This is a genomic window from Allochromatium warmingii (genome assembly GCF_900107145.1).
GTDB lineage: Bacteria > Pseudomonadota > Gammaproteobacteria > Chromatiales > Chromatiaceae > Thermochromatium > Thermochromatium warmingii.
Window position 1 is genome coordinate 1 of the sequence record NZ_FNOW01000013.1, and the last position, 57,671, is coordinate 57,671.

49 protein-coding genes (1 of these 49 running past the window's edge) are annotated in these 57,671 nt (G+C 54.8%); 30 read left to right on the plus strand and 19 right to left on the minus strand.

What is annotated here, in order from left to right; genetic code table 11:
* From BLW10_RS05620 to BLW10_RS05630, 3 genes are all read left to right on the plus strand, one after another.
* On the plus strand, positions 1-674 hold a 674-nt coding region (locus tag BLW10_RS05620; protein ID WP_143117021.1), incomplete at its 5' end, for a DDE-type integrase/transposase/recombinase.
* A gap of 127 nt (positions 675-801) precedes the next feature.
* Positions 802-2,385 carry a sensor histidine kinase gene (locus BLW10_RS05625; protein WP_091332932.1) on the plus strand — a complete coding sequence of 528 codons (1,584 nt, stop codon included), beginning with the start codon at positions 802-804 and terminating at the stop codon, positions 2,383-2,385.
* Between the two features lie 176 nt (positions 2,386-2,561).
* Positions 2,562-5,039, plus strand: a complete 2,478-nt coding sequence (locus BLW10_RS05630; RefSeq protein WP_091332934.1) for a glycogen/starch/alpha-glucan phosphorylase — start codon at positions 2,562-2,564, stop codon at positions 5,037-5,039.
* A 175-nt stretch (positions 5,040-5,214) separates the two neighbouring features.
* Here the strand turns inward: BLW10_RS05630 and BLW10_RS05635 are convergent, their stop codons facing one another.
* Positions 5,215-6,738, minus strand: coding sequence for a fumarate hydratase (locus tag BLW10_RS05635; protein WP_091332936.1), 1,524 nt, complete (start codon positions 6,736-6,738; stop codon positions 5,215-5,217).
* A gap of 191 nt (positions 6,739-6,929) precedes the next feature.
* Complete coding sequence (locus tag BLW10_RS05640; protein ID WP_091333027.1) at positions 6,930-7,136, minus strand: cold-shock protein; 207 nt, start codon at positions 7,134-7,136, stop codon at positions 6,930-6,932.
* Positions 7,137-7,399: 263 nt separating this feature from the next.
* Here BLW10_RS05640 and clpS point away from each other — a divergent pair, with 263 nt between their 5' ends.
* Both clpS and clpA read left to right on the plus strand, forming a co-directional pair.
* Complete coding sequence (clpS, locus tag BLW10_RS05645; protein WP_091332938.1) at positions 7,400-7,723, plus strand: ATP-dependent Clp protease adapter ClpS; 324 nt, start codon at positions 7,400-7,402, stop codon at positions 7,721-7,723.
* A gap of 59 nt (positions 7,724-7,782) precedes the next feature.
* On the plus strand, positions 7,783-10,050 hold the full coding sequence (gene clpA, locus BLW10_RS05650) for an ATP-dependent Clp protease ATP-binding subunit ClpA (protein ID WP_091332940.1): 2,268 nt from the start codon (positions 7,783-7,785) through the stop codon (positions 10,048-10,050).
* A gap of 215 nt (positions 10,051-10,265) precedes the next feature.
* Here the strand turns inward: clpA and BLW10_RS05655 are convergent, their stop codons facing one another.
* The 4 genes from BLW10_RS05655 to BLW10_RS05670 form a co-directional block, all read right to left on the minus strand.
* On the minus strand, positions 10,266-14,123 hold the full coding sequence (locus BLW10_RS05655; RefSeq protein WP_091332942.1) for a DUF3683 domain-containing protein: 3,858 nt from the start codon (positions 14,121-14,123) through the stop codon (positions 10,266-10,268).
* 197 nt (positions 14,124-14,320) lie between these two features.
* Complete coding sequence (locus BLW10_RS05660; protein WP_091332944.1) at positions 14,321-14,656, minus strand: hypothetical protein; 336 nt, start codon at positions 14,654-14,656, stop codon at positions 14,321-14,323.
* 166 nt (positions 14,657-14,822) lie between these two features.
* Positions 14,823-16,490, minus strand: a complete 1,668-nt coding sequence (recN, locus tag BLW10_RS05665; RefSeq protein WP_091332946.1) for a DNA repair protein RecN — start codon at positions 16,488-16,490, stop codon at positions 14,823-14,825.
* On the minus strand, positions 16,484-17,398 hold the full coding sequence (locus BLW10_RS05670) for an NAD(+) kinase (protein WP_091332947.1): 915 nt from the start codon (positions 17,396-17,398) through the stop codon (positions 16,484-16,486). Before BLW10_RS05670 ends, recN begins: the two co-directional genes overlap by 7 nt.
* A 274-nt stretch (positions 17,399-17,672) precedes the next feature.
* Here BLW10_RS05670 and hrcA point away from each other — a divergent pair, with 274 nt between their 5' ends.
* The 5 genes from hrcA to BLW10_RS05695 all read left to right on the plus strand — a co-directional run bounded on the left by hrcA (position 17,673) and on the right by BLW10_RS05695 (position 23,886).
* A complete protein-coding gene (gene hrcA, locus BLW10_RS05675; protein WP_091332949.1) occupies positions 17,673-18,749 on the plus strand; it encodes a heat-inducible transcriptional repressor HrcA in 1,077 nt (358 codons plus the stop codon).
* Positions 18,750-18,885: 136 nt separating this feature from the next.
* Positions 18,886-19,515, plus strand: a complete 630-nt coding sequence (grpE, locus tag BLW10_RS05680) for a nucleotide exchange factor GrpE (RefSeq protein ID WP_091332950.1) — start codon at positions 18,886-18,888, stop codon at positions 19,513-19,515.
* A gap of 132 nt (positions 19,516-19,647) precedes the next feature.
* Complete coding sequence (gene dnaK / locus BLW10_RS05685; protein ID WP_091332952.1) at positions 19,648-21,582, plus strand: molecular chaperone DnaK; 1,935 nt, start codon at positions 19,648-19,650, stop codon at positions 21,580-21,582.
* Between the two features lie 70 nt (positions 21,583-21,652).
* Entirely contained in the window at positions 21,653-22,786 is a 1,134-nt protein-coding gene (gene dnaJ, locus BLW10_RS05690) for a molecular chaperone DnaJ (protein ID WP_091332954.1), read from the plus strand.
* Positions 22,787-22,923: 137 nt separating this feature from the next.
* Complete coding sequence (locus tag BLW10_RS05695; protein ID WP_091332955.1) at positions 22,924-23,886, plus strand: PDC sensor domain-containing protein; 963 nt, start codon at positions 22,924-22,926, stop codon at positions 23,884-23,886.
* A gap of 19 nt (positions 23,887-23,905) precedes the next feature.
* Here BLW10_RS05695 and BLW10_RS05700 read toward each other — a convergent pair whose 3' ends face one another.
* Positions 23,906-24,577, minus strand: coding sequence for a protein-L-isoaspartate(D-aspartate) O-methyltransferase (locus BLW10_RS05700; RefSeq protein WP_091333029.1), 672 nt, complete (start codon positions 24,575-24,577; stop codon positions 23,906-23,908).
* Complete coding sequence (gene surE, locus BLW10_RS05705; RefSeq protein ID WP_091332957.1) at positions 24,577-25,326, minus strand: 5'/3'-nucleotidase SurE; 750 nt, start codon at positions 25,324-25,326, stop codon at positions 24,577-24,579. The genes BLW10_RS05700 and surE overlap by 1 nt, the downstream gene beginning before the upstream one ends.
* A gap of 170 nt (positions 25,327-25,496) precedes the next feature.
* Here surE and BLW10_RS05710 point away from each other — a divergent pair, with 170 nt between their 5' ends.
* Both BLW10_RS05710 and lgt read left to right on the plus strand, forming a co-directional pair.
* A complete protein-coding gene (locus BLW10_RS05710) occupies positions 25,497-26,060 on the plus strand; it encodes a Smr/MutS family protein (protein ID WP_091332958.1) in 564 nt (187 codons plus the stop codon).
* A gap of 41 nt (positions 26,061-26,101) precedes the next feature.
* A complete protein-coding gene (gene lgt, locus BLW10_RS05715) occupies positions 26,102-26,980 on the plus strand; it encodes a prolipoprotein diacylglyceryl transferase (protein WP_091332962.1) in 879 nt (292 codons plus the stop codon).
* 93 nt (positions 26,981-27,073) lie between these two features.
* Here lgt and rpsT read toward each other — a convergent pair whose 3' ends face one another.
* A complete protein-coding gene (gene rpsT, locus BLW10_RS05720; protein WP_091333031.1) occupies positions 27,074-27,337 on the minus strand; it encodes a 30S ribosomal protein S20 in 264 nt (87 codons plus the stop codon).
* 179 nt (positions 27,338-27,516) lie between these two features.
* Here rpsT and murJ point away from each other — a divergent pair, with 179 nt between their 5' ends.
* From murJ to BLW10_RS05765, 10 genes are all read left to right on the plus strand, one after another.
* The gene (murJ, locus tag BLW10_RS05725) at positions 27,517-29,043 is read left to right on the plus strand and encodes a murein biosynthesis integral membrane protein MurJ (RefSeq protein ID WP_091332964.1); all 1,527 of its coding nucleotides are present in this window, start codon (positions 27,517-27,519) and stop codon (positions 29,041-29,043) included.
* Between the two features lie 78 nt (positions 29,044-29,121).
* Complete coding sequence (locus tag BLW10_RS05730; RefSeq protein WP_091332966.1) at positions 29,122-32,526, plus strand: helicase-related protein; 3,405 nt, start codon at positions 29,122-29,124, stop codon at positions 32,524-32,526.
* A gap of 819 nt (positions 32,527-33,345) precedes the next feature.
* The gene (locus BLW10_RS05735; protein ID WP_218139701.1) at positions 33,346-36,096 is read left to right on the plus strand and encodes an Eco57I restriction-modification methylase domain-containing protein; all 2,751 of its coding nucleotides are present in this window, start codon (positions 33,346-33,348) and stop codon (positions 36,094-36,096) included.
* 90 nt (positions 36,097-36,186) lie between these two features.
* The gene (locus tag BLW10_RS05740; protein ID WP_091332969.1) at positions 36,187-36,750 is read left to right on the plus strand and encodes a Uma2 family endonuclease; all 564 of its coding nucleotides are present in this window, start codon (positions 36,187-36,189) and stop codon (positions 36,748-36,750) included.
* Between the two features lie 84 nt (positions 36,751-36,834).
* Entirely contained in the window at positions 36,835-38,109 is a 1,275-nt protein-coding gene (locus BLW10_RS05745; RefSeq protein ID WP_091332971.1) for a glutamate-5-semialdehyde dehydrogenase, read from the plus strand.
* A 161-nt stretch (positions 38,110-38,270) separates the two neighbouring features.
* Positions 38,271-39,728 (plus strand): NAD(P)/FAD-dependent oxidoreductase, encoded by a 1,458-nt coding sequence (locus BLW10_RS05750; protein ID WP_091332972.1) that lies wholly within the window; start codon positions 38,271-38,273, stop codon positions 39,726-39,728.
* A gap of 89 nt (positions 39,729-39,817) precedes the next feature.
* The gene (locus BLW10_RS13960) at positions 39,818-39,976 is read left to right on the plus strand and encodes a hypothetical protein (protein WP_012971339.1); all 159 of its coding nucleotides are present in this window, start codon (positions 39,818-39,820) and stop codon (positions 39,974-39,976) included.
* Complete coding sequence (nadD, locus tag BLW10_RS05755; protein WP_091332974.1) at positions 39,973-40,620, plus strand: nicotinate-nucleotide adenylyltransferase; 648 nt, start codon at positions 39,973-39,975, stop codon at positions 40,618-40,620. The genes BLW10_RS13960 and nadD overlap by 4 nt, the downstream gene beginning before the upstream one ends.
* A 75-nt stretch (positions 40,621-40,695) precedes the next feature.
* On the plus strand, positions 40,696-41,058 hold the full coding sequence (rsfS, locus tag BLW10_RS05760; protein WP_091333033.1) for a ribosome silencing factor: 363 nt from the start codon (positions 40,696-40,698) through the stop codon (positions 41,056-41,058).
* Positions 41,055-41,576 (plus strand): dihydrofolate reductase, encoded by a 522-nt coding sequence (locus BLW10_RS05765; protein ID WP_091332975.1) that lies wholly within the window; start codon positions 41,055-41,057, stop codon positions 41,574-41,576. Before rsfS ends, BLW10_RS05765 begins: the two co-directional genes overlap by 4 nt.
* Before the next feature lie 8 nt (positions 41,577-41,584).
* On the opposite strand, the gene BLW10_RS05770 is transcribed toward BLW10_RS05765, so the two are convergent.
* Positions 41,585-42,415, minus strand: coding sequence for a symmetrical bis(5'-nucleosyl)-tetraphosphatase (locus BLW10_RS05770; protein ID WP_091332977.1), 831 nt, complete (start codon positions 42,413-42,415; stop codon positions 41,585-41,587).
* A gap of 28 nt (positions 42,416-42,443) precedes the next feature.
* The gene (apaG, locus tag BLW10_RS05775) at positions 42,444-42,815 is read right to left on the minus strand and encodes a Co2+/Mg2+ efflux protein ApaG (protein WP_091332978.1); all 372 of its coding nucleotides are present in this window, start codon (positions 42,813-42,815) and stop codon (positions 42,444-42,446) included.
* Between the two features lie 167 nt (positions 42,816-42,982).
* Here apaG and BLW10_RS13710 point away from each other — a divergent pair, with 167 nt between their 5' ends.
* Entirely contained in the window at positions 42,983-43,168 is a 186-nt protein-coding gene (locus BLW10_RS13710; protein WP_143117022.1) for a hypothetical protein, read from the plus strand.
* 133 nt (positions 43,169-43,301) lie between these two features.
* Here BLW10_RS13710 and BLW10_RS05780 read toward each other — a convergent pair whose 3' ends face one another.
* From BLW10_RS05780 to BLW10_RS05790, 3 genes are all read right to left on the minus strand, one after another.
* Positions 43,302-44,138: a sirohydrochlorin chelatase gene (locus BLW10_RS05780; protein WP_091332980.1), complete on the minus strand. Its 837-nt coding sequence runs from the start codon at positions 44,136-44,138 to the stop codon at positions 43,302-43,304.
* Between the two features lie 3 nt (positions 44,139-44,141).
* Positions 44,142-44,636: a YbaN family protein gene (locus BLW10_RS05785; protein WP_091332981.1), complete on the minus strand. Its 495-nt coding sequence runs from the start codon at positions 44,634-44,636 to the stop codon at positions 44,142-44,144.
* Positions 44,637-44,730: 94 nt separating this feature from the next.
* Positions 44,731-45,150, minus strand: coding sequence for a hypothetical protein (locus tag BLW10_RS05790; protein ID WP_091332983.1), 420 nt, complete (start codon positions 45,148-45,150; stop codon positions 44,731-44,733).
* Between the two features lie 102 nt (positions 45,151-45,252).
* Here BLW10_RS05790 and BLW10_RS05795 point away from each other — a divergent pair, with 102 nt between their 5' ends.
* The 4 genes from BLW10_RS05795 (at position 45,253) to BLW10_RS05810 (ending at position 50,022) form a co-directional block, all read left to right on the plus strand.
* The gene (locus BLW10_RS05795; protein ID WP_091332985.1) at positions 45,253-46,203 is read left to right on the plus strand and encodes an adenylate/guanylate cyclase domain-containing protein; all 951 of its coding nucleotides are present in this window, start codon (positions 45,253-45,255) and stop codon (positions 46,201-46,203) included.
* 110 nt (positions 46,204-46,313) lie between these two features.
* Positions 46,314-47,651: a TolC family outer membrane protein gene (locus tag BLW10_RS05800; RefSeq protein WP_091332986.1), complete on the plus strand. Its 1,338-nt coding sequence runs from the start codon at positions 46,314-46,316 to the stop codon at positions 47,649-47,651.
* A gap of 12 nt (positions 47,652-47,663) precedes the next feature.
* Positions 47,664-48,773: a chorismate synthase gene (gene aroC / locus BLW10_RS05805; protein WP_091332988.1), complete on the plus strand. Its 1,110-nt coding sequence runs from the start codon at positions 47,664-47,666 to the stop codon at positions 48,771-48,773.
* A 103-nt stretch (positions 48,774-48,876) separates the two neighbouring features.
* Positions 48,877-50,022 (plus strand): MFS transporter, encoded by a 1,146-nt coding sequence (locus BLW10_RS05810; RefSeq protein ID WP_091332990.1) that lies wholly within the window; start codon positions 48,877-48,879, stop codon positions 50,020-50,022.
* Positions 50,023-50,055: 33 nt separating this feature from the next.
* Here the strand turns inward: BLW10_RS05810 and BLW10_RS05815 are convergent, their stop codons facing one another.
* The 5 genes from BLW10_RS05815 to BLW10_RS05835 form a co-directional block, all read right to left on the minus strand.
* A complete protein-coding gene (locus BLW10_RS05815; protein WP_091332992.1) occupies positions 50,056-51,000 on the minus strand; it encodes an HD-GYP domain-containing protein in 945 nt (314 codons plus the stop codon).
* Between the two features lie 85 nt (positions 51,001-51,085).
* Positions 51,086-51,508, minus strand: coding sequence for a BLUF domain-containing protein (locus BLW10_RS05820; RefSeq protein WP_091332993.1), 423 nt, complete (start codon positions 51,506-51,508; stop codon positions 51,086-51,088).
* Positions 51,509-51,765: 257 nt separating this feature from the next.
* A complete protein-coding gene (locus BLW10_RS05825; protein ID WP_091333035.1) occupies positions 51,766-53,115 on the minus strand; it encodes an ammonium transporter in 1,350 nt (449 codons plus the stop codon).
* A gap of 68 nt (positions 53,116-53,183) precedes the next feature.
* Positions 53,184-53,522, minus strand: a complete 339-nt coding sequence (locus tag BLW10_RS05830; protein WP_091332995.1) for a P-II family nitrogen regulator — start codon at positions 53,520-53,522, stop codon at positions 53,184-53,186.
* A gap of 87 nt (positions 53,523-53,609) precedes the next feature.
* Positions 53,610-54,335 (minus strand): TorF family putative porin, encoded by a 726-nt coding sequence (locus BLW10_RS05835; RefSeq protein ID WP_091332996.1) that lies wholly within the window; start codon positions 54,333-54,335, stop codon positions 53,610-53,612.
* A 357-nt stretch (positions 54,336-54,692) separates the two neighbouring features.
* Here BLW10_RS05835 and ubiK point away from each other — a divergent pair, with 357 nt between their 5' ends.
* The 3 genes from ubiK to BLW10_RS05850 all read left to right on the plus strand — a co-directional run.
* Positions 54,693-54,947, plus strand: coding sequence for a ubiquinone biosynthesis accessory factor UbiK (gene ubiK / locus BLW10_RS05840; RefSeq protein ID WP_091332998.1), 255 nt, complete (start codon positions 54,693-54,695; stop codon positions 54,945-54,947).
* Between the two features lie 14 nt (positions 54,948-54,961).
* Complete coding sequence (locus BLW10_RS05845; protein ID WP_091332999.1) at positions 54,962-56,479, plus strand: YifB family Mg chelatase-like AAA ATPase; 1,518 nt, start codon at positions 54,962-54,964, stop codon at positions 56,477-56,479.
* Positions 56,480-56,624: 145 nt separating this feature from the next.
* Positions 56,625-57,671, plus strand: partial view of a PilT/PilU family type 4a pilus ATPase gene (locus BLW10_RS05850; RefSeq protein WP_091333001.1) — the 5' portion only. Its footprint extends 204 nt past the window's final position; only the first 1,047 of its 1,251 coding nucleotides appear in the window; it begins with the start codon at positions 56,625-56,627; the stop codon falls past the right edge of the window.

Here is a 57,671-nt window from a genome sequence, read left to right on the forward strand (position 1 = left end):
TAGATCGCTGTCTGCGCCGCCACGGCGTCTCCAACCTCAGCGCCCTGATCCCGCAACCGGAAGGCGAAGCCAAGCCGGTCAAAACCTTCAAGGACTACGCACCAGGGTTTGTCCACATCGATGTCAAATACCTGCCGCAGATGCCGGATGCAGCGGCACATCAATACCTGTTTGTCGCCATCGACCGCGCCTCGCGCTGGGTTTATGTCGAAATCCTGCCCGAGAAAACCGCCGCCAACGCCCGCGATTTCCTGCGGCGTCTGGTCGAAAAAGCCCCGTTCACGATTGAGAAGATCCTCACCGACAACGGCAAGGAATTCACTGATCGCTTCTGCGCCACCGGCGAACGTGAACCAACCGGACGCCATCTCTTCGACCAAGGCTGTGCCGATCACAGCATCGAACACCGCCTCACTGCCCCCCGTCATCCGCAGACCAACGGCATGGTCGAACGCTTCAATGGGCGCATTGCCGAGGTGCTCGCTACCACCCGCTTTGATTCCTCCCAGAACCTAGCCGACACCCTCAACGGCTACGTGCGGTTATACAATCATCAGATCCCGCAGAAGGCGCTCGGACACATCGCGCCGATTCAAGCACTCAAGGACTGGCAACAACAATGCCCCGAACGCTTCAAAAAGCGTGTCTATAATCTCGCGGGACTTGACAAGTAGTCTAATTGATAGGATTTCTTAATGTCTGATGACAATCCAAATCTAACCGCACGCAGTCAATCAACTTTAGGCGGCGGATAGTTTTTGTTCCGGCAGCAACAACCCGCAAGCACATGCGTAGTCTCTAATGACCATCACCCCCGCAACCGAACTCACCTACCCAAGCTGGAGCGCATTGCGCTGGCTGTTTTTGTTTCGTTTGCTGATGGTCATCGGGCTGGTGTTGGCGTTCTCGCCGACGGTCACGGATCCGGCGCTGGCCCGCTCGAACACGCCGCTTGCGTGGAATGTGTTGGTGATCTATGCGCTGCTGGTGTTGCTCAGTGGCTTGAGTTTATCGCTACGCCGACCATCGCGGTTGAGTCAGGTGCAACTGGCGATTTTTCTCGACATCCTCGCTTACACGGCGCTGATGCACACGGCAGGCGGTGTCACCAGCGGGCTGGGGATGTTGCTGGCAGTTGCGGTGGCGGCGGGCGCATTGATGCTCGAAGGCCGCCTGTCGCTGCTGTTTGCGGCGCTGGCTTCGCTCGCGGTCATCAGCGAGCAACTCTATAGCGCCCTGCTCAGTAGCAGTCGCTCGATTTCATTCACGCAAGCCGGACTGCTAGGGCTGCTGTTTTTCACCGTCGCGCTGCTGGCGCATGTGCTCTATCGGCGCGTGCGATTCGCTGAAGCACTGGCAGCGCGGCGGCAAGTCGATCTCGATGATTTATCGCAGCTCAATGAGTTCATCATTCAGAACATGGGCACCGGCATTCTGGTTGCCGATAGCTCGCGCCGCCTGCGGCTCATCAATGCCGCCGCATTGCAATTGCTTGGAATGCGCAGCGCCAAACCCGGAGCGGCGATAACCGAGCTGGCCCGCGAACTCGGGCACTGGCTCGATGCAGAACTGCACGCGACCAATCCGCGTGATGGGCGCGTCCTCATCGGTCAACGCGAAGTTCGCGTCACGCTCAAGCGGCTCGGTCAAGCTGGAGCGACCGGCGTGGTGATTTATCTGCGCGATGGGCGCGAAGCAGATTATGAAGCGCAACAGATCAAACTGGCCTCACTCGGCACCCTGACGGCCAGCATCGCGCACAACATCCGCAATCCGTTGAGCGCCATCAGTCACGCCAGTCAACTGCTCGGCGAAGCGCCCGCAGTCTCAGCAGAAGATCAGCATTTACTGGCCATTATCCAGCGCAACAGCGCCCGCATTGAGGAAACCGTGCGCAGTGTGCTCCAGTTATCGCGCAGCAATCAGATCGAACCACAGCGGCTCGATCTGACCGCCTGGGCGCTTGCCTTTGCTGAGGAGTTCCGCGAACAACACGGACTCGACATCACGCAACTGCAAGTCATCAGCGCCGCACACCTGCTGGAAATCGAGACCGATCCGCGTCATCTGCATCAAATTGTCGCCAATCTCTGCGAAAACGCGCTGATTCACGGCCACCCGCCCGACCGCACCGCCTGCATCCGCCTACGCTTAGGGCGGCGACGGCGCACCCCGTCAGGCATCTATCTGGAAGTACAGGACAACGGCTCGGGCATTGATCCACAGATCATCGGCGACATCTTCAACCCCTTTTTCACCACCCAAACTCAGGGCACGGGATTGGGCCTCTACATCGCCCGCGAACTAGCCGAATCCAACGGCCTGCGGCTGGTCTACACCACCGCCCGACCGCAGGGCAGTCGTTTTGTGTTGACGTTTGGATAGGAGCTGCCAGCCGAGCCGTCAGCTTCCAGCCTCCAGCTTTTTTGCCACGACTGAAAGAAGGGATAGCTGGTCGCTGACAACCACCGTCATCGCACTGTAGTGGACGCCCGAACCCCAGCGTTTTACAGTGCGACCCCACGCTTATTCCCACCACGACCGCACGCGCGAGGACAGCAATGAGCAGCAGTAGCACGCATGAACGCACCCGCACCGGCATGTCAAAAACGGCGCTGAAACAAGATTTTCTCGATAATTTGTTTTATATCCAGGGGCGCTTTCGTGAAGTGGCCACACCCCATGATCTCTATATGGCCGCCGCTTTTACCACTCGTGATCGATTACTCAAACGCTGGGTTAATTCCGCCCAAGTCTTTAAAACCAGTCACGCCCGCACCGTCTGTTATCTCTCCGCTGAATATCTACTCGGCCCGCATTTGGCCTGTAATTTAGTCAATCTCGGCATCACCGATACTGCACGTCAAGCCGGTGCAGAATTGGGCTTAAATTTCGATGCCATTGTCGAAGAAGAAGAAGAACCCGGCTTGGGGAATGGCGGTTTAGGCCGACTCGCCGCCTGCTTTATGGAATCACTCTCAACCTGTCAAGTGCCCGCCATCGGCTATGGCATTCGCTATGAATTTGGCATCTTCGATCAAGCGATTGAAGACGGCTGGCAGGTCGAAAAAACCGATAACTGGTTGCGCAATGGCAATCCGTGGGAAATTCCACGCCCGAAGATTTGTTTTCCGGTTGGCTATGGCGGTCACACTGAATCCTACCGCGATGAACATGGCCAAATGCGCTTGCGCTGGCAACCGGCATTTATGATTAACGGCATGGCCTATGATACCCCGATCTTGGGTTATGGCACCGAAAACGTCAATCTACTGCGGTTATGGAAAGCGGAAGCCTCAGAATCCTTTAATTTCCAAGCTTTTAATACTGGCGATTATTATGGCGCGGTCTATTCTAAGATCGAAGCCGAAACCATCTCCAAAGTGCTCTATCCCAATGACGAACCGGAAATCGGCAAAGAATTGCGCCTTAAGCAGCAATACTTTTTTGTCTCCTGTTCAATGCAGGATATGATCCGACTGCATTTAAATACCGTCGGCCCGCTGGAGAGCTTTGCCGAAAAATTCGTGGTTCAATTGAATGACACGCATCCGGCGCTGGCAGTGGTCGAGCTCATGCGCCTGTTGCTCGACGATCACGGCCTGAATTGGGAACAGGCGTGGGACATCACCCGCCATACCTTCTGCTATACTAATCACACACTGTTACCGGAGGCGCTTGAAACCTGGTCAGTGGCGCTGTTTGAACGCTTATTGCCGCGTCATTTAGATTTAATTTACGAAATCAATCGCCGTTTTCTCGATGAAGTGCGGATGCGCTTTTTAGGCGATGAAGCGCGAGTCTGGCGCATGTCATTGATTGCTGAAGGCGGCGAGCGGCGCGTGCGCATGGCAAATCTGGCTGTGGTCGGCAGTCAAGCGGTGAATGGCGTCGCTGAATTGCATTCAGCATTAGTGAAAGCGACCTTATTTAAAGATTTCGCTGAACTCTGGCCGGAGCGGTTCCATAATGTCACCAATGGCGTCACCCCGCGCCGCTTTATGGTGGTTGCCAATCCGCGTTTATCACGCCTGATTACGCAAACCTGTGGTCATGATGCGTGGATTCGTGATTTAGAACGGCTGCGTGAATTAGAAACGCATCAAGATGATGCTGGATTGCACGCTGATTGGCGAGCGGTCAAACTCGCGGCTAAACAGGATTTAGCAACTTGGATGCAACAGGCCACCGGCATTCACTTAGATCCCGCATCGCTATTTGATGTGCAGGCCAAACGCTTCCACGAATATAAGCGTCAGCATCTTAATATCCTGCATATCATTCGCTGTTATCAGCGCATTAAACAGGGCGAATCACAGAATTTAGTGCCGCGTGCCTTTATTTTCGGCGGCAAGGCAGCGCCTGGCTATTTTATGGCGAAATTGATGATTAAACTCATCAACGCAGTTGCCGAGGTGGTGAATAACGATCCGCAAGTCAATGGCTGGATGCGCGTGGCATTTTTGCCGAATTTCAATGTTAAAAACGGCCAGCGGTTGTATCCAGCCGCTGATTTGTCGGAGCAGATTTCATTAGCCGGTAAAGAAGCCTCGGGCACCGGCAATATGAAATTCTCGATGAATGGCGCATTGACGATTGGCACGCTCGACGGCGCGAATGTCGAAATTCGCGAAGCGGTCGGCGCGGAGAATTTCTTTCTCTTTGGGCTGACAGCAGAGGCAGCTTTGCAGCAGCAACTGACTGGCTATCGTCCGTGGGAGTATTATCAAAGCGATATCGAGTTAAAATCCGATATTGATTTGATTAATTCGGGGCTGTTTTCGCATGGTGATACGCAGTTATTCCGCCCGCTGACCGATAATCTGGTCAATCATGATCCCTTTATGGTGCTGGCTGATTATCGTGCGTATCTTGAGTGTCAGCAGACGGTGAGTGCTGCGTATCAAGATCCCGAACGCTGGACGCGCATGTCGCTATTGAATGTAGCGCGGATTGGGCGGTTTTCTTCAGATCGGGCAATTCGTGAATATGCCGAGCATATTTGGAAGGTTACGCCGAATCCGATTGAAGCGGCCTAATCGCTTTAGGCTGTTGTAACAGCATACAGCACGACAGCATGTTCAAATACACTGTCGTGCTGATTGCTTGATTTAGACAGGATGAACAGGATGATTCAAGATGAACAGGATTTTTTTGGAAAATGCAGGAATGTGGGAATTTGAGATGGCATTCGCTGCATTCAGGGATGACAATTTACTTGAGTGTCACCGTTTGGCTTTTGATTCGCGCCGCCCATTCAGTCGGCCCAGTATGATGCACTGATTCACCTCGGCTATCGACTGCAACCGTGACCGGCATTTCTTCGACTATCAATTCGCGCATCGCTTCCATACCAAGCTCGGCAAATGCTACTAGCCGCGCTGATCGAATTGCTTTTGATACTAAATAGGCGGCACCGCCGACAGCAGTTAAATAGACCGCGCCGTGTTGTTTTATGGATGCTATTGTCGTTGGGCCGCGCTCGGCTTTGCCAATCATGCCAATCAATCCGGTTTGACTGAGCATGAGTTCGGTGAATTTATCCATGCGCGTTGCCGTTGTCGGCCCGGCTGGGCCGACTATTTCGTCGCGCACTGGATCGACCGGGCCGACGTAATAAATAAACCGATTGCTGAGATCAACGCCCGCATGCAGCGGTTCGCCGCGTGCAAGTAATTCGGCGATGCGTTGATGCGCGGCGTCGCGTCCGGTCAGTAAACGCCCCGAGAGCAATAGCCGTTCGCCGGGCCGCCAGTCGGCAATATCAGCGCGGGTGAGGGTGTCGAGATTCACGCGCCGCGCTGTGCGATCCGGTGCCCAGGTGATTGCGGGCCAATCTTCCAGCGATGGTGGCACCAGTTGCGCCGGGCCGGAGCCATCGAGGACAAATTCCAGATGGCGCGTCGCGGCACAGTTCGGGATCAGCGCCACCGGCAGCGAGGCGGCATGGGTCGGATAGGTGAGAATTTTGACATCCAGCACCGTAGTCAGTCCGCCGAGTCCCTGTGCGCCGATGCCGAGCGCGTTGACCTGCTCGAACAGCTCCAGCCGCAGGGCTTCAATCGGATCGGCCGGGCCACGCGCCCGCAGTTCGTGGATGTCGATGTGTCCAAGTAGGGCTTCTTTCGCCAAGAGCATGGCTTTTTCTGCCGAGCCGCCGATGCCGATGCCGAGCATTCCGGGCGGACACCAGCCCGCGCCCAGCGTCGGCACCGTTTTGAGTACCCATTCAACCAGATTGTCACTGGGGTTAAGGATGGCGAACTTGGCTTTGTTCTCTGAGCCGCCGCCCTTCGCCGCCAACCGTACTGTGACTTGATCGCCCGGCACCAGCTCAACATGCACCACGGCTGGCGTATTGTCGCCGGTATTACGACGCGCACCGATTGGCGGCGCGACTATTGAAGCACGCAGCACATTATCTGGATGCAGGTAAGCACGGCGCACGCCGGCATCGACCAGTTCCTGCACACTTTTCGCGGTATCCCAGCGCACCGCCATGCCAACTTTCAGAAACACCACCACTGAGCCAGTATCCTGACAAATCGGGCGCTGACCTTCGGCACACAGCCGCGAGTTATAGAGAATCTGCGCCATCGCATCGCGGGCAGCCGGTGATTGCTCGGCATCATAGGCAGCCGCGAGTGCCTGCAAGTAATCCTGCGGGTGATAATAAGAAATGAATTGGAGCGCGTCGGCGATGCTCTGGATGAAATCGGATTCGCGGATGGTGGTCATAACAGGGTTTGACTGAGATTTGCTGTCGTCAGGTTAATAAAATATTAGCGCCACCGGGCGTGGCCTGTGCGATATGGCTACAGCGAACGATGCTGCTATGGGCTGGCTGTGCCATGTTGACAGAAACACCTGATAGAAATCCGCTTTAGTCACGAAGCCAAAGCTTCGTGACCGACTCGATCAACAGCTACTCACACAACCCGATGCACATGCGCCGCATGTAAGCCCTTTGGCCCCTCGGTTAGCTCAAACTCGACCCGCTGGCCCTCGCGCAGGGTCTTGTAACCGTCCATATCGATAGATGAGAAATGGACGAACACATCCTCCTCACGTCCCTCAGGCTGCACAAATCCGTAGCCCTTCGCGTTGTTGAACCATTTGACGACACCAGTAATCATCACCATCTACTCCTCACTAAACTCCACACTTCAGGGGTATGTCAGAATCGCCTACCGCTTTGGAGCGGCTTTATGTTGTTATGACCGGACACGCCGCTGACGACGCGCCCGCACGGGTGGCCCTCATACACCCAAGGCTGACCGAGCGGTCGGCGTGTGAATCCGACGAACGGTACCCTGATTCGGTAGTATAGTGACTTGATTTCATGGGTCAAACGTGCATTGTTTGCCCCCAATCTTGGATTGATCGCTTATTCAAACTTATGACCGACCATCACCCCGGCGAAGAGCGCGACTCTGGCCTCAGCGTGCAGGCCGCCCGTCCTAAATTGCGCCGCCCGCCCCAATATAAGGTTCTGCTGTTAAACGACGACTACACCCCAATGGAATTTGTCGTATTGGTTCTGGAGACCTTTTTTGGTATGAATCGAGAAAAGGCGACCCAAATTATGTTGCATATCCACACTCGGGGCGTCGGAGTCTGCGGAGTCTTCACCAAGGACATCGCCGAAACCAAGGTCGCGCAAGTCAACGACTATGCGCGTAGTCATCAGCATCCACTGATGTGTACCATGGAAGAGGCCTGAGCGCGTCCACAACTGAAAAAAACCGCTGTATCGTTGAATTTAACCCTTGGGACAGGCCGATGCTGAGCAAAGAACTCGAATTCACGCTGAACCGGGCCTTCAAGGAGGCTCGCGCCAAACACCACGAATATATGACCGTGGAGCACATGCTCTTATCACTGCTCGATAATCCGACGGCAGCTAAAGTCTTACGCGCCTGCGGAGCCGACGCCGAGCGCTTGCGCCGCGAAATCGTGACCTTTATTGACGAGACGACGCCGCTCATTCCACCGAATACGGATCGAGAAACTCAGCCAACGCTTGGTTTTCAGCGCGTATTACAGCGAGCGGTGTTTCATGTCCAATCAGCCGGAAAAAAAGAAGTCACAGGCGCAAATGTGCTAGTAGCATTATTTAGCGAGCAAGACTCTCAAGCCGTCTATTTGCTCAATCAGCAAGATGTGACGCGACTCGATGTTGTCAATTACATCTCGCACGGCATTTCTAAAGTGCCGGGAGAAAATCGCGGCGAAGATGCCCCCAGCAGCAGCGAAGCAGAAGACGCTCGCAGCGAAGAAAAAGAAGCTGCCAGTCCGCTCGAAAGTTTTACCACCAATCTTAATGAATTGGCGCGACAAGGGCGCATTGATCCCTTAATTGGACGTGCGCCCGAAATTGAGCGCACGATTCAGATTTTGTGTCGCCGCCGCAAAAATAACCCGCTCTTTGTCGGTGAAGCTGGAGTTGGTAAAACTGCGATTGCTGAAGGCTTGGCGAAAAAGATCGTCGATGGTGACGTGCCAGAAGTATTAAATAACGCCGTGATTTATGCACTTGATCTCGGCGGTTTAGTCGCTGGCACTAAATATCGCGGCGATTTTGAAAAACGCTTGAAAGCAGTCTTGACCCAATTAAAACGCCAGCCGCACGCAATCTTATTTATCGACGAAATTCATACCATCATCGGCGCAGGTTCAGCCTCCGGTGGCGTGATGGATGCGTCGAATTTAATTAAGCCGGTGTTAGCTTCCGGCGATCTGCGCTGCATTGGCTCGACAACCTATCAAGAATATCGCGGCATCTTTGAGAAAGATCGCGCATTAGCACGGCGCTTCCAAAAAATCGATGTAGAAGAGCCATCGGTTGAAGAAACCATCGAGATTTTAAAAGGCCTGAAATCACGGTTTGAAGCACATCATCAGGTGACCTATACACAGTCGGCATTACGGGCGGCAGCGGAATTAGCCGCACGTCATATCAATGATCGTCATTTACCTGACAAAGCGATTGATGTCATTGACGAAGCCGGAGCGCATGTGCAGCTTATGGCCCCGTCAAAACGCAAAAAGCGTATTGATGTCGGTGATGTTGAAGCCATTATCGCCAAAATTGCCCGCATTCCACCAAAACGGGTCTCTGCATCGGATGCCGAATCACTGAAACATCTTGATCGCGATCTAAAAATGGTGGTGTATGGTCAGGATGCGGCAATTGACGCATTGACTGCTGCAATTCGCATGAATCGCTCAGGATTGGGGCATGAAGAAAAACCCATCGGCTCATTTTTATTTACTGGGCCGACTGGTGTGGGTAAAACCGAAGTCACGCGCCAGCTTGCGCGTATTTTGGGTATGGAGCTGTTGCGCTTTGATATGTCCGAATACATGGAGCGGCACACAGTCTCGCGGTTAATTGGTGCGCCGCCTGGTTATGTTGGATTCGATCAAGGTGGTTTACTCACTGAGCAAATTAACAAACATCCGCATTCGGTGCTGTTGCTTGATGAAATTGAAAAAGCACATCCCGATGTATTTAATTTGTTGTTGCAAGTGATGGATCACGGGACGCTGACAGATAATAACGGACGCAAAGCGGATTTTCGCAATGTGGTCTTAGTGATGACAACTAATGCTGGCGCGGAAGAAACCGCCCGGCGTTCGATTGGATTTACGGAACAAGATCATACAACTGATGGCATGGAAGCCCTCAAGCGGTATTTTACGCCTGAGTTCCGCAATCGACTCGATACCGTCGTGCAGTTTAATCCACTGAATGAAGCGACGATTCTCAGCGTTGTCGATAAATTCATCTTTGAATTAGAACAGCAACTCGACGAGAAAAAGGTCGCGCTCACGATTGATCAAGATGCACGGCGCTGGCTGGCTAAAACCGGCTATGACCCAAAAATGGGCGCACGCCCGATGGCGCGGGTGATTCAGCAGCAGATTAAAAAACCGCTGGCTAATGAATTGCTCTTCGGTGAATTGGTGAGCGGCGGCGCGGTGCGGGTTTTGATTCAGGATGGACAGATTGCCTTTGAGATCAATGGCATAGTGCGGGAATTGTGAGCGGGTGCAGGTGAGGAAGTTGGAGCTGCGTTACCCGCTTAAAATAAAACCAGCGGGTCATTCATGTGGGATCAGATCCTGAAAATTGTTTTTTGTTTTTGAACCGCAAAGCACACAAAGAGCGCAAAGTTTTATTTATTTTAATCATTTGCTGGTCTTTGCGTCTTTTGCGGTTCAAATCAAAGCGATCCTATTTGATCGCAGCACCCCCCCGCCTACAACAACACCCGCTCCACACCATCCGCCTGCACCCGCTCGATAAAGCGTTCGCGCCAGTCTGCACCCAACATCCGCTCGGCCAGTTCGACGACAATGTAATCAGTTTCAAGTCCAGTATCATCCTGATACTTGCCTAATCCCTGCTGGCAGGCCGGACAGGCTGTGAGCAGCTTGACTGCGCCATCCGTGACTTGTTCACGTCCGGTCAAAGCGCGAATGCCAGCGGTCAACTCTTCCTGTTTACGAAAACGCACCTGATTGGCGATGTCTGGCCGCGCAACACCAAGCGTGCCCGCTTCGCCGCAACAACGATCCGAGAGCCGCACCGCTTGTCCGAGCAGACTAGCGGCAACCTTGAGCGGCGCATGGGTTTTCATCGGTGTGTGACAGGGGTCGTGATAGAGATAGTGTACGTCGGGTGTGCCGTCGAGCTGCACGCCGCGTTCCATCAGCCATTCGTGAATATCTAACAGCCGACAGCCGGGAAAAATGCGCTCGAACTCATAGTTGAGCAACTGATCCATGCAGGTGCCGCAGGAAACCAGCACGGTGTTAATATCCAGATAATTCAAGGTGTTAGCGATACGATGGAACAGCACGCGATTCTCCATCGTAATGTGACGGCCACGCGCTTCCAGTCCGGCGGCGCTCTGTGGATAGCCGCAGCACAGATAGCCGGGCGGCAGCACCGTTTGCACGCCCTGTTTCCACAGCATCGCCAACGTCGCCAACCCGATATCCGAATACAGCCGTTCTGAGCCGCAGCCGGGGAAGTAAAACACGGCCTCAGCCTCGCCTTCATCGGCGAGACGTGGATCGCGCAGAATCGGTACCTGGGTGCGATCTTCAAGTTGCAGCACTTCGCGGAATGTGTGCTTCGGCAGCGGCACCCGCACCGAACGCCCCACCAGATCGAGCATCTGCGCGGGTAGCGCCGGATGGCCGCTGGTCGCGTGCGGTTGCGCGAGGCGTCGCCGTGTTAATCCCAATAATTTCGCTACTCGATGCGCCTGATTTAATGCCGCAAAGCCCCATTCAGCTAATCCCAAACGCATTAAACGAATTGCGCGTGGATCGGTGCGATTGAGAAATTGCATCGCCGCCCAAGCACCGAGATTAAACCGCTTTTGACCGCGAGCAACTAAAATGCGCCTTAGACGAGTAGTGACATCACCGAAGTCAATATTAACCGGACAGGGGGTTAAACATTTGTGACAGACGGTACAATGATCGGCAAGATCATTCATTTCCGCAACATGCCGCAGTGATAAGCCGCGTCGCGTTTGTTCTTCGTATAAAAACGCTTCAATAATTAATCCGGTGCCGAGAATTTTATTGCGCGGCGAATACAGCAGATTAGCGCGTGGCACATGGGTCATGCACTTGGGTTTACATTTACCACAGCGCAAACAATGTTTGACATCATCATTGAGTGCGCCGAGTTCGGTTTCTTCGAGAATAATCGCTTCTTGCTGCACTAAACGCAGTGACGGTGTATAAGCGCCCGCTAATCCCGATCCCGGCATCAGCTTGCCACGATTAAAAACCGCCTTGGGATCAATGCGCTGTTTATAGGCGACAAAGGCGTCGAGTTTATCGCGGTCGAGAAATCGGAGCTTGGTTAAACCGATGCCATGCTCGCCGGAAATCACGCCGCCGAGTCCGGTTGCTAATGCCATGATGCGCTCAACAATACGGTCGGCTGCGTGGAGCATGGCGTAATCGGATGAATGCACCGGAATATTCGTGTGAACATTGCCGTCACCAGCGTGCATGTGCAGCGCGACAAATAGCCGCGAATCACGCACCTGCTGATGAATTTCACGCAGTCGTTCACGCACCCGCGCCAGTTCTTGACCAGAAAAAATCTCATTGAGACGGTCAGCGACCTCAACGCGAATTGATTGGCGTAAATCGCGCCGCAGCATCAGTGCCGCGAGCGTATCGCCGTCGCGTAGCCGTGATTGAGCAGCGGCATCGAGTAATTCGAGATGAGCGGCGGCGGGTTGATCGAGCCGTTCGAGAATCAATTGCCAGCGGGTGCGTACCTGTTGCACTAAATCACGGGCTGTTGCTTGCTTAGTAATTAAAATTGCCTGTGCTTCATCTGAGGCTTCATATTCGCTTATTGCGCGAGCTTCGGGTAATTCTCGGTCGAGATAATCGAGAATCGCGGCGAGAATCGCGTCTTTATTGTGAATCGACTGTTCAATGTTAATGCGCTCAATGCCGCGACTATAATCGGCGAGCCGATCCAGTGGGATGACCACATCTTCATTGACTTTGAACGCATTGGTATGCCGTGAAATCGCGGCGGTGCGGGCGCGGTCGAGCCAAAAGCGTTTCCGTGCTTCGGGGCTGATGGCAATAAAACCTTCACCATCCCGTCCACGCGCAATGGTTATTACCTGTTCAGCAGCGGCCGTGACGGCGGCTTCATCATTGCTGACTAAATCGGCAATTAACACCATCTTAGGTAATTCATGACGCGCTGCTTTGGTTGCATAGCCGACAGCCCTGACATAGCGTTCATCGAGATGTTCGAGACCGGCGATTTGGACATCTGGCCGTGATTCGATGAGCGTTTTAATCTCGACAATTGCTGGTACCGCTAACTCTAAATCGGTGCCAAAAAATTCCAGGCAAACTGTGCGCACCTGTTCGGGCATCCGGTGCAAGACAAATCGCGCCGAGGTAATAATGCCATCACAGCCTTCTTTTTGTACGCCGGGCAGACCAGCGAGGAATTTATCGGTGACATCTTTACCGAGTCCAACGGTGCGAAAACTCGCGCCCGGCATTGCTAAGATTTCTGGTTCGCCACGCGGCGTGATACCGTCCGGTGCGAAACGTGAAAGCCGAAAACGCACCTGTTCCTGATCGTGAATCCGCCCTAAATTATGATCGAGTCGCTCGATCTCCAGCCAATCAGCGTCGGGCGTGACCATGCGCCAAGCAGCCAGATTGTCGAGCGCCGTGCCCCAGAGCACGGCTTTTTTGCCACCGGCATTCATGGCGATATTGCCGCCGATGCAGGAGGCATCTTGCGAGGTCGGATCGACGGCGAACGCCAGCCCGTTGGCTTCGGCCAGATCCGAGACGCGGCGCGTGACCACACCCGCGCCACAGTGCGCGGTCGGCACCAATCCGGCCACGTTGGGCAGTGCGATACGCTCGACGCCGGAAAGTCGGTCGAGTTTTTCGGTATTGATGACAGCGGTCAGCGGATGCAGTGGCACCGCCGAGCCGGTGTAGCCGGTGCCGCCGCCACGCGGGATGAGCGTCAACCCGCAGTCGATGCAGGCGCGGACAATGGGCGCGACCTCGGCTTCGCTATCTGGCGAGATGACGACAAATGGCAGCTCAACGCGCCAGTCGGTCGCGTCGGTGGCGTGTGAAACGCGGGCCAGACCGCCGAAATCGAGATTATCCGAGCGCGTGATGCCCGCGAGCGCGAGCCGCAACCGCGCCCGCTGCTGGCGTTCTTGTTCAAACCACGCGCCGAAGCGTTTGACCGCTGCCCGCGCTGCGGCGAGGAGTTCCGCAGCCCGCTGGTTAGCATTGAGCCGACGCTCGAATTGATCGAGCCGATGATCGAGCGCCTGTAACAACAGCCGTCGCCGCTGGAGATTGTCGAGTAGATCGTCCTGCAAATAGGGGTTGCGGGTCACGACCCACATATCGCCCAATACCTCGAATAGCATCCGCGCCGAGCGTCCGGTGCGGCGCGTGCCGCGTAGGTCTTCGATCAAGTGCCACAGCGGTTCACCCAAAAAACGGATGACGATTTCGCGGTCAGAAAAAGAGGTGTAGTTGTAGGGGATCTCGCGGAGACGGGCGGCGGAATCGGGCATGTCGGCTCAACCAAAGCTGGGATTTTTGCAGTGCACAATTTTACTGCAAATCCAGTACGGGGCGGCGATGGCATTTGGCAATGCGAGGGTGGTGTCAGCCTGAGCTGAAAACCACATAATCCAAAACCCCGCACTAACAACTAAGGCCCGCATCAAGCGGGCCTTAGTTGTGATGAAATAACAAGACATTCAGCGCGTTAGCTTGATCTCGCAGCGAGCGCCGAATCTTGCGGCACGACGCTTAACACATTGTTTAAAATGCGCGGAATGCGATTCAAAATATCGGGATGATCGCTTAATACCACCACCCGAGCGCCAATATGTTGCAGCCGCTCATTGAGCATCCACAACAATGCCAGACCGGAATCAAAGACCCGATCCAAGCTGGTGAGATCCATAATGCAGGTTTGCAAATTCGCCGGAATTGTCGCAAAAACGCGGCAGACTTCATCGGCGAGCGTTAAATCTAGGTTGCCATCGAAAGACAAATCCAGCCTGTCTTCGCTTGGGATGAATGCAGTAATTAACGGCATTTCCAATCATCCTCCAGTGATGTGCGCGAAACCAATGCGGTTTTGGCACGAATAGGGGTCGCACGGTGAGCGCCCGGAACGTCCTGACGACCAACCGGCGCGGATTATGGAGCGATTGTGTGACAATTCCAAATCATCCCATGCGCCACAGTCACGTTGTCCGCGCTCAGTGCCGCCAATCGAGCATTTCGCTGGCATGATCGCGGGTGCGGGCGGTGATTTCCGTGCCGCCAAGCATCCGCGCAATCTCATCAACCCGCGCCCGTTCGTCGAGCGGTTCGAGCCGCGTAAACGTCTGGCCGTCGAGCGTCTCTTTGCGCACCCGCAATTGATAATGCGCCTGCGCGGCCACCTGCGGCAGATGCGTGACACAGAGCACTTGGCGCGAACTGCCAAGCTGTCGCAACAGCCGTCCGACAATCTCGGCCACGCCGCCGCCGATGCCAACATCCACTTCGTCAAACACCAGCGTCGGCACGCGCCCACATTCGGCAGTGGCCACCTGAATCGCCAGACTGATGCGCGACAGTTCGCCACCGGAGGCGACCTTTGCCAGCGGCTGCAACGGCTGGCCCGGATTGGCGCTCACCAGCATCTCGACCCGCTCCAAGCCGCTGGCCGTGGCGCGTTCCTCGGGTAGCGGGTCAAGCTGGATGCTAAATTGGCCGCCGTTCATGCCGAGTTGTTGCATCGAGCGCGTGACGGTCTCGGTTAAGTGCGCTGCTGCCTGCTGGCGGGCGCGGCTGAGTTCCGCAGCGGCCGTAAGATAGGTGCGCCACATCCGCTCGCGCTGTTCGCGCAGATCGCCGAGCGTCACGTCGGACTGTTCAAGTGCGGCGAGTTCGGCGCAGCGTTGATCGAGCAAGTCGGGCAGTTCCGTCGGTTTGACGCGATATTTTCGCGCTAAATCATGCAGTTGCCCGACGCGCAATTCGACCTCTTGTAAGGCCGCTGGATCGAGATCCAGCCCATCGAGATAGCGCCGCAATCCGGCCGCCGCTTCACCGGCATGAATAGTTGCGGTTTCCAGCAATTCGCGGCTCTCGCTCAGGGCGGCATCAATCGCGGTCAGTTCCTCGATTTCGCGGGTCGCCCGCCGCAACTGATCGGCAATCGCCGCTTCCCCTTCAGCCAAGCGCACCAGCACGCGCCCGACGGTTTCTTGCAAATGCCCCAGATGACTCAAGCGGCGCTGTTCGTGATCCAGTCCTTCAATCGCCGCGACGCTCAAGCCCAGCGCCGACAGTTCTTCAACCTGAAAGCGCAGTAAATCCAAGCGTGTAGCGCGGTCGGCGCTGGCTGCTTCGAGCGCGGTCAGCCGCTGATCGAGGTCACGAAATGTCCGAAAAGCGGTGGCCACCGCCGTTACCTGTTCGCTGTGTCCGCCGTAAGCATCGAGCAGTTCACGTTGTGAAGCGGGACGTAACAGCGATTGATGCGCATGTTGGCCGTGAATATCGACCAGCCGTTCACCCAGCTCACGCACCTGTGCTGTCGTCACAGCGCGACCATTGATAAACGCCCGCGAGCGCCCCTCGCGTACCAGCAGCCGCCGCACCACGCACGCGCCCTCGTCCTCTAAGCCCTGTTCGAGCAGCCAATCACGCGCATCAGTGGCGGCATTGAGGTCGATTTCGGCCAGAATCTCGGCGCGGTCGCGTCCGGCGCGGATCAAACTGGCATCGGCTTTATCGCCGAGCACCAGCCCAAGCGCGTCAATCAGAATCGACTTGCCCGCGCCGGTCTCGCCGGTCAGCGCCGTCATCCCCGAACGACATTCGAGTTCAAGATGACTGACGATGGCCAGATCGCGCACCTGAAGATAGGTCAGCATGATGGAGTCCGTCTGATGTAATGCCCGCCCCAATGGAGCTTGGCGCGCAAAATCTGATAATGATTGTGCCCTTTGGGATGCAGCAGATGCGCCGTGTGCGGATGGCGGGTGATGCGCACCCGCGCTCCGGGCGGCAGACGCAGATCGGTTTGACCGTCGCAGGTCACTTGCACATGCCCCTGTTCGGGGCCGCGCACCCGCACCTCGATCATGCGACTGCCCGGAACAACCAGCGGGCGATTGCTCAAATCATGCGGACAAATCGGCACCAGCAGCATCGCATCGAGCGCCGGATCGACCAGCGGCCCGCCGCCGGACAGGGCATAGGCGGTCGAGCCGGTCGGCGTCGAGACGATCAAGCCGTCGGAACGCTGGGCGCTGACAAATAACCCGTCGATCCAGATTTCCAGCTCAATCAACCGCGCCGTGCCCCATTTGTGAATGGTCACATCATTGAGCGCCACCTCGGGTTCAAGATCGGCGGCGGTCTCCGCAGCGGCATCGGTCACAATCTGCGCATTGAGCAAAGCGCGGCGGTCTGACTCAAATTCTCCCGCTAAGATGTGATCGAGCGTCGTTTCGAGCTGTTCGGGCGAGACATCGACCAAAAACCCCAGCCGCCCGAGATTGATCCCCAGCAGCGGCACATCAAATGCGGCCATCACCCGCGCCGCGTGCAGCAGCGTGCCATCGCCGCCGACGACCACAATCAGGTCACAACTCGCGCCGAGTTGCTCAAGGGTCAGCGCCTCGCCGATGGGCGCAGCGAGCAGATGGGCGCTTTCGGCATCGAGGCGCACCGTCAGCGCCCGCGTGCGCAGATGCTCGCGCAGTCGCACCAGCGTGCCGCGCACCCGTTGCGGGTCGCCTTGCTTGGCGATCAGGCCGAGAGTCTGGAAACCGGACATGAGGATCAAGAACGTCCTGTGTGAAGAGCAAGAAGGATCGCGCCGACTGACGCCCCGCAGCGATTCTAGCAATGGCGCTAGACCTTTTCGATGCTTGCGCAACATCGGCTGCCGCCAGCGCGTCGCGCCTTGACAGGCGGCCTGCGAATGCCTAAATTGCGTGTTAGCACTCTCTTGAAGTGAGTGCTAAAATAACACGAACAGGGCGCCCCCGCGCCCCATCACCTTCGATTCATCTAACTGCGCACCACGCGGGCAGCCGGTATTAAACACCGTGGTTACTGGGAAACGCCTATCGGCCAGCGACAACCGCCCAACTGCTGAAGGGCAGGTTGGTGAGCGGGCGCAACATTTTCTCAAGGCACTCGTTGAGCGGTATATCCGCGACGGGCAGCCGGTCGGCTCGCGCACGCTGGCCAAAGATACCGGACTGGATCTCAGCCCAGCGACCGTGCGCAATGTCATGGCCGATCTGGAAGATCTGGGCTTGATCGTCGCGCCCCACACCTCAGCCGGACGGGTGCCGACGGCGGCCGGCTATCGGCTCTTTGTCGATGCGCTGTTGACGGTGCGCCCGCCTTCCGAGGATGACATCGCCGCGTTGCGCACCCAGTTTGATGCGCGGCTGGATTCCAAAGCCTTGATTGAAACCGCCTCGAATCTGCTTTCGGGCGTGACGCATTTAGCTGGCGTGGTGATGCTTCCGCGCCATGAGCGCCAAGCCTTTCGCCAGATTGAATTATTGCCGCTCTCCGAATCACGGGTGTTAGCGATTCTAATTACCAGCGAAGGGGCCGTGCATAATCGGATTCTAAACACTGAACGTAGATTTTCCCCAGCACAATTAGAGCAGGCGGCGAATTATCTCAATCAGATGTTCACCGGCCAAGATATTAAAGATGTGCGCACGCGGCTGCTGGAAGATTTACAACGCACCCATGCGCACATGGATCAAATGATGCGACAGGCATTAACGCTGGCGCAGGATGTGATGGCAGACACTGAACGCCGCGATGATTGTTATATTGCCGGTCAGACGAATTTAATGGAATTTGGCGAATTAGCCCGCATGGAGCGGCTGAAATCCTTATTTGATGCGTTCACGCAAAAACACGAAATTTTGCATATTCTCGACCGCTGTATTGCCGCCGATGGAGTACAGATTTTTATTGGCGAAGAATCTGGTTATGCGCTGCTCGATGATTGCAGCCTCGTCACGACCCCTTATCGGGTTGAAGAACGAGTCGTCGGTGTGCTCGGCGTGATTGGCCCAACGCGCATGGATTATCAGCGCGTGATTCCAATTGTCGATGTCACAGCGCGGCTGTTATCGGCGGCATTGCGTCAATAATCAATCCGATTGCGTCATAATTGATCTATCTGATTGACCGGGTTTATTTAACTGAAAGGATGACGCGGCTGATGACCAGTGCGCCGGTGCATCAATAAGCCAGTGCGTCACCTGATTTGCGGAGGTTTAAAATCGCATGAGTACGGAACCCCAGCGTTCGGAGTCGGCAGCTCCCGAAGCGTCCCAGTCAGCCGCCGTATCAGTTGGCGAAGATGACACGCTTACCTTTAGTCATGCCGATCCGAACGCCAGCGCCTCGGAGTCACAGACCGAGGAACGCTCGCTTGAAGAACTGAGCGCGGCTCTGGATGCCGCTCGCGCCGAGATTGAGGACAGCCGCGATCAGGTGTTACGCGCCCGCGCTGAACTGGAAAATCTCAAGCGGCGGCATACGCAAGAGCTTGAAAAAGCACATAAATTCGCACTCGACGGCTTTGTGCGCGAGCTGTTGCAAGTGCGCGACAGTCTGGAACTCGGCTATCAGGCCGCGCAAGAAGCCAGCGCCGATCTCGATAAATTGCGCGAGGGTACGGCACTGACGCTCAAGCTGCTCGGCGATGTGATGGAAAAATTCGGCGTGAGCGTGGTTGATCCGCTCGATCAGCCGTTTAACCCCGAATTTCATCAAGCGATGTCGATGCAGCCGCGTGCCGATGTGCCGCCGAATAGCGTCGTGTTGGTGATTCAAAAAGGCTACACGCTCAATGGACGACTGGTGCGTCCGGCACTGGTGATGGTGTCCGCGCCAGCGGCGGCGGCTGAATAGCTGGATTGCTACAATGCTGAATTGAACGCAATTCACGCTGAAGCGACTTGAAGATTTTGGGGATACGCCCCAACTACAGACATCATTTAGCGCACACTGCGCTTATTTAAACGCTTTCGGAGAGTCACTCAAATGGGAAAAATTATCGGCATCGATCTCGGTACCACCAATTCTTGCGTGGCCGTGATGGAAGGCGACAATGTGAAAGTCATCGAGAATGCGGAAGGGGATCGCACCACGCCCTCGATTATTGCATATAGCGGTGACGGTGAAGTGTTAGTCGGTCAATCGGCTAAACGTCAATCGGTGACAAATCCGCAACATACGCTATTTGCCATCAAGCGCCTGATTGGGCGACGCTTTGAAGATTCAGTCGTCGGCAAAGATAAGGATATGGTGCCGTACAAAATCGTCAAAGCGGATAATGGCGATGCGTGGGTCGAAGTCAACGGCAAAAAAATGGCCCCGCCGGAAATTTCGGCCAAAGTCTTGCAAAAGATGAAAAAGACTGCCGAAGATTATCTCGGTCACGCCGTCACTGAAGCCGTCATCACCGTGCCGGCCTATTTTAATGATTCGCAACGCCAAGCGACGAAAGATGCCGGACGCATTGCCGGTCTGGAAGTCAAGCGGATTATTAACGAGCCGACGGCAGCGGCACTCGCTTACGGCATGGACAAAAAGCGCGGCGATCAAAAAATCGCCGTCTATGACCTCGGTGGCGGCACCTTTGACGTGTCGATTATTGAAATCGCCGAAATTGAAGGCGAGCATCAATTTGAGGTGCTGTCAACCAATGGTGATACCTTCCTCGGCGGCGAAGATTTCGACCTGCGGATTATTGACTTTTTAGTCGAGACCTTTAAGAAAGAGCAAGGTTTCGATCTGCGCAATGATCCGCTGGCGCTGCAACGGCTCAAAGAAGCGGCAGAAAAAGCCAAGATTGAGCTGTCATCGAGTCAGCAGACTGACATCAATCTGCCCTATATCACCGCCGATCAAACTGGGCCGAAGCATCTGAATGTCAAGCTCACCCGCTCGAAGCTCGAATCATTGGTCGAAGATTTAATCGAACGCACAATGGAGCCGTGCCGGATTGCACTGAAAGATGCCGGATTAGCCGCAGGCGAGATTAATGAAGTGATCCTCGTCGGTGGTCAGACGCGGATGCCGAAGGTGCAAGAAAAGGTTGAGCAATTCTTCGGCAAAACCCCGCGCCGCGATGTCAACCCAGATGAAGCGGTGGCGATTGGTGCCGCGATTCAGGGCGGCGTGCTTGGCGGTGAAGTCAAAGATGTATTGCTGCTGGATGTAACACCGCTGTCGCTCGGTATTGAGACGCTCGGCGGGGTGATGACCAAGCTGATTGAGAAAAACACCACAATTCCGACTTCGGCGCAGCAGGTGTTTTCGACCGCTGACGATAATCAAACCGCTGTGACCGTGCATGTATTACAGGGCGAACGTGAACGCGCCGTCGGGAATAAATCACTCGGGCGTTTTGATTTGTCGGATATTCCACCCGCGCCGCGTGGCGTGCCGCAAATTGAGGTGAAATTCGACATCGACGCGAACGGTATTCTCAATGTCTCAGCAAAAGACAAGGCAACCGGCAAGCAGCAGTCGATTGTCATTAAAGCGTCTTCAGGTCTGTCAGAAGCTGAAATTGCGCAGATGGTTAAGGATGCCGAAGCCCATGCTGAAGAAGATCGCCAATTCCATCAATTGATTGCCGCCCGCAATCAAGCCGATACCATGATTCACGCGACGCGCAAATCGTTGGAGCAACTCGGCGAGCAAATGGAAAGCGGCGAAAAAGACGCGATTGAATCGGCAATGAAGGCGCTCGAAGAGGCGATGAAAGGCGAGGATAAAGAGCGCATCGAATCGCTGACCAAACAGCTTGGCGAGGTCTCGGGCAAAATGGCCGAGCGGCTCTATGCTAAATCGGGCGATGCGGGGGCGGCTGGTGCCGGAGCCGAACACGCTGATGCGGGTACGAGCCAACGTGCGCAGGATGACGTGGTCGATGCCGAGTTTGAAGAAGTCAAGGACGACAAACGCTAAGAGGCTAGGCGCGTGTGCTCGGTGGCCGTGATGACGCGGCGCACCGAGCGCATCTGCCGGATATCATTACATGGCAAAACGCGACTATTACGACGTGCTGGGGGTTCAGCGCAACGCCAGTGAAGCCGACATCAAGAAGGCATTTCGGCGGCTGGCGATGAAATATCACCCCGACCGCAATCCGGGCGACAACGAGGCCGAGGCCAAATTCAAAGAAGCCAAGCTGGCCTATGACGTGCTGACCGATGCCAAGAAGCGTTCGGCCTACGATCAATTTGGCCACGCGGGTGTAGACGGCGCGGGGCCAGGATTTGGCGGCTTCAGCGGCGGTGCGCCCGGGGATTTTGCCGACATCTTTGGCGATGTCTTCGGCGATATTTTCGGTGGCCGAGGCGGTACGCGCCGCTCACAGCGCGGGGTCGATCTGCGCTATGACCTCGCGTTGACGCTGGAAGAAGCGGTCGCCGGCAAAGAGGTCAAAATTCGGCTTCCGACCTGGGTGGACTGCCAATTCTGCAACGGCAGCGGCGCTAAACCCGGCACCAAGCCTAAGACCTGTCCGACTTGCGGCGGTCATGGTCAGGTGCGGATGCAGCAGGGCTTTTTTTCCATTCAGCAGACCTGTCCTGAGTGTCGTGGCAGCGGGACGGTGATCGAAGAGCCGTGCCCGCACTGTCGCGGACGCGGGCGGATTCAGGAAGAAAAAACGCTCTCGGTCAAGGTGCCAGCGGGTGTGGACACCGGCGACCGCATTCGATTAGCAGGCGAAGGCGAACGCGGTGAGCAGGGCGGGCCAGCGGGCGATCTCTATGTCCAGATTCAGGTCAAAGAGCACCCGATTTTTACCCGCGAAGATGCCAATCTCTATTGTCAGGTGCCGATTAGTTTTGTCATAGCGGCGCTTGGCGGAGAATTAGAAGTGCCGACGCTCGATGGCAAGGTAATGCTGAAAATTCCGCCCGGCACCCAGACTGGCAAAATGTTCCGCGTGCGCAACAAAGGTGTCAAACCAGTGCGCGGCGGTGTAGTCGGCGATTTGATTTGTCGGGTACTGATTGAAACGCCGGTTGATTTGACTGAACGCCAAAAAGAATTACTGCGCGAATTTGAGGTCAGTGTTCAAGAAGGCGGATCGCGGCATAATCCGCAATCGCATTCGTGGCTTGATGGCGTGAAAAGCTTTTTTGAGAAGATGGGATTATAAATTCAGTCAGGGACGATGATGCAAATTAGACAGGATTAACTGGATATTTCAAGATTAACAGGATTTTTTTCTTGTTCATCCTGAATACTCTTGTTAATCCTGTCTCAATATTTGATCTTCAGTGTTCGGGTGACTGAATGAGTGCAGCACTGCAAACCGCCGTCGCCCGTCAACGTCTGCTATTGCGCGGATGGCTCGCCAGTTTATTAGAACGGCTGGCGCTTCAAGCCCGTGACTGCTGGCCAGACCGCACCGCACTCGAACAGCTCTTGCTCGCTGCCCGTCCGCGTTTACCCTCGTGCAAATATCTCTATATTCTCGACCGCGACGCCCAGCAACTCACCGCCAATATCGCCCCCGATGGTCTGCTGCCGGAACATTTCGGCCGCGACCGTCGCGACCGTCCCTATCTCGCTGAGGCATTAGCTGGTGAACGCTTTTCACTCTCGCCGGTGTATTTGAGCCGCAATGCGCGTCGCCCGTCACTGACGGCTATTCAGCGCATCGAGAATACAGCGGGTGATTGGCTCGGATTTCTCGGCGCGGATTTCGATTTGCGGGAATTACCCTTAACCCGCGAGCTGTATCAACCGTCTGGTGATTGGGTGCAACTTAAAGGCGATCCCGCCATTCGCGGTGGACTCTTTAGTCAAGAGCGCGTTGAGAGTTTAATGGATGCGCGAATGGATGAAGTGCTGGCGCTGCTGGGTGAATTGATGACAGCGCACGGAGTTTTTCACGGTAAGCTGCATTTTTCCAGTTCACGCGCGACCTTATGGACGCTCGATGATCCCTATCGTTATCGCTTGCTTGATTATGAAGACCTCGCCGACCCGGGGATTTGTTTAGCCTATCCGCAACGCGATTATCCGACTGAAGCAGCAATTCCTGAATCACGGGTTGCCGAGGTGTTTCACACTTTCCGCGAATTACGGTTTATGGATGAAACGATTTATCTGCGCTCCGGCTCGCTTAATTTATTTAATGGCATGGTCGGGCTGAATTTTTCGTGCGATGGCTCGCATTACATGCCGTGGCAGGATTTTCTGCGCAAGAGCTTGGGGTTTTGGTTGGGGACGGGGGAAAGTTGCGGGCGTTGATGCGTTCGGCTCGTTCATTTCACGCCACCCCCGCCAGCAACGGCACAAAGCTCGCCGGTTCTAAAATCTCATGGCGAAAGCCGCGCCCACGACGCACCAAGCGCACCAGACTCTGCTGCGGCCCCTCGCCAATCGGCAGCACCATCACGCCCCCCGGAGCCAACTGCTCGGCAAGTGCTCGCGGAATGCCACGCGGCGCGGCGGTAACGAGAATCGCCGAATAGGGCGCATAGTCGCGCCAGCCCTGTGCGCCGTCGTCATGCCGATAACGCACATTGCGTATTTCCAGTGCTTCTAGCCGCTGTTTCGCACATTCGTACAGCTCACTGACGCGCTCGACGGTATACACGCGCCGCACCAGTGCCGCGAGCACAGCGGTCTGAAATCCTGAGCCGGTGCCAATTTCTAGCACGGTATCCGCTGTGCCCAGTTCCAGCAGTGCCTGCGTCATCCGCGCCACAGTGTAGGGTTGCGAGAGCGTCTGGCCATAGCCAATCGGCAGCGCGGAATCTTCATACGCACGACTCGCCAGCGCCTCATCAACAAACAGATGGCGCGGCAGTTCGCGCAACACCCGCAGCACCTCAGGCGACTCAATCCCCGCGTCAATCAGCCGTTGAATCAACCGCTCGCGGGTGCGTCTGGAGGTCATGCCGATCCCGACGGGATCCAGCGTGCGACGGGCAGGCATCAGGCGCATCCGGTCAACCACGCATCCAGCGACGCTAAGGCCGCATGACGGGTGAGATCGACTTGCAGCGGCGTGATCGAAACAAAGCCAGCGCGTACCGCATCAAAATCCGTTCCGGGGCCAGCATCCTGCTCTGGGCCAGCCGGGCCGATCCAATAAATCGTCTGACCACGCGGATCGCGGGCCTCAATGATCGGCTCGGCTTTATGGCGATGACCTAAGCGCGTCGCTTTAAACCCAGCGAGTTCCGAATACGGACGATCCGGGACATTGACGTTGAGGATAATGCTCGGTTCGAGCGGCTGTTCGCGCAGACGCGCCACCAGTTGCACCGCGACCTGAGCGGCGGTGTCCAGATGTTGCGGCGTGTAGGAAACCATTGAAATCGCAATCGAGGGCAGACCCAAAAAGCGCCCTTCAGTGGCCGCTGCGACCGTGCCCGAATAGAGCACATCATCGCCGAGATTGGCACCATGATTGATACCAGATACCACAATATCCGGCTCAATTCCGGGCAATCCGGTCAGCGCCAAATGCACGCAATCGGTCGGCGTGCCATCGACCTGAATAAAGCCGTTCGGCTGATGGCGGATGCGCAGGGGCCGTTTGAGAGTCAGCGAATGGCTGGCACCGCTGTAATCGCGTTCGGGAGCGACGACCTGCACCTCACCGAGGGTGCGCAAGGCATCGGCAAGCACGATCAAGCCCGGAGATTGATAGCCGTCGTCGTTACTGACAAGGATCTTCATGATATTCGTGATCTATCTGTGCGGCCCGTGAATCACCAGCGATGATACTGTATGGCGCACAATCTGCCATTCCCAATTCCCAACCGCGCCCCATATCGTCCGGCGCGGGATGGCAGCTTATACTTGCTGCCGATTCCGCTGCCATGCCATCCACCGATCACCGATCATCGATGAAATCTAAACTTCAGGACAGCGACCGCTCGCTGTTCCGCGAACAGGTTGAGGATGCTGAACCCTTCGTTTTCGAGGGCGCGGAGCCGTTTCGTCAACGTCCGCCACCCTATCCCCGTCCGCGCCCGCTGGAACTGCCCGAACTGGGATCCAATCGCGCTGTGGCTGAATGCGAAGTCGCAACGCATGACTATCTACTATTTGCCCGTCCCGGGATCCAGCAGCGGCTGTTGGCCGATTTACAGCGTGGCGCGGTACCGATTGGCTTAGAAGTCGATTTACACGGTCTTCAGGCCGAACATGCGCGGCAAATTCTCGCGGAATTTCTCGCCGAGTGTGCGCGGCAGCGCGTGCGCTGTGCGCGGATTATTCACGGCAAGGGGATGCGTTCCAGCACCCGCGCTCCGGTGCTCAAAAGCAAGGTCAACTATTGGCTGCGACTCTACGATCAGGTGTTAGCCTTTTGTTCCGCCACCCGCCGCGATGGGGGCACGGGCGCGGTCTATGTGCTGCTGCGCAATCCGAACAAAGCCAGCCGCGCTCAGGCTGTGCGCTACGATTAACCCTTTTTTAACCGCTCACTGTTGCCTAGATTCTCTGCATCATGCTCACTTATCCCGATCTCAATCCGGTTGCGCTCGCGCTTGGCCCGCTCAAAGTTCATTGGTACGGGCTGATGTATTTGCTTGGCTTTGCGTGTGCCTGGTGGCTCGGGCGCTGGCGGGCGCGACGTCCTGAATCCGGCTGGACGGCGGAGATGGTTGATGACCTGATTTTTTATGGCGTCATCGGCGTGATCGTCGGCGGACGACTTGGCTATATGCTGTTTTATGGCTTTGAACAGGTGCTCGCCAATCCGCTCAATCTGCTCAAAGTCTGGGAAGGCGGCATGTCGTTTCACGGCGGCTTGATCGGTGTGTTGACGGCGATTGCGCTCTTTGCACGACGCTATCAGCGGCAGTTTTTCCAAGTGGCCGATTTTCTCGCGCCGCTGGTGCCGACGGGCTTGTTTGCTGGGCGCATTGGGAACTTTATCAATGGCGAACTTTGGGGCCATCGCACCGATGTTGCGTGGGGCTTTCAGCTTCCGTGTGCGCAGTTTCCGACTGAATGCGCCGATCAACCCAGCACGGCGCTGCTCAGTCCGGCGGTTCATGCCTCGCAGTTGTACGAAGCGGCGCTCGAAGGGCTGGCGCTGTTCGCGCTGTTGTGGCTATTTTCCAGCCGTCCACGCCCGATGATGGCGGTCTCCGGGTTGTTTTTGCTCGGCTATGGAATGTTCCGATTTATGATCGAGTTTGTCCGCGAACCGGACGCGCATCTCGGTTATCTGGCGTTTGATTGGGTGACGATGGGGCAGATTTTGTCGCTGCCGATGGTGTTCGCCGGTGGACTGTTGCTGGCGCTGGCCTATTGGCGGCGGCGAGCTGTCAGCGAGCAGCCTCCAGCTTCCGGCGATCAGCAGCCGCCAACTGCCAGCTAATCAGATGCGCGGTTTCGCCACCGCCACCGCACAAAAAAACCGGCTCTAGGCCGGTTTTTTCGTGTCAACACCATCAAGCAGGTGATGGGCAGATTAGGCCATCGCTTTGATGTGCGCGTTCAGGCGGCTTTTGTGGCGAGCGGCCTTGTTCGCGTGAATCAAACCCTTGCGTGCGGCACGGTCGATGCGCGGAACGGCATCTTTGAACGCCTGCACGGCGGCTTCCTTATCTTCGGCGCGAATCGCCTTAATCACTTTCTTAATGAAGGTGCGCAGGGTACTGCGCTGCGCGATATTACGCTGACGACGGTCTTCTGATTGACGGGCGCGTTTACGCGCTTGGGGTGAGTTAGCCAACGGAGAGTCTCCCGAGAATTTCGCTGCGGACGCGGTCAAGTTCAAAACAATAAAACCGCGTGGAAGGTCGGCCTGCAACCGGGCCACACCGAACGCGGTTTGGACGAAATAGTATTTCTGATTGTTTCTGGATTGTCAATTACCATTCAACGCTTTGCCTGCCGAAATGGTCGCACTGCATGGCTTCATTATTGGCTTCGTTTGCTACAGTCGGCGGCGCAACGCTGCTGTCACGGGTGTTGGGTTTTATACGTGATCTGACGCTTGCGCGGGTGTTCGGTGCGGATGCTGCGACCGATGCGTTTTTTGTCGCATTCAAGATCCCGAACTTTGCGCGGCGACTCTTTGCCGAGGGCGCGTTCGCGTTGGCGCTGGTGCCAGTGCTCACGGACTATCGTGCGCGTCACGGTCTGCCCGCGCTTAAATCCTTTGTCGATGATCTGACAGGCACGCTCGCGGCGGCACTACTGGTGCTAACCGGCGTTGGCGTACTGGCCGCGCCGCTGTTGATTCTCGCCTTTGCGCCGGGCTTTGCCGCTGATGCCGAGCAATGGGCATTGGCGACGACGCTGCTACGACTCACGCTGCCATATCTGGTGTTCATCACCCTCACCGCGCTCGCCAGCGCGATTCTGAATACCTACGAACGCTTTGGTGTGCCGGCGCTCACGCCCGCGCTGCTCAATCTGGTACTCATCGGCTGTGCGCTGTGGTGGGCACCGTATCTGGAGACGCCGATTGTGGCGCTGGCTGGCGGCGTACTGATTGCCGGGGTGGTGCAACTGGCGTTTCAGTGGCCATTTTTACGGCGCTTGGGACTATGGCCACGCCCGCGTTTTCGTCCGCGTGATGCGGGCGTGCTTGCGGTCTTGAATCGACTTGGGCCAACCATTCTCGGCGGTGCGGTCGGGCAAATCAGTTTATTACTGGATACGCTGTTAGCGTCAATTTTAGCCGTCGGGAGTATTTCGTGGCTGTATTATTCAGATCGACTGATGGAATTACCGCTTGGATTACTCGGTGCAGCATTAGGAACAACGATTTTACCGCGTTTAGCCCAGTATCAAACTCAGCACGATACAGCGCAATTTTCCGCTACCCTAGATTGGGCATTACGATGCGTAGTCTTGCTGGGATTTCCGGCAGCCGTCGGATTATTCATCTTAGCTGAACCCATTATCGCAACGCTATTTTTATCCGCAGCATTTAGCGCAGCAGATGTAATTCAGGCCGCGCAATCCTTGATGGCCTATGCCATAGGCATTCCGGCATTTTTAGCAGTGAAGGTGTTAGTGCCGGGCTTTCAGGCGCGGCAAGATGTACGCACGCCGCTACGTATGGCGTTTATTGCATTAGGTGTTGGGGTGATTGTGCATCTCGTTTTAATGATGCCATTCGGTCATACTGGGCTGGCGCTGGGAACAACACTCACCATGATTATCAATGCTGGATTATTGTGGCGTGAATTGCGGATCATAGGTGTTTATCAGCCGCGTTCGGGTTGGCGAAGATTTTTAATCCGCACGCTATTAGCAAGTCTGATGATGGGATTGCTTCTATATTGGGGAATCAATCAAGATACCGCTTGGTTAGCTGCCGATACGCTAACGCAACTTGTCAAGTTGAGCGGTTGGATAATCATAGGCTGCGTTGTGTATGTGGCGATTATATGGGGGGCGGGAATGCGATGGGTGGATGTGCGGTGAAGCGCACTAGCCATAGAGTACGTACTACTGCGCTAAAATTTAGCGTAGCGTTTAACTTAACTGAAATTGAGTTCTCTCATGCCAAGAATTTTTGACAATATTAACCAACCGTTATTATCCGCGCTGCAAGAAACACTCAAGTTTTCTGAACGAGCGGATTTTTGCGTTGGTTATTTTAATCTGCGCGGGTGGCGTCATATATCTGAGTCAATCAATCATTGGCCAGGTGGTGAAGGGCACTGTTGCCGCTTATTAGTTGGGATGCATGTTTCGCCAACTGATACGCTCCGCAAATTGCTCAGTTTGCGTGGTGATATGAACGATGATCTTGATAATCAAACGGCATTCCGCGAAAAGCGCCGCATTGCCGAAGAATTTCGCCAGCAACTAACCATTGGCGCACCAACCAATGATGATGAAACGAGTTTACGGCTATTATCTGCACAGATTCGCACCGCTAAACTGGTCGTTAAAGTGTATCTTCGGCATCCGTTGCACGCAAAGCTATATTTACTCTATCGTCAAGATATAAATAATCCAGTAACCGGATTTTTAGGTAGCTCGAATTTAACATTTGCTGGTCTTGTGAAACAAGGCGAATTGAATGTCGATGTGTTAGAGCATGATGCCTGTAATAAGCTAGTGTCTTGGTTTGAGGATCGTTGGCATGATCGTCTGTGTTTAGATATTTCTCAAGAATTAGCTGAGATTATTGATACAAGCTGGGCGGGTGAGCGATTGATTCCGCCCTATCATGTCTATCTTAAAATGGCTTATCATCTTGCGCAGGATGCGCGTACCGGATTATCTGAATTTCGGATTCCGGCTATTTTTGGGGAAATGCTGTTTGATTTTCAAATTGCGGCAGTTAAGATCGCAGCACATCATCTTCATAAACGCCGAGGCGTACTGCTGGGTGATGTGGTCGGTTTGGGTAAGTCAATCATTGCGACAGCCTTAGCAAAGGTGTTTGAAGATGATTATTACACCGAGACGCTGATTATTTGTCCGAAAAATTTAGTGTCGATGTGGGAAGATTATGTGCATCGTTATCGACTTCATGCCAAAGTATTATCACTCTCAAAAGTATTAAGTGAACTGCCGGAAAAAACGCGGCGGTATCGTTTGGTTTTAATTGATGAATCGCATAATTTACGCAATAAAGCGGGTAAGCGATGGAAAGTAATTCATGATTATATTGAGCGGAATGACAGTTTAACGGTATTGCTGTCAGCGACGCCCTATAATAAAAGCTATCGTGATTTAGCAGCACAACTTGCGCTGTTTTTGAAAGAAGACACACATTTAGGTATTCGCCCAGAGAAGCTATTAAGCAGTCTTGGGGGTGAATCGCAATTCTCAGCCCAGCATCAATGTGCTATTCACTCATTGGCGGCTTTTGAAAAAAGTGAGTTTGCCGATGACTGGCGTGATTTGATGCGGCTCTATATGGTGCGGCGCACCCGCAGTTTTATTTTGCAGCATTATGCGCATGAGGATGAACGTGGGCGCTATTTGCTGTTTCCTGATGGTCGTCGCTCTTATTTTCCGCAGCGCGTTCCGAAAAATTTGACATTTCAGATTGATGATAATGATCCAAATGATCCCTATGCACGGTTTTACAGTGATACGGTTGTGAATACAATCAACGCACTACGCTTACCGCGTTATGGATTAGCTAATTATCTCTTAGAGAAACAAAAAAAATCATTGCCGCAACAGCACGCTCATATTATTAAAGATTTATCACGAGCTGGAACGCGCTTGATGGGATTTTGTCGCGTGAATCTATTTAAGCGGTTGGAAAGTGCTGGCCCAGCATTTTTGCTATCCATTGAGCGCCATATTTTACGCAATTTTATTGTGTTATATGCCATTGAAGAGGGGCTAGAGATTCCGCTTGGTGCGCAGGGCGCGGAATTACTGGATTCTTTATATACTGATGAAGACGCTGAAGCGATTGTAAGAGATAAAAACGATGATGCAGATGATGCAATTGTTGATGATCTCGCAACGCTGAACGCTTTAAGTGCTGAAGCTGATTATCGAGCGCGAGCCGCTAAAGCTTATGCGCTCTATAGCGGTAGCTTAAAAAAGCGGTTTAAATGGTTGCCGAGTTCATTGTTTGAAAAAAAATTAGCTAAACATTTGCTGAACGATGCGAGAGCGTTATTAGCGGTATTGCATCATTGTGGTGTTTGGCAGCCTGAAAACGATACTAAATTAAATGCGCTGGTTGAGTTAGTCACACAACATCACCCGCATGATAAAGTATTGATTTTCACGCAGTTTGCAGATACAGCACGCTATTTGAAAACGCAGTTAATAGCGCGTGGTATTGAGCAGGTCGCGGAAGCGACTGGGCAAAGTATTGATCCAACCGCGTTAGCGTGGCGTTTTGCGCCGGTAGCGAATGCCAAGCAGCAAACAGTGACGGCGGCAGATGAATTGCGGGTGTTAATTGCGACTGATGTATTATCTGAAGGGCAGAATTTGCAAGATGCGCATATTGTGGTGAATTATGATTTGCCCTGGGCGATTATTCGTTTGATTCAGCGGGCGGGGCGTGTAGATCGTATTGGTCAGCAGTCGGATACGATTAGCTGTTATTCATTTATGCCAGCAGATGGCGTCGAGCGATTGATTCAATTACGGGCGCGGGTGCAACAGCGATTGACTGAAAATTCTGAGGTTGTGGGATCGGATGAGCGTTTTTTTGATGATGAGCAAGACAGTGCGCGGATGCGTGATTTATATACAGAGAAAAATGGCATTCTTGATGATGAAGAAGATATGGAAGTTGATTTATCGTCGTATGCGTATCAGATTTGGAAGAATGCCACAGATGCTGATCCGAGTTTGACAGCGCGAATTGAGGCAATGCCGAATGTTGTTTATGCAACGAAAGCGCATGAACAAACGCCGCTTGCGCCAAGTGGAGTGTTGGTGTATATGCGCACGACGCAAGATAATGATACGTTAGCGTGGATTGATGAAAAGGGTCAGTCGGTGACGCAATCGCAGTTGACAATTTTGAAAGCAGCCGCTTGCACAGCAGATACGCCGCCTGTGCCGCGCATTGAATTGCATCATCAATTAACGCAAGATGGGTTAAAGCATATTGTCAAGGAAGAGCGGATTTCAAATGGTCAATTAGGTCGGCCTTCGGGGGTGCGATTTAAATTGTATGAGCGGTTGAAGCGTTTAAGATTGGCATTTGGTGAAAAACGGGATTTATTGATGACTGATGACTATATGCGTCGTTTCGACCGAACGCTAGAAGAGATTTATAATCATCCATTGCATGTGTCGGCGCGTGAAACTGTGGGGCGACAGCTTAAATTAGGTATCGACGATCATCAGTTGCTTGATTTAGCATTTGCGTTGCGTGAAGATGGGCGCTTATGTGTGATTGAGGAGCACGATCAAGAACGCGAAGTGCAGTTGATTTGTTCGCTTGGGCTTGCTAAAAGCACAAGCTAATTCATATTAGCGCGTGAAATAGCAAACAAACCGATCAAGCCGGTTATGATTCCGCGCTGATGGCGCTAATTGTTGATGGAGTGTTAAATGATGGCTACATTGAAAACTGAGAATTTGCGCAATCATATTCAAAACTTTGATTTCAAGTCATTGTTTATTGAAGAACTCGGTTGGTCGCGGGTGTCGGGTGAGTCATCGCTGACGATTACAGCGCATCAGACAGAGTGGGTTATTACGTGCATTGCTGAATTGTCGGGAGTGGTGGTGTTTTTGGTGGATGGGTTGCCGGATCGTGATGGGCGTTTAGCGATTTATAAAGAATTGTCTAACATTGCGCATGAGAATTTAGTGATTTTTGTCGATCAGGTGACTGCGCCAACGCAAAGTTTGTGGTTATGGGTGAAGCGGGAGGGGAAAAAAGTATTTCCGCGTGAGCATTTATATGTTCAGGGTCAGCCGGGCGATTTATTTATGTCTAAGATTTCTGCGATTATCGTAGACATCAATGAATTTGATGAATCGGGGCAATTTCCGTTGGCGCAGCTTGTGGAGCGGATGCAGGCGGCATTAGATGTTGAGCGGGTGACGAAAAAGTTTTTTAAGGATTATGATGCGCAGCGATTGGATTTTATTGAATTGATTGATGGCATTCTCGATGTAGCGGATCGGCGTTGGTATGCGTCGGTGTTGATGAATCGGTTGATGTTTATATGGTTTTTGCAGCGTAAGCACTTTTTAGGGCATGGGGATCGTGATTATTTAGTGACTAAATTAGCTGAAAGTCAGCAGCGCGGTAAAGATCGCTTTTATGCTGAGTTTTTGCAGGCGTTGTTTTTTGAGGGATTTGCTAAAACGCCGGATCAGCGTAGCGCGGCGGCTCAGGCGTTGATTGGTGAGATTCGGTTTTTGAATGGCGGTTTATTTTTGCCGCATCGGTTAGAGGAGCAGTATCAACATGCTATTTTTATTCCAGATGTCGCATTTGAAAATTTGTTTCAGTTGTTTGCGCGGTATTCGTGGAATCTGAATGATACGGTGGGCGCACAGGATGATGAAATCAATCCTGATGTGTTGGGATATATTTTTGAGAAGTATATCAATCAAAAAACTTTTGGTGCGTATTATACGCGACCTGAAATTACCGAGTATTTGTGCGAGCAGACGATTCATCGGTTGATTGTGGCGCGTATCAATACCATCAATGCCGATTATTTGCCACACTTGCCGGGCCGCGTGTTTAGTCGTTATACGGATATTTTGATGAAGCTGGATGCCAATTTGTGTGATCAATTATTAAATAAGGTTTTGCCAAATTTGAAGTTGCTTGATCCGGCGTGTGGGTCAGGGGCATTTTTGGTGGCGGCATTGAAAACGCTCATCAATATTTATTCTGCGGTGATTGGGCGCATTCCGTTTCTCAAAAATAAGCAGTTGAGTGCGCAAGTTGCAGAATGGGAGCGTCAACATAAAAGTATCATGTATTTTATTAAGCGGCGGATTATTACGGATAATTTGTTTGGTGTGGATATTATGGCGGAGGCAACGGAGATTGCGAAGTTGCGGTTGTTTTTGGCGTTGGTAGCGTCGGCGAATACAGTCGATGAATTGGAGCCATTGCCGAATATTGATTTTAACATTTTAGCGGGTAATTCGTTGATTGGATTACTGCGGGTTGATGCTGAACAATTTGATGCAAATCAGAAAGAGGGTGAGCAATTTGAGTTGTTCCGCAAAAAAACTTATGCGGAGGTGGTAAACGAGAAGAATCGACTGGTTGATACGTATCGGCATACGAGTAGTTATATTGGTGATTTTGATTTATCTGATTTAAAGCAGGCGATTGAAAAACAGAAAAAAGAAGCGCAAACAACGCTAAATGAATTGCTGTTGGCGGATTGGTCGAAAGCGGGGATTAAGTTTGAGGAGGCGCTTTCAGAGAAGGCGACGAAAAAAAAGCCTTCAGAGAAGGGGGCGAAAAAAGATAAGAAATCTGCAAATTCAAAAAAACGGATCTTGCAACTGGCGGATATTGAGGCGTTGCAGCCGTTTCATTGGGGATTTGAGTTTGATGATGTTTTGAATCAGCGCGGCGGGTTTGATGCGATTATTACGAATCCACCCTGGGAGATTTTTAAGCCGAATGCAAAGGAGTTTTTTTTAGAGCATTCGGATGCGGTCAGTAAAAATAAGATGACGATTAAGGAATTTGAAAAGGAGCAAGCGCAGTTATTAAAAGATGCGTCGTTGCGGTCGGCGTGGTTGGCGTATTTGAGCGGTTTTGCGCATGTGTCGAGTTGGTTTCGGGTTGCGCCACAGTTTAAGCATCAGTCGGCGATAGTGAATGGGAAGAAAACCGGCAGCGATGTGAATTTATATAAGCTGTTTGTTGAACAATGTGTCAATTTACTGCGTGAGGGCGGGGAGTGCGGGATTGTGATTCCGTCGGGTATTTATACGGATTTGGGCGCAAAGGGATTGCGGGATTTGTTGTTTAATGAAAATACCGTTACTGGGTTATTTTGTTTTGAGAATCGTAATGAAATTTTTGAGGGTGTTCATCGGAGCTTTAAGTTTGTCGTGTTGACTTTTGCTAAAGGTGGATCAACGGAAAAGTTTCCAGCGGCGTTTATGCGCCATGATGTTGCCGATTTGAGAGGGTTTCCGAGTGAAATCGGCTTACCGCTGTCGGTGGATTTGATCCGCCGACTTTCTCCAGATTCGCATTCGGTGATGGAGTTCAAAACCGCTTTAGATATTCAAATTGCTGAAAAGCTGCTGAAGTTTCCGCTGTTAGGTGAGAGTATTGAAGGAACATGGAATTTGCGTTTAACAAATGAATTTCACATGACAAATGACAGTTATTTATTCCAAACTAAACCGGGGCGGGGGCGGTTGCCGTTGTATGAGGGGAAGATGATTTGGCAGTTTCAAGCTGATTATTGTGAGCCGCGTTATTGGGTTGATGAAAAAAGCGGTCGCGACGCTATATTAGGTCGTCAGGAAGATTATGGACAAATAATGGATTATCAAAATTATCGTTTAGGATTTCGAGCTGTTGCATCTAATACAAATGAACGTTCTTTAATTGTTTCTTTGTTGCCAAGTAAAGTTTTTTCTGGAAACTCAATTATTACTTCTGTTGAAGAAAATAACTTGAGCGTCTTAATTTTTCTTGCTGGAGCCATGAATAGCTTTGTTATTGATAACGCTATTCGGCAAAAAGTTTCGCAAAATTTGAATATGTTTTTTATCTATCAGATTCCAATTCCACGCTTAACAGATAAAGATGCCGGATTTAATCCGATTGTCAGCCGCGCTGCGCGTTTAATCTGCACCACACCCGAATTTGATGATTTAGCGCAAGCCGTCGGCTTAACCCAGCATGGCGTTCTGGAAGCCGAGGAACGCGCTACACTCCGTGCGGAATTAGATGGATTGATTGCCCATTTATATGGACTGACTGAAAATGAATTTGCGCATGTGCTGACGACATTTCCGCTCGTCGATGCGTCGATTAAAGACGCTGCACTCCAAGCGTGGCGCGATGTTGAACAAGGATTGATTGTGTAGCAAAGCAAAGTAAGGTACGCAGTGCGTACCCTACAAATCTATAAAGCTACATATCTGCAAATCTAACAGTGTATTCGAGGTCAAACTCCCATGTCACAAGCCGCACTCAAATTTGCTACGTATGATGATTTGCTTGATTTACCCAATGATTTAATTGGCGAAATCATCAATGGCACGTTGTATACCCAACCACGTCCGGCTGCGAAACACACACGCGCTTATTCCGTCTTGGGTTATTTAATTGGCGGCCCATTTGATGGGGGATTATCCGGCCCCGGCGGTTGGTGGATTCTTGATGAACCGGAATTGCATCTTGGCGCACAGATTTTAGTGCCTGATTTAGCCGGATGGCGACGTGAGCGTCTGCCCGCAATCCCAGATACTGCGTGGTTTGAATTGGTGCCTGATTGGGTGTGTGAGATTTTATCCCCTTCGACGACGGCGAAAGATCGCGCAATTAAAATGCCGATTTATGCGCGTGAAGGGGTTGAATATGTATGGTTAGTTGATCCGCAGGTGCGAACATTAGAAGTGTATCAGTTGCAGAATGATGGCCATTGGTTGTTATTAGCGACGCTTCAGGATGATGCGCCTGTCAGTCAACCGCCATTTGATGCGATCACTTTTCCACTGAATGCCTTGTGGACGGATTAAGCAGCAAAGTAAGGTAAGCAATGCGTACCCTACGCGCATATCCTGTATGCAAATTCCACCGCCCCATTGAGACCCAATTTGACCATGACTGACGCCACCATCACCGATATTCCCGCTTACATGACCGACCTCGGGCACCGCGCCCGCGCCGCGTCACGCCAGCTCGCTCGCGCCAGCACCGCAGCGAAAAATCACGCGCTCTTAGCGATTGCCGCGCAGCTTGAGCAAGAACGCGCCGCGCTGACCGCCGCCAATCAACAGGATCTCGCCGCCGGTGCCGCCAAAGGACTAGATGCGGCGCTGCTCGACCGGCTCGAACTGACCGCCAGCCGCATCGACGCCATGATTGAAGGTGTGCGCCAAGTCGCCACCCTGCCCGATCCAGTCGGCGCGATCACCGATCTCAATTATCGGCCCAGCGGCATTCAGGTCGGGCGGATGCGCGTGCCGCTCGGCGTGGTCGGGATCATTTATGAATCACGCCCCAATGTCACCGCCGATGCTGCCGCGCTCTGTCTCAAATCAGGTAATGCCACCGTCTTGCGCGGGGGTTCCGAGGCGTTCGCGTCCAATCAAGCTATCGCCCGCTGCATTCAAGCTGGATTAGTCGCCGCCGGTCTGCCCGAAGACGGCGTGCAAGTCGTTGCCACCACTGACCGCGCCGCTGTCGGGGCAATGGTCGCCATGCCCGAGGCGATTGATGTCATCATTCCACGCGGCGGAAAAAGCCTGATTGAGCGCATCAGCCGCGAGGCGCGGGTGCCAGTGATTAAACATCTCGATGGCATCTGTCATGTGTATATCGACGCCCATGCCGATCTTGATAAAGCCTATGCGATTGCGATCAATGCCAAAACTCAGCGTTATGGCACCTGCAACACAATGGAAACGCTATTAGTGGATGCGCCGGTCGCCGCCGCGATCCTGCCGCGCTTGGCGGCTGCCTATCGTGATAAAGGCGTCGAACTGCGCGGCTGCCCGCAGACCTGCGCACTGATCGCCGAGGCTGTGCCCGCGACTGACGCCGACTGGGATAGCGAATATCTCGCCCCCATCTTGTCGATTCGCGTCGTCGCTGGGCTGGAGGCCGCGATGGAGCACATCGCCCGTCATGGCTCGGCGCACACCGATGCGATTGTCACCGAGGACTATGCGCGGGCACGGCGGTTTTTGCGCGAAGTCGATTCGAGTTCAGTGATGGTCAATGCTTCGACGCGCTTCGCCGATGGCTTTGAATACGGCTTGGGCGCGGAAATCGGCATCAGCACTGACAAATTCCATGCGCGTGGCCCGGTCGGGCTAGAGGGGCTGACCTCGGTAAAATTCGTCGTGCTCGGGGATGGTGAGGTGCGCGGCTGAGGCCGATGCGGGCGCGGATTGAGAATTGTCAATCTGGCGTCCGCGCATGTAGGATTAAGCCCAGAACCGAACAGCTTGTCAGCGTGAGTGCTGGCTGTCTGCCAGCGGCCCGCGCAGATTCTGTGTACCGATATTATAAAAGTGTGGATGGAGGAGTTGTTATGGCACGTATCGTGATTCTCGGGGCCGGTATTTCCGGTCACACAGCCGCCCGCTATCTGGGTAAATGGGTTGGCAAAAAACACGAAGTCATCGTGGTTTCGCCGAAAGCGAAATGGAATTGGATCCCCTCCAATATTTGGGTGGGCGTGGGTGAAATGAACGAATCTCAGGTCACCTTTGATCTGGAACCCGTTTATAAAAAAATCAATGTCGCCTTTCATCAGGCGCGAGCGATTTCTATTAACCCAGAAGGGAGCGCCGCGCATTCCAAGCCATTCGTCACGGTCGAATATACCGATCCAGCACGCGCCGGTGAATCAGCTAATATCGAATATGATTATCTGATTAACGCCACCGGCCCCAAACTTAATTTCGGTGCAACGCCGGGATTAGGGCCAGAGACTGGCTATACCATGTCAGTTTGTACGCCAGAACATGCCGTCGAAGCCAATGAAAAATTGCGCGACTGTATCGCTGACATGCAAAACGGCGCGACAAAAACCTTCGTTATTGGCACTGGGCATGGCATGTGTACCTGTCAAGGTGCCGCCTTCGAATATATTTATAATGTCGATCATGTCTTGCGCGAAGCGGGGGTGCGTGATCGCGCCCGCTTGGTCTGGATTAGCAATGAATATGAACTCGGTGATTTTGGCATGGGCGGCGTGCATATCACTCGCGGCGGATATGTCACCAATGGCAAGGTGTTCGGCGAATCGCTGATGGTCGAACGCGGCATAGAATGGATTACCCGCGCTGCTGTGACCAAAGTCGAGCCGGGTAAAATTTATTACGAGCAACTCGACGGCAGTCAGCATGAATTAGCATTCGATTTCTCGATGCTGATTCCGCCGTTTTCGGGCGTTGGCTTCAAAGCCTATAACCAATCGGGCACGGATATTACCGAGCAAGTGTTTGCGCCCAATGGCTTTATGAAGGTCGATGCTGACTATAATCCCAAACCGTTTGAAGAATGGAGTAAAGCCGATTGGCCGAAAACCTATCAAACGCCCAACTATAAAAATATCTTTGCTATTGGCATCGCCTTCGCACCGCCGCATCCGATTAGCAAGGTAATGAAAAGCCCAAGCGGAATGCAAATTAGCCCCACGCCGCCGCGTACCGGAATGCCCTCAGCGACGATTGGCAAAGCCGTCGCTGAAAATATCCGCGATCTTTTAAATGGCGCAACCGAATTGCGCCATACCGCGTCAATGGGTGAAATGGGCGCAGCCTGCGTTGCATCAACCGGCATGGATATTTTTAAGGGCACAGCCGCAACCATGACTGTCTTTCCGGTGGTGCCGGATTATGAAACCTATCCGCAATATGGGCGTGATATGGATTTGACGTTTGGCGAAATTGGTTTAGCTGGGCATTGGATGAAATACATTCTTCATCATGTTTTCATCTATCAGGCCAAATTACGTCCGGGTTGGTCGATTCTGCCCGATTGATGCCACATTGATTGCGGTCTGCGTTATCGGGCGCAGATAATAGCGCCCGTTGCATCCCAGATCACTCAAAAACGCGAGGATTTGCTTCCATGCCCGCCAAAAATAAAGAACCCTATCAGCAAGCCTATTATCCGCCGGTTCCCACTGGTTTTACGCGCTACATGCGCCAATCTATTCCGTGGCAATTCATTCGCTTTTGGATCATCAATTTCAAGATTTTCAAGCTGCTCGTGAAATCACATAATTGATCGGTCTGCTCGGCGGCACCTTCGATCCGGTGCATTTCGGTCATCTGCGGGCGGCGCTGGAATGCCTGCAAATGCTCGATCTGGCGCAGGTGCGCTTTATTCCACTGCGCGTTCCCGTGCATCGCCCGCAACCGCAAGCCAGCATCGCCCAGCGCGTGGCGATGTTGGCCGCTGCACTCGCCGATGAACCGCGCTTTGTGCTCGATCAACGCGAGCTGCATCGCGACGGCCCTTCCTATACACTGGACACCCTGCGCTCGTTGCGCGACGAATTTGGGGCTAGTCAACCGCTATGTCTGCTGATTGGCGCGGATGCCTACGCTGGGTTTCTCGACTGGCATCGCCCATTGGCGATTTTGGAGCTGGCGCATCTGGTGGTGATGCACCGCCCCGGACATGATCCGATTGCCAGCCCTGCTCTGCGCCAGCTCTATCAGGAACGCGCCTGCACCGCGCCGCACCAGCTCGCAACGCAGGCCGGGGGTCGGATTCTGTTGCAGACGCTGACGCCGCTGGATATTTCCTCGACCCGCATCCGTGCCCTCATCGCCCGTGGACACCGCCCGCGCTATCTGCTCCCCGATGCCGTGCTGACGCGCATCGAACACGATCAGCTCTATGCGCGACCGGATCGACGCGGTTGAGCGCGACACGGCCCGCTGACACTGATGATCACTTTTTGCGCATTTAATTTGATGATGAATACACACGCCCAATCCATCCCGCTTGACCAACTGAAACAAATCGTGCTTGAAACACTGGACGACATGAAAGCCCGCGATGTGCAAGTGCTTGATGTACGCGGCAAAACCGCCGTGACTGATTATATGATCATCGCGTCCGGCACCTCGGATCGGCATGTAAAAGCGATTGCCGAAACGGTCGCATTTCGCGCCAAAGACGCGGGCGAAACCCCACTCGGCGCTGAAGGACTGGCCGAAGGCGAATGGGCATTAGTCGATCTGAACGGCGTAGTCGTCCACGTTATGCTCCCGAAAGTGCGTGACTTCTACGGCCTCGAACGGCTGTGGTCAGTGCCGACCGCCGCCACTGCCCCGCGTTTGACTATCGTCTCTGCGTGAAACAGCCACAGCTTGCTCTGGTCGCGGCGCTGGATCGGGCGCGGGTGATCGGGCGCGACAAGCAGCTTCCCTGGCATCTGCCAGCGGATCTGGCGCAGTTTAAGGCGCTGACGCTCGATAAACCGATTCTCATGGGGCGGCGCACTTGGGAATCACTGCCCGGACTGCTGCCGCGCCGTCGGCATCTGGTGATCTCACGCGATCCGCACTATCAAGCCGATGGATGCGACGTGTTCAACTCACTGGATGCGGCGCTGGCGGCGGTCGCGGGTGCGGAAGTCATGGTGATCGGCGGCGCGTCGCTTTATGCGCAAACGCTACCGTTGGCGAAGCGACTGTATCTGACGTTGGTACAGACAACGGTTGCCGGTGACACCTATTTTCCTGAGTGGAATCCGGCTGACTGGCGCGAGATCAAGTGTGTTGACTATCCGGCGGATGCGCGTAACGCCTTTGCGATGCGGTTTGTGGAATTGGAGCGGGAGGAGAGCGGTCAGCGTCTAGCTGGAAGCTGGTAACTGATCCATCACCCGGGTCGAACATAGCCCGCACACGGAAGCTGAATCGGTTCAAAGGGGTCGCAGTCAAGCCGCAGCGCCGTGAGCGCCCCACCCCACAGACAGCCGCTATCAATCGCCCACACATTCTCACCGCTCCAATATCCCAGCGTTGACCAGTGACCAAAAATGATTCGCTCGTTGCGGGTGCGGCGCTCCGGTACGCGGAACCAGGGCAGCAGGCCGGGCGCTTGACTGCCGATCTCGCCTTTTTCTTTAAGTGCGAGCGCACCATCAGCGGTGCAAAAGCGCATGCGCGTCAAAGCGTTGGTAATCAAGCGCAGGCGGTCGAGGCCGCTGAGTGTCGCTGACCAGCGCGTCGGTTCATTGCCGTACATCGCGTGCATAAATGTTGCATAGTCGTCTGCACGCAACACGCACTCCAGTTCATGCGCACAGGCTTGTGCCTGTGCCAGATCCCATTGCGGGGCTAATCCAGCATGAACAAGGGTCACGCCTAAGGTTGAATCGTGATGCAGCAGCGGTCGGCGACGCAACCAATCGAGCAGTTCATCGCGATCCGGCGCACGTAAAATTGCGCCAACTGTGCTGTGTTTAGAATGCTTGGCGTTGCCCACTGCAACGGCCAGCAAATGCAGATCGTGATTGCCCAGCACCACTGTCGCTGCCGCGCCGAGCGCCCGCACGCGCCGCAAAACGGCTAAGGATTCGGGGCCACGATTGACCAGATCACCGGCTAACCAGAGCTGATCGGTCGTCGGATCGAAGGCGAGTTGATCGAGCAGGCGTGCAAATTCTGCGTAACAGCCTTGTAGATCGCCAATGGCATAGATTGACATGCGACATCATACCAACACAGCGTTACGGTCAATGCAGGCGCGTCGAGGTCAGCGAAAACGCCGGAATCGCGGCAGTAAAGCGCGTGCCGTCGTCACCAATCAGACCATACTGACCGCGCATACTGCCGAGTGGCGTCGGCAACACCGCACCGCTGGTATAGCGGAACGACTCGCCCGGGCGCAGATAGGGCTGCTCGCCGACGACACCTTCGCCGCGCACCTCCTGCGTCTGGCCATCGGCATCGGTGATGATCCAATGACGGTCGAGCAACTGCGCTGCCCGAGTGCCGCGATTTTCAATAGTGATGGTATAAGCAAACACATAACGCTGCTCATGCGGGGCCGAGTGCTCCGCTTGATACTGACTTTGGGCTGAGATCGCAATGCAATAGTCGCTCACACCTGTGTACCTTTAACCAACTGTTGCGGCTGAATCGGCTGTTGTGCCAACCGTGAAATAGGATACACGGCCCAGAACAGCTCGGAACAGCTTCCGGTAATCTTGTCGGAATTTGAGATAGTTGTAGAATATTACTAATAACTTACTTGAATTGTTGGAGCAACTGAATGATCTACAGGAAGCGGCGTCATCGAAGGCCCGATCCGCTCATTGTGCTGATGTTTGCCGTCATCACGGGATTTGGCGTCACCGTGAGCTATCAAATCCTCAACAGTGCGCCAACTGAGCGCAGTGAGGTCGCCGCACAGCCGACTGTCACCCAGCCTATTGGAGCTACAGTGGCCGGTGGTTGAGCGTTGGGGCAACGCTGCTTGCGACAGGATTTACAGGATTCAATCAGGATTAATAAGATTATTAAACACTTGTTTTACAAGCTTTTTTAATTAAAACAATCCTGTAAATCCTGAAACACCGTGTTAATCTTGTCTAACGTGCGTGACGCAATACCTGCTGCACACGACTGGCAAGAATCTCAATCAATCTAGGATGCTCCCCAACCAATGGGGCCAGATGCAGCGGCAGCGTCGGAAACTGCGCCCTGATGCGTGCGCCGATCTGCGCCAGATCGCCGACTGGCCCGGCGTGGCGTCCGGCGGACAAAAACAGCAATGCCACGCGAATCGGTGTCTGCGCATCCTCGGATGCCAACTGCGTCAATAGCGCTTCTAATAACGGGCCGTTAAAATCATATTCCGCGCCCGCCCGCCGCTCCATCACCGCTTCGTATAACTGCACCGTCGGCCCCAACCGCGTCGCTAACTGACGCGCCAGCCAGCGCCGCACGGCGGTGACTTCGGGAATCGGTGAGCCATGATCGACCAACACCACGCGCTCCAGCGGTTGCGTTGCTACGGATGGAATCGCGGCAAGCTGATCCGCCAAAATCTCGACTAAACGCGGCTCACCATCCGGCAATGGGCAAAGTTCGGGCGCGATGTCGAGCCGCAACGGGCCAAGTTCGGCCTGCACCTGCGCGACTAATTCGGGGATGAACGCGGTGAGGGCGCGACTGCGACCAAAAAACACCGGAATCAGATTAAACTCACGCTCACCAGCTTGCACCAAGCGGCGCAGGGCGACGGCGAGAATCTCGGCCGCCTGACCGTCGAGTGCGGCGGCAGGCACGCGGTCAGCGTGTAATAACGAGACTGGCAGAACCGGCTCGCCAAGTTGTGCAGCCAGTTGCGCGGCAATGCGGCGCAGATTGCGCGTCGAATCGGCGCGGCGCGATCCGTTATCAACCAACAACAGGCGTGACGGCACGCGCTAGGCCTCAGATGTGGGCGGCTTGGGGTGCGACTTCCAAGCGCGGGTATCGAGGGTCACGGTCAAGGGGCTGGCAGCGGGAATCGGTGCCGGGCGCATCCCTTCCGGTCGGGTGAGAATCCACAGCGCGACGGCGCTCAGTATGCCGCCAACCAACAGCATAAACGGCCAGCGCGGGGCGGCCAGTGCAATCCAGATCGCCAGACTCGCGGCCATGCCGATCACCGCAGCGGTTTTACCCGTGCGGCAGATTTCGCCGTGTTCGAGAAAGCGCCGGATTGATGCGCCAAAATGCGGATGTTCGATCAGAAAGCGCACGCGCTGCGGGCGACTGCGTAGCCACAGCCAAGCGGCGCAAATCCAAAACACCGTTGTCGGCATCAGCGGCACCACCATGCCCACGAAACCGAGTCCGAAGCAGAGCCAAGCTAACAGATTGTAGAGATGATGGCGGCGGCTGGCGCGGGCCGCCTGAGCGTGCGTGGGGGAGTCCATAATCAGCCCTCGGCGTTGCGGGGGCATCAGTGTAGTGGATTTCCGCGCCAAATTCCCTGACAGCGCACGCGGTAACAGGTGCTATCAGTCGCGCTTAACGATGCACGCCATGATCGGCTAACCATTTGACATCCAGTTCCCAAGCGACGCTTTTCACGCCTGGCTGTGCCAAAATCAGCCCCATTGCCCGCTTTTGGTGGTCGATCAGAGCTTGTTGTGCAGCGACCATCGCCGGATCATCCTGCGCCTTGCCGACGAGCTTGGGATCAATTACCTGCAAAAAGCTGTAGGCGGGAAAATCTGGTGAACGCGGGGTCGAGATCATCGCTACGCCATCACGCAAGGCCCGCACGCGGAACTGATATGGATACCCGGCAAGCTTGGCATCAGCCGTTAAAACATCGTCGAGCGCACCCGCCCCAGCGTCGCTGGTTGTCGCTTGTCCCCAAAAAAACAGGGCAGCGACTAAGATAGCACCGAGCAGCAAGCTATAGTTACGTGTAAAACGATCCATTGGGGTCAATTGGCTCTGTGGCCGTTGTCGAAGGAAGTCAGTCGATAGGATGTCGCCTAGCGGCCAGCTATCCCATGAAAATCATCAATTATGGCTGTTTATATGCGCAAATCTCATCCTATCATTGGTGCTCAGGCTACGGTTCTGATTGTCGATCTGCGCGGCTTTTCGGCGCTAATGGATTCGGTTGCGCCGACGCTGATGGTTGAACTGCTCAATCGCTTTTTTGCGCTGATGGCCAAAATTGTTGATCGACACGGCGGCTTAGTCGATAAATTTATGGGAGATTCCGTGATGGCGGTGTTTGGTGTTCCGACCCGCCACTCGGATGATTTAATTCGGGCGCTGAATTGCGCAATCGAAATGCAGCTCGGCATGATTGACCTCAATCGTCAGAGTGAAGCGCGAGGTGAGCCACGGTTATATGCCGGCATTGCGGTCAGTACCGGCGATGTAATGGCCGGATGTTTTGGTTCTGAGGTGTATAACGAATACACCGTGATTGGCAATCCAGTGAATTTAGCTTCGCGGATTGAAGGTTATGCGCTGCGCGGCCAGATTTTATTAAGTGAAGCGAGCTTTCAAGCGGCCGGCAATCGCATTCAGATCGGCAGTGTCAATGAAGTGCAGGTGAAAGGCCGTTCACAGCCGGTGCGCCTCTATGAACTTAAAGCGGTGAATGAGCCGCGTTTATTGCGCGTGCCGACTATTGAAATTCGCAAAACGCCTCGAATTTTGGTCGATTTTCCAGCCGTCTTTCAGCGCGTCGAAGATAAGCGGATTTTGCCAACGCGCTTAGTTGGTCAGGTGAATGATTTGGGCTATTTTGGGCTATGCGCCGATTTGTCGGTGATGCTGCCGCCCTATTCAGAAGTGCTGATGTCACTGGCACCTGAATTTGGGCTGGATTCACAGGTTGAAGTCTATGCGCGGGTCTTGCGCACGCAGCCGCATAACGCGCAATTTCGCACGAATTTGCAATTTACGACCATTGATACACCCGGTCATCGCAAAATCAAACAGTATATTGACCATATTTTGTGGGGGAGTTAAGCGGCGCTATGGCGCGGGCGTCGCATTGAGACCACACCCACTTGTCGCCTATACTGCCAACTTGAACCCATTTCGCGGCCAGTCGGCCCGTTTGCAAGGAATTTTTGACTATGAGGAGACTGCTTCCGGCTTTCATCCCGCTGCTGCTGTGCGCAGCGCCGCCGCCCCTGCTGGCCGAAGATCTGCTGCAAATTTATGATCTGGCGGTGGTGAGCGATCCGAGTCTGCGCGAAGCCGAACAGACGTTATTTGCCACCCGCGAAGCTAAACCGCAGGCGCGTTCGCTGTTGCTGCCGAGTCTGAGTCTGCAAGGTGATGCGACCTTTTATGACACCGAGACGCGCACGGCGACGATTGATCGTCAGGATCGCTTTGATACCCAGAGCGTGAAAGCCGTTGTCAAACAGAGCCTGTTCAATCGTGCTAACTGGATGACGCTGCAACAGGCCGACAACATCATTGCCCAAGCCGAAGCGGACTATCGCAACACGCAAATCGAACTCATGGTCAAGACCACCGAGGCCTATTTTGATGTATTGCGGGCAGCGGATGCGGTCACGGTGCGCGAGGCGCTGGTGCGGGCCGATGAACGCCAACTGGAGCAATCGCGCCAGCGGTTTGAAGTTGGGTTGGTCGCGATCACCGATGTCAACGAAAGTCAGGCTTCTTACGATAAATCACGCGCTGACCTGATTACCGCTCGCAATCAGCTTGATAATGCGTGGGAAGCCTTGCGCACCATTGTAGGGCCGATCAGCGTGCCGCTGGCGCGATTGGGTGACAAGCTACCGCTCTCGCCACCGGAACCCAATGATATTGAAGCTTGGGCTGGCGCGGCGATTCGCTCGAATTACGGCATTTTGGCGGCGCTTGAATCGGTCAATGCCGCGAAAGCCAGCATCGAAATCGAACGCTCCGGGCATTTGCCCAAGCTCGATTTGCAGGCCGGATATGACATCTCGCGTTCTGATGCGATCAATGGTCAGGATACGGATAGTTCATTTGTCGGTCTGTCCGTGAGTGTGCCGGTGTTTCAGGGCGGGGTCGTGACCTCACGCACCCGCGAGGCCGGTTACAAATACCGCGCCGCGCAAGATCGGCTCGATCAGGTGCGGCGGCGTGTCGATCAGTTAGCCAAAGATGCGTTTCGTGGCATTCTCTCCAGCATCGAAGATGTCAAGGCGCGTCAAGCGGCGATTGTCTCGGCACGCTCGGCGCTCGAATCGACGCAAGCCGGTTTGGAAGTCGGCACCCGCACTCAGGTCGATGTGCTCAACGCGCAACGCAGTTTGTTTGAGGCCGAATATAACTATATGAGCGCCCGCTATGATTACATTATCAATGGGGTCAAGCTGCATCAGGCCACCAGCACCCTGAGCCGCGAGGTATTAGCAAAAGGCAATGCTTGGCTCGATCCGAACAACAGCGTTCCGCCACCGGCTAACTGAGCCTGTCTGAATATGTCTGGTAATAGCATTGGTCGTCATTTTGTAGTCACCAGCGGCGGCGAAAGTCATGGCCCGGCGCTGGTCGGCATTGTCGATGGTTGTCCGCCCGGACTGGAACTGAGTGCAGCGGATTTGCAGCGCGATCTGGATCGGCGCAAACCAGGGCAGTCGCGCCACACCACGCAGCGGCGTGAGTCTGACACTGTTGAAATTCTCTCCGGCGTGTTTGAGGGGCGCACCACCGGCACGCCGATTGGTCTGTTGATTCGTAATGAGGATCAACGCTCGCACGATTATTCTGCGATTGCTGACCGCTACCGCCCGGGTCATGCCGATTACAGCTATGACCAAAAATACGGCATACGCGATTATCGTGGCGGCGGGCGTTCATCGGCACGCGAGACGGCAATTCGGGTCGCAGCGGGCGCGATTGCCAAAAAATATCTCGCCGACCGGCTCGGCATCACGATTCGCGGCTATCTCTCACAGCTTGGCCCGTTGCAGCCACGCGGCTTTGACTGGGAACAGGTCGGCTGCAATCCGTTTTTTTGGCCGTGTGCCGAGACGGTGCCGGATCTCGAACACTACATGGATGCCCTGCGCAAATCGGGCGATTCGATTGGTGCGGCGGTCACCGTCGTCGCTTCGGGGATGCCGACCGGCTTGGGTGAGCCGGTGTTTGATCGACTCGACGCCGAGATTGCCCACGCGCTGATGAGCATTAACGCGGTCAAAGGGGTCGAAATCGGCGCGGGCTTTGCCTGTATCACTCAAACCGGCAGCGAACATCGTGACGCCATGACGCCGGATGGCTTTTTGTCCAATAACGCCGGCGGCATTCTCGGCGGGATCTCGACCGGACAGGACATCATTGCACGGCTGGCGCTCAAGCCCACCTCCAGCTTGCGCTTGCCGGGCCAGAGCATCGACCGGCAGGGCACGGCGGTCGAGGTCATCACCACCGGACGACATGATCCCTGTGTTGGCATTCGCGCCACGCCGATTGCGGAAGCGATGTTGGCGCTGGTGCTGATGGATCACGTTCTGCGGCAGCGCGGCCAAAATGCCGAGGTTGTGCCGCCACTGCCAGCGATTCCCGCCAGCCCCCACTCGCTTATCTAAGCATCACTCGTCTCCAGTCTGTCCCCGTTGAACTGAACCGCTGCGGTTCAGCAGCGGGGCGAGTGTCACCTATCTGCCCGTCACCGAGCCATCGAGCCACCTCATGCCGTACTGGCGTCTGTCGAGTTATTACCTGTTTTATTTCGCCTCACTCGGCGCACTCGTGCCCTATTGGGGACTGTATCTGCAAGATGCCGGGTTTGATGCGCTCGCCATTGGTCTGCTGATGGCGATTCTCGCTGGAACCAAGATTGTAGCCCCAATGGTCTGGGGAGCCATCGTCGATCACAGCGGCCAGCGGATGCCGGTGGTGCGGCTCGGCGCCGTGCTCGCGGTGCTGGGTTTGGCGACGCTCTATCTCACCGATGGCTTTTGGGGCATGGCTCTGACCCTGTTGTTATTTAGCTTTTTCTGGAACGCCTCGCTGCCGCAAATGGAGGCGGTGACCTTTAATCATCTGCGCGACCGTCCGACGCGCTATGCGCTGGTGCGGGTGTGGGGATCGGTCGGCTTTATTCTGGTGGTGGTGGCACTGGGACTGGCGCTGGAGCAGGGATCGCTGGCACAGGTGCCGCTGTGGGTGCTGGTGCTGGCGCTGGGCATCAGCGTCACGGCTTGGCTGGTGCCCGATAGCGCCCCGCCCGAACACCCAACGGCACCTGCGGCGTCATTGCGGACAGTGATCCGTCAGCCGCGTGTCTTGGCATTTTTTGCGGCCTGTTTTTTGTCGCAACTCAGTCACGGTCTGTATTACACCTTTTATTCGATTCATCTGGAAGCGGCGGGCTATTCGAGCACGGCGGTTGGCTGGCTGTGGGCGGTGGGCGTGATCGCCGAGGTGCTGATATTTCTGGTTATGCACCGCTTGCTAGAGCGATTCGGAGCGCGGCGGGTGCTGCTGTGGAGTTTGGCTGTCGCCGGCGTGCGCTGGGCGTTGATTGGCGGCTGTGTCGAGCAGCTCAGTGTTTTGATTGTGGCACAGTGTTTACACGCGATTAGCTTCGGAGCCTTTCATGCCTCGGCGATTCATCTGGTGCATCATATTTTTTCCGGTCGCACGCAGGGACGCGGCCAAGCACTCTATAACAGCCTGAGTTTTGGGGCCGGTGGCGCAGCGGGGAGTTTACTTGGCGGTCTGCTGTGGTCAGCGGTCGGGCCGCTGGTGACGTTTGGCGTTGCAGCCATTGCAGCGGTGGGCGGCTGGCTGGTGGCGTGGCGCTGGATGGATCGGACGTTAGATCGGCATTAGATCGGGATTGAGCACGACCGCGAGCCGCGGGCGTTATAACCGCTCGCGCAACCGTGCCAGCTCAACGCGCACCCGTACCTCTTCGTGATAAACAGAGCGTTTGACGGCAAATGCTGGGGTTTGCGTATCGCGCACCAGCGGCAAACTGAGCGGTGCGCCGAGTGGATCAGTAATTGCAATCGCCAGCGGACAGTTGACGCGCTCGCCGCGCCGCATGACGACCGCCAGTTCACCGCTGTTGAGTTGCACATAGCTGCCCGGCGGATACATGCCCATTTGTTTGGCAAAGAGGGCGCTAAGTTCGCCGGAATGATCGCGCATTTCCAAATAAAGATTCCGCAGCGCGATATTGGGCGCGAGTCCGCGTCGCGTGCGGCGCGGGCTGATGCGGGCGATAAACAGATCGCTCATACGCAACAGATGTTGCAGCGGATCCTTGACCAGCTTGCCGCGTGGATAGCCCTGACCGTCTGGGGTTTCGTGATGATCGGCGACCAACGACAACCAAGTCATATCCATCACGCCGACTTTGCGCAATAGTGCCGCGCCGTCAAGCGGATGCTGTTCAATCGCCAAGCGTTGTTCGACATCGAGCGGCTGACTTTGCAACACGAGCTGATCTTGTAACTGCCGCATCGCAATATTCATCGTCAGCGCCGCTTGAATCAGCGCATCGAGCGGTGCGCCCGCAATCCCTGCACTGGGCGCGATCAACAGACAGGTCGTGGCCGCTAACAGTGCGTGGGTGGCGCTGTAGCCGTGATGCGGGTCTTGCAGCATCTGCGCCAGCACAAACAAGCTATCGTCGGGATGGGTGGCGAGTACCTGCGCCAGATCCTGATAAATCCCGTGTAACTGCGTCGGCAGCTCGGCGCTGCTGGCGCTGAGTCGGTTTAAGCGCCGATGCAGCAGCGGCCAGAGTTCGAGCGGATCGAGTGGCGGCGTCTCAGCGGGGTGTCCGCGATCAGGTGTCGGCATAATCAAGCTGGTTACTAAAAGTCGATAACCGCCATTTTAACCGGACACGCACGCAACGGCCCGGAGACGCGGGATTTTGCGGTGATTATTGATTTCGTGCAAAGACCAGCAGCAGATCAAATGCCAGTCCACGATGTGCGCCGATGCTTTCGGGTGTAAAACCACACTCAAAAAAGGGCGCAAAGTTCGGATGCCGTCGAATCTCCTCGGCGGCAATCTGTTTAAAACCCATGCTCCAGTTGGCAAAACTGCGCTCGGCAATCTCACCGCGTTCGAGTTCGATCAAGCCGTAATGCCGCCCATCGCGGGCGACCCGCGCATAGGTCTCCTCGACAGCAGTGGCCTCACCTTCAAGCACCTGAATAAAACAACCATCGGTATACAGCAACATGCCGGTGATGCCATTTTCGGCATTCTGGCGGGCGGAGCTATCGAGAATCGCTTTGAGATCGGCGTCGCTGCACGTTTGATGCGCCGTGCTCATATAAATGATATGGATCAATGGCATAGGAATCTCCAGATAGGATTGATTGCAAACGTGCCGGATCTAAATCTAAGCGGTTGCGTGTAACCGTTCGCTCAAGGCGAACCATGATAGGCGGCGCGTGCGCTAGGCGCTATGGTGCGGTGTGTTTGAAGCAGACGCAAACTGGCGGGCAAAAGAATGGGGCCACGCTGGTGGCCCCGAAAATCACAACAACAACATCGAAGAAGCCGGTCAGGACGCACTGAGCGCCGTGACCATGAGGCGACGAACGGTCAGCGTTAGAGGATGTAACCGCGTTCGTCGTGCTGTGAGAGATCCAGACCCATCGTCTCCTGTTCCTCGGTGACGCGCAGCCCCATTGTGGCTTTCACAACCAGCAAAATCAGCAGACTGAGCACGCCGCCATAGACCAGCGTGGCGATGACCGATAAGAACTGAATCAGCACCTGTGCGCCCATGCTGTCGATGCCAGCGGCCAACCCAGCGCCACCGAGCAGCGGCGAGGCAAACACGCCGGTCAGGATCGCGCCGACAATACCGGCCACACCATGCACGCCCCAGACATCGAGCGCATCGTCATAGCCGAGCTTGCGCTTGAGTTTGGTCGAGGCGATGAAGGCGAAGAGCGCACCGGCAAAGCCAATCGCGATGGCCCCCATCGGCCCAGCGGTACCGGATGCGGGGGTGATGGCGACCAGTCCAGCAACTGCGCCGGTAGCGATACCCAACACCGAGGGTTTGCCGTGATTGATCCATTCGGCAAACATCCAGGTCAGCGCAGCGGTTGCGGTGGCCAGTTGTGTGACCGTCAGCGCCATACCCGCCACGCCATCAGCGGCCAATTCCGATCCGGCATTAAACCCAAACCAACCGACCCAGAGCATCGACGCGCCCATCACCGTCAGGCCGAGGTTATGTGGCGGCATCGCCGTGCCCGGATAGCCTTTGCGTGGCCCGAGCACAATCGCCGCCATCAGCGCCGCGATACCAGCATTGATATGCACCACCGTGCCGCCGGCAAAATCGAGCGCCGCGCCACCTTCCGCCGTCAGGCCGAGAATCGCGCCCAGATTGGCAATCCAGCCGCCGCCCCAGACCCAATGCCAAATCGGGACATAAACCAGCGTCAGCCACAGCGCCATAAATACCAGCATAGCTGAGAATTTCATGCGCTCGGCAAAGGCACCGACAATCAATGCCGGAGTGATGATCGCAAAGGTCATCTGGAACGTCATGTAGAGTGATTCGGGGATCGATCCCGCCACCGCATCGACCGTCAACCCAGCGAGAAAGAGCTTATCAAAACCGCCGATAACGCTTTGCAACGCGCCGCCGTCGGTGTACGCGAGACTATAGCCGTAAATGGCCCAGAGCAGGCTCATCAGCGCCGTGATCGCAAAACACTGCATCAGCACCGAGAGCACGTTTTTAGCGCGTACTAGACCGGCATAAAACAGCGACAAGCCGGGGATGGTCATAAACAGCACCAGTGCCGTCGCGGTGAGCATCCAAGCGGTGTTGCCGCTGTCAAGCGTCGGCGTCTCTTGCGCGAGCGCCAGCAGCGGAGAACCGAGCAAACCGAACGCCAGCAGCGGTCGGAGTCGTCGAGCGGGTGAAGTGACGGGCATCATTAAGATCTCCGGAAAAGCATGAATCAGGTCGAGCAGGTCGATTAAGTCGTATCGCAGCGGTTCAATCAGAGCGCGTCTGCGCCGGTCTCGCCGGTGCGAATGCGGATCACCTGATCGAGTTCAAAGACGAAGATCTTGCCGTCACCGATTTTGCCGGTGCGGGCGGCGTTACTGATTGCTTCGATGACTTGCTCGACCATCGCATCATCAATAGCGATCTCGACTTTGATCTTCGGCAGAAAATCCACGACGTATTCCGCGCCGCGATACAGTTCGGTGTGACCCTTTTGGCGGCCAAAGCCCTTGACTTCGACGACGGTGATGCCGGAGACACCGATGTCGCCGAGTGCTTCACGCACGTCGTCGAGCTTGAAGGGTTTAATAACGGCTGAAATCAATTTCATGGTGCATCAACTCCGAATCCAGCCAGGGGCCGCCGCCCCTGGGTAATGAATAACGAATCAGTCGTGGTCAACGACGCTCTGACATGCTTAGAAGTCTTTATTCCAGCCGATCCAAACTTTCGGATCAGTGTCATACGTATCGCGCCCGATTTGATCGTAATTAAAGCTGACGGTGCCAAAATCACCGGCTTCACGGCTAATTGATAGACCCCAGTGCGCGTAATCGACGCCACCGATGTCATAATCAAAATCGTAATAGCCACCGCGCAGACTTAAGCCCAAGTTATAGGGCAATTCAAAATCGAGGCTGGCGTAATAATACCAATCGCCTTCGATAAATAATGCCTCGCCATCAACTGCGCCCGGCGCGTCATCGGCTTGACCATAGAAGGTATAAGAAGTCCCAATGGTCAGCCATTTATAGCTGAGGCTGACATCGAAATCGGCGAGATCGAAATTATCATGCTCATCTTCAGGATAGGCGTAATAGCCAACTTTGAGTGCATAGCCGAGATCGTCGGTAATAGAACCATCGAATCCGGCATAAACATCCAGCTCATAGCCTTTTGTGCCAAAATCGACATTCGAGACCCAGGTACCAAGCGAAAAGCCGCTTTCATGGGCGTAATCCAAACCGCCTTGAATCGCCGGAGCGTTATCGGTCTGGGTCACGCCGCGCCAGATATAATTGCTCACGACGCCGATATTGGCGCTGACCGAATGCGGCCCCTCAGCGACAGCCAGCGGCGAGAATTGTGTGCCCATGACCAATAGGCCAGCGGCAGCCGTGGCGCTGATGCGCGGTGTGTTCATGCAACGATCCTCATGCGATTGGGTTAAATGCCTAACAGGCAGGATTGGATGCAACGACGCTGACCATCCAACCGGCGTGCGGGTATGAGCGCATCGGCCCGAAATTGTGTGCAGATTCTTAGCAGAGACTGTGCCACAGTTGACACGAAGGCGAGCCGATCCAGCACGCAACCCGGTACACCGCTGCGCTCTGACTACGACTGCACCAAAATGGAGCAGTGTCGCACCTGAGCACGGATTGAATGCACGGTCGTGGAGCGTGCGCGAAAAGCAGACGCTCCGCGCACGCGCCCCTATAATGCCCGCAGGCGTTGGTCAGACCCAACGTGTTTTTACCGCAACGCAAGGTGTTCACTTATGCTCGATCCGAAACAGTTTGACGATCTGTGGCAACGATTCTCCACCGCGATGCCGAAGGGGTTGCAAGTGCTCCAAGACGATGTCAACCGCAATATGCGGGCATCGCTGGAAGCCGGTTTAGCGCGGCTCGATCTGGTCACCCGCGAGGAATTTGATGTGCAGGCGGCGGTGCTGGCGCGTACCCGCGAAAAACTCGCCGCACTGGAAGCACGGTTAGCGGAGTTAGAACGCGCTGGTGCGCAGACGGACTGACTGAGGCGACGCTGGTGGGTTTGTGCATCCTACATAGTCGTGGGCGACTCGGCATCGACGCGCCGCCAGTGACGGTCGAAGTTCAGGTCTCCGGTGGACTGCCAACGATGTCCATCGTTGGTCTGCCGGAATTGGCGGTGCGCGAGAGCAAAGACCGCGTCTACGGCGCATTCATCAACAGCGGGTTTCAGGCTCCGAACGGACGTATCACCATCAATCTCGCTCCGGCAGACTTGCCGAAAGAAGGCGGACGTTTTGATCTGGCGATTGCGCTCGGCATTCTCGGTGCCTCGGAGCAATTGCGCCCCGATGCGCTCGCAGACTATGAAATTGTCGGCGAATTAGCCCTATCCGGTCAGTTGCGCCCGATTCATGGGGTGTTGCCGGTGGCAATGGCCGCTCGCGCCGCCGGACGCGCCCTGATCGTGCCGCATGAGAATGCTGCTGAAGCGGTCATCGTCAACGGATTGGCTGTCTATCCAGCGAGCCATCTGCTAGAAGTCTGTGGCCATCTCGCCGGCACCAAACCGCTGGCGCGACAGCAGGCCGCTGCGCAAGCGCAGTCTCTGCCAGCGTATCCCGATCTGGTCGAGGTGCGCGGTCAGGAACAGGGCAAACGGGCGCTGGAAATCGCCGCCTGTGGTGGGCATTCGATCCTGATGCTCGGGCCACCGGGCACCGGCAAATCCATGCTCGCCAATCGCCTGCCCGGACTACTCCCGCCGCTGACCGAAGGCGAAGCCCTCGAAGCCGCCGCGATTCGTTCGGTAAGCGGCCGCGATCCTTTTGATCCGGCGCGGTGGCTCGAACGTCCATTTCGTTCCCCGCATCATACCGCTTCGGGTGCAGCGTTAGTCGGCGGCGGCACCCATCCACGCCCAGGCGAAATTTCGCTGGCGCATCATGGCGTGCTCTTTCTCGACGAACTGCCCGAATTTGATCGGCGCGTGCTCGAAGTGCTGCGCGAACCGCTCGAATCGGGCTGGATCGACATTGCCCGCGCCGCCCGTCAGGTGCGCTTTCCGGCGCAGTTCCAGATGGTCGCCGCGATGAATCCCTGTCCCTGCGGCTATCTGGGCGATAGCACCGGGCGCTGTCGCTGCTCACCAGAACAGGTTGCCCGCTATCGGGCGCGACTCTCCGGCCCGTTGCTCGACCGCATTGATCTGCATGTCGAAGTGCTCCGGCTCGAAGTCGGCCAACTCACCGGCCCCACGCCGCGTGCCACCGAGACAACCGCCCAAGTACGAGCGCGGGTCAGTGCCGCTCGTGCCCGCCAACTCGACCGCGTTGGCAAACCCAATGCCGCCCTCACCCCGACCGAGATCGAACGCGACTGCGCCCTTGATGCTGCCGGTCAACGACTGATTGAACAGGCACTCACACGGCTGGCGCTCTCCGCCCGCGCTTATCATCGCATTCTCAAAGTCGCCCGCACTATTGCCGATCTTGCTGCCGTCGAACAGATCAGCATCACCCACTTGAGCGAAGCTATCGGCTACCGGCGACTCGACCGAGGCGCAAAAGTTTAAGCTGGTGCCATGTTCCATAAGCCGTGCCCGGCTTATCATTGCGCACGCTCGCGGGGACATCGGTTTTAACCCGCTGATTGTTCAATAAGCTGGCCGCTGATTGCTGGCGGCTGACCGCTCGCTAACCACACATGCAAGGTGCGTCATGGATCGTCAACAAGCGGCTACATTCATGCTCGACTGTCTGCGCAAAATGACGCAGAAAAATGGCTCAGATTTATTTATTTCCGCCGGTTTTCCGCCTGCCTGTAAAATTCACGGGCGCATGACGCCCATGAGTACACAAGCACTCAGCGGCGAGCAAACGAATATTTTGGTGCGCTCGATTATGAATGATCGGCAAGTGCGGGATTTTGATGCGCACAAAGAATGTAATTTTGCGATTAGTCCCAAAGGCATTGGACGTTTTCGTGTCAATGCCTTTGTGCAACAAAGCTTATCGGGCGCAGTCTTGCGCACCATCAATTCCGGCATTCCGACACTCGACGAATTAAAACTGCCGCCAGTGCTCAAAGACGTCGTGATGAATAAACGCGGCCTCGTGCTCATGGTTGGCGGTACCGGATCGGGTAAATCGACTTCATTAGCGGCCATGCTCGGACATCGCAATGCCAACAGCTATGGTCATATTATTACCATTGAAGATCCGGTCGAATATGTCCATCCGCATGTGAATTGCTTGATTACGCAACGCGAAGTTGGTGTTGATACCGAAAGCTGGGATGCTGCGCTCATCAATACCCTACGCCAAGCACCCGATGTGATTTTGATTGGCGAAATCCGCACCCGTGAAACGATGGAACACGCTATTAATTTCGCCGAAACCGGCCATCTCTGTTTATCCACGTTGCACGCCAATAGCGCCAACCAAGCCCTTGATCGTATTATTAACCTCTTCTCTGAAGAGCGCCGCACTCAACTGCTCATGGATCTCTCGCTCAATCTCAACGCTATTATTTCGCAACGCCTACTCCCTGCGACTAATGGCGGGCGTGTAGCGGCTGTCGAAATTATGCTCAATTCACCGCTGATTCAAGACTTAATTTTTAAGGGTGATGTCGGCGGTATTAAAGCGGTAATGAAAAAATCGCGTGAATTGGGAATGCAAACATTTGATATGGCCCTGTTTGACTTACATGAAGCCGGCAAAATCAGCTACGAAGATGCATTGCGCAATGCTGACTCGATGAAT

Coding starts and splice junctions, on each gene's coding strand:
- BLW10_RS05740 (WP_091332969.1), top strand. CDS start 36,187: ATGTCACAAGCCGCACTCAAATTTGCTACGTATGATGATTTGCTTGAT.
- surE (WP_091332957.1), bottom strand. CDS start 25,326: ATGAAGATCCTTGTCAGTAACGACGACGGCTATCAATCTCCGGGCTTG.
- BLW10_RS05815 (WP_091332992.1), bottom strand. CDS start 51,000: ATGCCGACACCTGATCGCGGACACCCCGCTGAGACGCCGCCACTCGAT.
- BLW10_RS05625 (WP_091332932.1), top strand. CDS start 802: ATGACCATCACCCCCGCAACCGAACTCACCTACCCAAGCTGGAGCGCA.
- aroC (WP_091332988.1), top strand. CDS start 47,664: ATGTCTGGTAATAGCATTGGTCGTCATTTTGTAGTCACCAGCGGCGGC.
- BLW10_RS05835 (WP_091332996.1), bottom strand. CDS start 54,335: ATGAACACACCGCGCATCAGCGCCACGGCTGCCGCTGGCCTATTGGTC.
- BLW10_RS13960 (WP_012971339.1), top strand. CDS start 39,818: ATGCCCGCCAAAAATAAAGAACCCTATCAGCAAGCCTATTATCCGCCG.
- BLW10_RS05810 (WP_091332990.1), top strand. CDS start 48,877: ATGCCGTACTGGCGTCTGTCGAGTTATTACCTGTTTTATTTCGCCTCA.
- recN (WP_091332946.1), bottom strand. CDS start 16,490: ATGCTGACCTATCTTCAGGTGCGCGATCTGGCCATCGTCAGTCATCTT.
- BLW10_RS13710 (WP_143117022.1), top strand. CDS start 42,983: ATGATCTACAGGAAGCGGCGTCATCGAAGGCCCGATCCGCTCATTGTG.
- dnaJ (WP_091332954.1), top strand. CDS start 21,653: ATGGCAAAACGCGACTATTACGACGTGCTGGGGGTTCAGCGCAACGCC.
- murJ (WP_091332964.1), top strand. CDS start 27,517: ATGGCTTCATTATTGGCTTCGTTTGCTACAGTCGGCGGCGCAACGCTG.
- clpA (WP_091332940.1), top strand. CDS start 7,783: ATGCTGAGCAAAGAACTCGAATTCACGCTGAACCGGGCCTTCAAGGAG.
- BLW10_RS05795 (WP_091332985.1), top strand. CDS start 45,253: ATGCGCAAATCTCATCCTATCATTGGTGCTCAGGCTACGGTTCTGATT.
- clpS (WP_091332938.1), top strand. CDS start 7,400: ATGACCGACCATCACCCCGGCGAAGAGCGCGACTCTGGCCTCAGCGTG.
- lgt (WP_091332962.1), top strand. CDS start 26,102: ATGCTCACTTATCCCGATCTCAATCCGGTTGCGCTCGCGCTTGGCCCG.
- BLW10_RS05700 (WP_091333029.1), bottom strand. CDS start 24,577: ATGCCTGCCCGTCGCACGCTGGATCCCGTCGGGATCGGCATGACCTCC.
- BLW10_RS05635 (WP_091332936.1), bottom strand. CDS start 6,738: ATGACCACCATCCGCGAATCCGATTTCATCCAGAGCATCGCCGACGCG.
- BLW10_RS05630 (WP_091332934.1), top strand. CDS start 2,562: ATGAGCAGCAGTAGCACGCATGAACGCACCCGCACCGGCATGTCAAAA.
- dnaK (WP_091332952.1), top strand. CDS start 19,648: ATGGGAAAAATTATCGGCATCGATCTCGGTACCACCAATTCTTGCGTG.
- BLW10_RS05695 (WP_091332955.1), top strand. CDS start 22,924: ATGAGTGCAGCACTGCAAACCGCCGTCGCCCGTCAACGTCTGCTATTG.
- BLW10_RS05660 (WP_091332944.1), bottom strand. CDS start 14,656: ATGCCGTTAATTACTGCATTCATCCCAAGCGAAGACAGGCTGGATTTG.
- BLW10_RS05785 (WP_091332981.1), bottom strand. CDS start 44,636: ATGGACTCCCCCACGCACGCTCAGGCGGCCCGCGCCAGCCGCCGCCAT.
- BLW10_RS05770 (WP_091332977.1), bottom strand. CDS start 42,415: ATGTCAATCTATGCCATTGGCGATCTACAAGGCTGTTACGCAGAATTT.
- BLW10_RS05670 (WP_091332947.1), bottom strand. CDS start 17,398: ATGTCCGGTTTCCAGACTCTCGGCCTGATCGCCAAGCAAGGCGACCCG.
- BLW10_RS05655 (WP_091332942.1), bottom strand. CDS start 14,123: ATGCCCGATTCCGCCGCCCGTCTCCGCGAGATCCCCTACAACTACACC.
- BLW10_RS05730 (WP_091332966.1), top strand. CDS start 29,122: ATGCCAAGAATTTTTGACAATATTAACCAACCGTTATTATCCGCGCTG.
- BLW10_RS05790 (WP_091332983.1), bottom strand. CDS start 45,150: ATGGATCGTTTTACACGTAACTATAGCTTGCTGCTCGGTGCTATCTTA.
- ubiK (WP_091332998.1), top strand. CDS start 54,693: ATGCTCGATCCGAAACAGTTTGACGATCTGTGGCAACGATTCTCCACC.
- BLW10_RS05640 (WP_091333027.1), bottom strand. CDS start 7,136: ATGATTACTGGTGTCGTCAAATGGTTCAACAACGCGAAGGGCTACGGA.
- BLW10_RS05800 (WP_091332986.1), top strand. CDS start 46,314: ATGAGGAGACTGCTTCCGGCTTTCATCCCGCTGCTGCTGTGCGCAGCG.
- grpE (WP_091332950.1), top strand. CDS start 18,886: ATGAGTACGGAACCCCAGCGTTCGGAGTCGGCAGCTCCCGAAGCGTCC.
- BLW10_RS05825 (WP_091333035.1), bottom strand. CDS start 53,115: ATGCCCGTCACTTCACCCGCTCGACGACTCCGACCGCTGCTGGCGTTC.
- BLW10_RS05820 (WP_091332993.1), bottom strand. CDS start 51,508: ATGCCATTGATCCATATCATTTATATGAGCACGGCGCATCAAACGTGC.
- BLW10_RS05745 (WP_091332971.1), top strand. CDS start 36,835: ATGACTGACGCCACCATCACCGATATTCCCGCTTACATGACCGACCTC.
- BLW10_RS05710 (WP_091332958.1), top strand. CDS start 25,497: ATGAAATCTAAACTTCAGGACAGCGACCGCTCGCTGTTCCGCGAACAG.
- BLW10_RS05750 (WP_091332972.1), top strand. CDS start 38,271: ATGGCACGTATCGTGATTCTCGGGGCCGGTATTTCCGGTCACACAGCC.
- BLW10_RS05830 (WP_091332995.1), bottom strand. CDS start 53,522: ATGAAATTGATTTCAGCCGTTATTAAACCCTTCAAGCTCGACGACGTG.